The 53882-nt window shown below is 64.0% G+C and carries 63 protein-coding genes and 1 pseudogene (1 of these 64 running past the window's edge); 33 read left to right on the plus strand and 31 right to left on the minus strand.

The annotated features are described in order from the left end of the window. Window positions 1-460 precede the first annotated feature (460 nt). Together MKI88_RS13135 and MKI88_RS13140 are read left to right on the plus strand one after the other, a co-directional pair. Entirely contained in the window at window positions 461-1012 is a 552-nt protein-coding gene (locus MKI88_RS13135) for an antirestriction protein ArdA (protein WP_241631842.1), read from the plus strand. A gap of 2 nt (window positions 1013-1014) precedes the next feature. Next, entirely contained in the window at window positions 1015-1311 is a 297-nt protein-coding gene (locus MKI88_RS13140) for a hypothetical protein (protein ID WP_241631843.1), read from the plus strand. Between the two features lie 754 nt (window positions 1312-2065). Here the strand turns inward: MKI88_RS13140 and MKI88_RS13145 are convergent. Together MKI88_RS13145 and MKI88_RS13150 are read right to left on the minus strand one after the other, a co-directional pair. Next, window positions 2066-2350, minus strand: coding sequence for a hypothetical protein (locus tag MKI88_RS13145; protein WP_241631844.1), 285 nt, complete (start codon window positions 2348-2350; stop codon window positions 2066-2068). Window positions 2351-2383: 33 nt separating this feature from the next. After that, the gene (locus MKI88_RS13150) at window positions 2384-2866 is read right to left on the minus strand and encodes a hypothetical protein (RefSeq protein WP_241631845.1); all 483 of its coding nucleotides are present in this window, start codon (window positions 2864-2866) and stop codon (window positions 2384-2386) included. A gap of 200 nt (window positions 2867-3066) precedes the next feature. On the opposite strand from MKI88_RS13150, the gene MKI88_RS13155 reads away from it, so the two are divergent. Next, window positions 3067-3387 (plus strand): hypothetical protein, encoded by a 321-nt coding sequence (locus MKI88_RS13155; RefSeq protein WP_241631846.1) that lies wholly within the window; start codon window positions 3067-3069, stop codon window positions 3385-3387. Window positions 3388-3455: 68 nt separating this feature from the next. Continuing rightward, the gene (locus MKI88_RS13160; RefSeq protein ID WP_241631847.1) at window positions 3456-3845 is read left to right on the plus strand and encodes a hypothetical protein; all 390 of its coding nucleotides are present in this window, start codon (window positions 3456-3458) and stop codon (window positions 3843-3845) included. Window positions 3846-3868: 23 nt separating this feature from the next. Here the strand turns inward: MKI88_RS13160 and MKI88_RS13165 are convergent, their stop codons facing one another. After that, complete coding sequence (locus MKI88_RS13165) at window positions 3869-4123, minus strand: BrnA antitoxin family protein (protein WP_241631848.1); 255 nt, start codon at window positions 4121-4123, stop codon at window positions 3869-3871. After that, entirely contained in the window at window positions 4089-4298 is a 210-nt protein-coding gene (locus MKI88_RS13170) for a BrnT family toxin (protein ID WP_241631849.1), read from the minus strand. Before MKI88_RS13170 ends, MKI88_RS13165 begins: the two co-directional genes overlap by 35 nt. Before the next feature lie 136 nt (window positions 4299-4434). On the opposite strand from MKI88_RS13170, the gene MKI88_RS13175 reads away from it, so the two are divergent. After that, complete coding sequence (locus MKI88_RS13175) at window positions 4435-4815, plus strand: hypothetical protein (RefSeq protein WP_241631850.1); 381 nt, start codon at window positions 4435-4437, stop codon at window positions 4813-4815. A gap of 39 nt (window positions 4816-4854) precedes the next feature. Here the strand turns inward: MKI88_RS13175 and MKI88_RS13180 are convergent, their stop codons facing one another. Continuing rightward, the gene (locus tag MKI88_RS13180; protein ID WP_241631851.1) at window positions 4855-5127 is read right to left on the minus strand and encodes a hypothetical protein; all 273 of its coding nucleotides are present in this window, start codon (window positions 5125-5127) and stop codon (window positions 4855-4857) included. A gap of 399 nt (window positions 5128-5526) precedes the next feature. Between MKI88_RS13180 and MKI88_RS13185 the strand changes: the two are divergent. Continuing rightward, window positions 5527-5838, plus strand: a pseudogene (locus MKI88_RS13185) (transposase); the annotation flags it as partial. Window positions 5839-5955: 117 nt separating this feature from the next. Here MKI88_RS13185 and MKI88_RS13190 read toward each other — a convergent pair. From MKI88_RS13190 to MKI88_RS13200, 3 genes are read right to left on the minus strand one after another with little or no spacing between them, the layout of a single operon-like run. Continuing rightward, complete coding sequence (locus MKI88_RS13190; RefSeq protein ID WP_241631852.1) at window positions 5956-6303, minus strand: addiction module antidote protein; 348 nt, start codon at window positions 6301-6303, stop codon at window positions 5956-5958. A 44-nt stretch (window positions 6304-6347) separates the two neighbouring features. Next, window positions 6348-6641, minus strand: a complete 294-nt coding sequence (locus MKI88_RS13195; RefSeq protein WP_241631853.1) for a type II toxin-antitoxin system RelE/ParE family toxin — start codon at window positions 6639-6641, stop codon at window positions 6348-6350. A 51-nt stretch (window positions 6642-6692) separates the two neighbouring features. Continuing rightward, window positions 6693-6950: a hypothetical protein gene (locus MKI88_RS13200; RefSeq protein ID WP_241631854.1), complete on the minus strand. Its 258-nt coding sequence runs from the start codon at window positions 6948-6950 to the stop codon at window positions 6693-6695. A gap of 467 nt (window positions 6951-7417) precedes the next feature. On the opposite strand from MKI88_RS13200, the gene MKI88_RS13205 reads away from it, so the two are divergent. From MKI88_RS13205 to MKI88_RS13260, 12 genes are all read left to right on the plus strand, one after another. Beyond that, window positions 7418-9121 carry an MFS transporter gene (locus tag MKI88_RS13205; protein ID WP_241631855.1) on the plus strand — a complete coding sequence of 568 codons (1704 nt, stop codon included), beginning with the start codon at window positions 7418-7420 and terminating at the stop codon, window positions 9119-9121. Beyond that, window positions 9118-10263, plus strand: coding sequence for an HlyD family secretion protein (locus MKI88_RS13210; protein ID WP_241631856.1), 1146 nt, complete (start codon window positions 9118-9120; stop codon window positions 10261-10263). Before MKI88_RS13205 ends, MKI88_RS13210 begins: the two co-directional genes overlap by 4 nt. Continuing rightward, complete coding sequence (locus tag MKI88_RS13215) at window positions 10260-11654, plus strand: efflux transporter outer membrane subunit (RefSeq protein ID WP_241631857.1); 1395 nt, start codon at window positions 10260-10262, stop codon at window positions 11652-11654. Before MKI88_RS13210 ends, MKI88_RS13215 begins: the two co-directional genes overlap by 4 nt. 126 nt (window positions 11655-11780) lie before the next feature. Further along, window positions 11781-12200: a DoxX family protein gene (locus MKI88_RS13220; RefSeq protein ID WP_241631858.1), complete on the plus strand. Its 420-nt coding sequence runs from the start codon at window positions 11781-11783 to the stop codon at window positions 12198-12200. Between the two features lie 64 nt (window positions 12201-12264). After that, window positions 12265-12852 carry a nitroreductase family protein gene (locus tag MKI88_RS13225; RefSeq protein WP_241631859.1) on the plus strand — a complete coding sequence of 196 codons (588 nt, stop codon included), beginning with the start codon at window positions 12265-12267 and terminating at the stop codon, window positions 12850-12852. 139 nt (window positions 12853-12991) lie between these two features. Continuing rightward, complete coding sequence (locus tag MKI88_RS13230) at window positions 12992-13900, plus strand: LysR family transcriptional regulator (RefSeq protein WP_241631860.1); 909 nt, start codon at window positions 12992-12994, stop codon at window positions 13898-13900. 109 nt (window positions 13901-14009) lie between these two features. After that, window positions 14010-14291, plus strand: coding sequence for a hypothetical protein (locus MKI88_RS13235; RefSeq protein WP_241631861.1), 282 nt, complete (start codon window positions 14010-14012; stop codon window positions 14289-14291). A gap of 154 nt (window positions 14292-14445) precedes the next feature. Next, window positions 14446-15960, plus strand: a complete 1515-nt coding sequence (locus MKI88_RS13240; protein ID WP_241631862.1) for an ATP-binding protein — start codon at window positions 14446-14448, stop codon at window positions 15958-15960. A gap of 8 nt (window positions 15961-15968) precedes the next feature. Further along, window positions 15969-16229 (plus strand): hypothetical protein, encoded by a 261-nt coding sequence (locus MKI88_RS13245; protein WP_241631863.1) that lies wholly within the window; start codon window positions 15969-15971, stop codon window positions 16227-16229. 193 nt (window positions 16230-16422) lie between these two features. Continuing rightward, the gene (locus MKI88_RS13250; RefSeq protein ID WP_241631864.1) at window positions 16423-17238 is read left to right on the plus strand and encodes a ferredoxin--NADP reductase; all 816 of its coding nucleotides are present in this window, start codon (window positions 16423-16425) and stop codon (window positions 17236-17238) included. An 85-nt stretch (window positions 17239-17323) separates the two neighbouring features. After that, window positions 17324-18760 carry an ABC transporter substrate-binding protein gene (locus tag MKI88_RS13255; protein ID WP_241631865.1) on the plus strand — a complete coding sequence of 479 codons (1437 nt, stop codon included), beginning with the start codon at window positions 17324-17326 and terminating at the stop codon, window positions 18758-18760. A gap of 44 nt (window positions 18761-18804) precedes the next feature. Continuing rightward, window positions 18805-19227: a DUF4112 domain-containing protein gene (locus MKI88_RS13260; protein ID WP_241631866.1), complete on the plus strand. Its 423-nt coding sequence runs from the start codon at window positions 18805-18807 to the stop codon at window positions 19225-19227. Here the strand turns inward: MKI88_RS13260 and MKI88_RS13265 are convergent. From MKI88_RS13265 to MKI88_RS13300, 8 genes are all read right to left on the minus strand, one after another. Further along, window positions 19224-19937 (minus strand): ribonuclease T2 family protein, encoded by a 714-nt coding sequence (locus MKI88_RS13265; RefSeq protein WP_241631867.1) that lies wholly within the window; start codon window positions 19935-19937, stop codon window positions 19224-19226. The genes MKI88_RS13260 and MKI88_RS13265 overlap by 4 nt on opposite strands. Further along, a complete protein-coding gene (gene nadC / locus MKI88_RS13270) occupies window positions 19930-20775 on the minus strand; it encodes a carboxylating nicotinate-nucleotide diphosphorylase (protein ID WP_241631868.1) in 846 nt (281 codons plus the stop codon). The genes MKI88_RS13265 and nadC overlap by 8 nt, the downstream gene beginning before the upstream one ends. Before the next feature lie 59 nt (window positions 20776-20834). After that, on the minus strand, window positions 20835-21842 hold the full coding sequence (gene nadA / locus MKI88_RS13275; protein ID WP_241631869.1) for a quinolinate synthase NadA: 1008 nt from the start codon (window positions 21840-21842) through the stop codon (window positions 20835-20837). Between the two features lie 5 nt (window positions 21843-21847). Further along, window positions 21848-22471, minus strand: coding sequence for a DUF4230 domain-containing protein (locus tag MKI88_RS13280; protein WP_241631870.1), 624 nt, complete (start codon window positions 22469-22471; stop codon window positions 21848-21850). Continuing rightward, complete coding sequence (locus MKI88_RS13285) at window positions 22468-23337, minus strand: MBL fold metallo-hydrolase (protein WP_241631871.1); 870 nt, start codon at window positions 23335-23337, stop codon at window positions 22468-22470. The genes MKI88_RS13280 and MKI88_RS13285 overlap by 4 nt, the downstream gene beginning before the upstream one ends. 79 nt (window positions 23338-23416) lie before the next feature. After that, window positions 23417-23845, minus strand: coding sequence for a hypothetical protein (locus tag MKI88_RS13290; RefSeq protein WP_241631872.1), 429 nt, complete (start codon window positions 23843-23845; stop codon window positions 23417-23419). Window positions 23846-23868: 23 nt separating this feature from the next. Beyond that, window positions 23869-25500, minus strand: a complete 1632-nt coding sequence (locus tag MKI88_RS13295; protein ID WP_241631873.1) for a M56 family metallopeptidase — start codon at window positions 25498-25500, stop codon at window positions 23869-23871. Continuing rightward, on the minus strand, window positions 25497-25865 hold the full coding sequence (locus tag MKI88_RS13300; protein WP_241631874.1) for a BlaI/MecI/CopY family transcriptional regulator: 369 nt from the start codon (window positions 25863-25865) through the stop codon (window positions 25497-25499). Before MKI88_RS13300 ends, MKI88_RS13295 begins: the two co-directional genes overlap by 4 nt. A gap of 458 nt (window positions 25866-26323) precedes the next feature. Between MKI88_RS13300 and MKI88_RS13305 the strand changes: the two genes are divergently transcribed. The 10 genes from MKI88_RS13305 to grxD all read left to right on the plus strand — a co-directional run bounded on the left by MKI88_RS13305 (window position 26324) and on the right by grxD (window position 33879). Next, entirely contained in the window at window positions 26324-27013 is a 690-nt protein-coding gene (locus MKI88_RS13305) for a glutathione S-transferase family protein (RefSeq protein WP_241631875.1), read from the plus strand. 7 nt (window positions 27014-27020) lie between these two features. Then, entirely contained in the window at window positions 27021-27398 is a 378-nt protein-coding gene (locus tag MKI88_RS13310) for a DUF6665 family protein (RefSeq protein WP_241631876.1), read from the plus strand. A gap of 253 nt (window positions 27399-27651) precedes the next feature. After that, complete coding sequence (locus MKI88_RS13315) at window positions 27652-28905, plus strand: serine hydrolase (protein ID WP_241631877.1); 1254 nt, start codon at window positions 27652-27654, stop codon at window positions 28903-28905. An 80-nt stretch (window positions 28906-28985) separates the two neighbouring features. Then, a complete protein-coding gene (leuC, locus tag MKI88_RS13320) occupies window positions 28986-30416 on the plus strand; it encodes a 3-isopropylmalate dehydratase large subunit (RefSeq protein WP_241631878.1) in 1431 nt (476 codons plus the stop codon). 10 nt (window positions 30417-30426) lie between these two features. After that, window positions 30427-31263, plus strand: a complete 837-nt coding sequence (locus tag MKI88_RS13325; RefSeq protein WP_241631879.1) for an N-acyl homoserine lactonase family protein — start codon at window positions 30427-30429, stop codon at window positions 31261-31263. A 7-nt stretch (window positions 31264-31270) separates the two neighbouring features. Further along, the gene (gene leuD / locus MKI88_RS13330; protein ID WP_241631880.1) at window positions 31271-31867 is read left to right on the plus strand and encodes a 3-isopropylmalate dehydratase small subunit; all 597 of its coding nucleotides are present in this window, start codon (window positions 31271-31273) and stop codon (window positions 31865-31867) included. Next, complete coding sequence (locus tag MKI88_RS13335; protein ID WP_241631881.1) at window positions 31864-32865, plus strand: NADPH:quinone oxidoreductase family protein; 1002 nt, start codon at window positions 31864-31866, stop codon at window positions 32863-32865. Before leuD ends, MKI88_RS13335 begins: the two co-directional genes overlap by 4 nt. 108 nt (window positions 32866-32973) lie before the next feature. After that, window positions 32974-33300 carry a DUF1476 domain-containing protein gene (locus tag MKI88_RS13340; RefSeq protein ID WP_241631882.1) on the plus strand — a complete coding sequence of 109 codons (327 nt, stop codon included), beginning with the start codon at window positions 32974-32976 and terminating at the stop codon, window positions 33298-33300. Then, window positions 33300-33533, plus strand: a complete 234-nt coding sequence (locus MKI88_RS13345) for a BolA family protein (protein ID WP_241631883.1) — start codon at window positions 33300-33302, stop codon at window positions 33531-33533. Before MKI88_RS13340 ends, MKI88_RS13345 begins: the two co-directional genes overlap by 1 nt. 13 nt (window positions 33534-33546) lie before the next feature. Continuing rightward, window positions 33547-33879: a Grx4 family monothiol glutaredoxin gene (gene grxD, locus MKI88_RS13350; protein WP_241631884.1), complete on the plus strand. Its 333-nt coding sequence runs from the start codon at window positions 33547-33549 to the stop codon at window positions 33877-33879. Window positions 33880-33904: 25 nt separating this feature from the next. Here the strand turns inward: grxD and MKI88_RS13355 are convergent, their stop codons facing one another. The 9 genes from MKI88_RS13355 to glmM all read right to left on the minus strand — a co-directional run bounded on the left by MKI88_RS13355 (window position 33905) and on the right by glmM (window position 42083). Continuing rightward, window positions 33905-34873 (minus strand): NAD(P)-dependent oxidoreductase, encoded by a 969-nt coding sequence (locus tag MKI88_RS13355; RefSeq protein WP_241631885.1) that lies wholly within the window; start codon window positions 34871-34873, stop codon window positions 33905-33907. 6 nt (window positions 34874-34879) lie between these two features. Beyond that, window positions 34880-35515 carry a 3-oxoacid CoA-transferase subunit B gene (locus MKI88_RS13360; RefSeq protein WP_241631886.1) on the minus strand — a complete coding sequence of 212 codons (636 nt, stop codon included), beginning with the start codon at window positions 35513-35515 and terminating at the stop codon, window positions 34880-34882. Beyond that, window positions 35515-36222: a CoA transferase subunit A gene (locus tag MKI88_RS13365; protein WP_241631887.1), complete on the minus strand. Its 708-nt coding sequence runs from the start codon at window positions 36220-36222 to the stop codon at window positions 35515-35517. Before MKI88_RS13365 ends, MKI88_RS13360 begins: the two co-directional genes overlap by 1 nt. Before the next feature lie 117 nt (window positions 36223-36339). After that, window positions 36340-37413, minus strand: coding sequence for a dihydropteroate synthase (folP, locus tag MKI88_RS13370; protein WP_241631908.1), 1074 nt, complete (start codon window positions 37411-37413; stop codon window positions 36340-36342). A gap of 56 nt (window positions 37414-37469) precedes the next feature. Next, complete coding sequence (locus MKI88_RS13375) at window positions 37470-38597, minus strand: site-specific DNA-methyltransferase (RefSeq protein WP_281063741.1); 1128 nt, start codon at window positions 38595-38597, stop codon at window positions 37470-37472. A gap of 210 nt (window positions 38598-38807) precedes the next feature. Continuing rightward, entirely contained in the window at window positions 38808-39362 is a 555-nt protein-coding gene (locus MKI88_RS13380) for a ribonuclease HII (RefSeq protein ID WP_241631888.1), read from the minus strand. Then, a complete protein-coding gene (gene thiD / locus MKI88_RS13385) occupies window positions 39359-40522 on the minus strand; it encodes a bifunctional hydroxymethylpyrimidine kinase/phosphomethylpyrimidine kinase (RefSeq protein WP_241631889.1) in 1164 nt (387 codons plus the stop codon). Before thiD ends, MKI88_RS13380 begins: the two co-directional genes overlap by 4 nt. Next, on the minus strand, window positions 40519-40746 hold the full coding sequence (locus MKI88_RS13390) for a DUF1272 domain-containing protein (RefSeq protein WP_241631890.1): 228 nt from the start codon (window positions 40744-40746) through the stop codon (window positions 40519-40521). Before MKI88_RS13390 ends, thiD begins: the two co-directional genes overlap by 4 nt. Further along, window positions 40746-42083 (minus strand): phosphoglucosamine mutase, encoded by a 1338-nt coding sequence (gene glmM, locus MKI88_RS13395; protein WP_241631891.1) that lies wholly within the window; start codon window positions 42081-42083, stop codon window positions 40746-40748. Before glmM ends, MKI88_RS13390 begins: the two co-directional genes overlap by 1 nt. A gap of 117 nt (window positions 42084-42200) precedes the next feature. Here glmM and MKI88_RS13400 point away from each other — a divergent pair, with 117 nt between their 5' ends. Together MKI88_RS13400 and MKI88_RS13405 are read left to right on the plus strand one after the other, a co-directional pair. Next, a complete protein-coding gene (locus tag MKI88_RS13400; protein WP_241631892.1) occupies window positions 42201-43193 on the plus strand; it encodes an aldo/keto reductase in 993 nt (330 codons plus the stop codon). Window positions 43194-43337: 144 nt separating this feature from the next. Then, on the plus strand, window positions 43338-44858 hold the full coding sequence (locus tag MKI88_RS13405; RefSeq protein ID WP_241631893.1) for an arylsulfatase: 1521 nt from the start codon (window positions 43338-43340) through the stop codon (window positions 44856-44858). Window positions 44859-44933: 75 nt separating this feature from the next. Here the strand turns inward: MKI88_RS13405 and MKI88_RS13410 are convergent, their stop codons facing one another. The 5 genes from MKI88_RS13410 to MKI88_RS13430 all read right to left on the minus strand — a co-directional run bounded on the left by MKI88_RS13410 (window position 44934) and on the right by MKI88_RS13430 (window position 50459). Further along, entirely contained in the window at window positions 44934-45080 is a 147-nt protein-coding gene (locus MKI88_RS13410) for a hypothetical protein (protein ID WP_241631894.1), read from the minus strand. Window positions 45081-45321: 241 nt separating this feature from the next. Then, window positions 45322-45999, minus strand: a complete 678-nt coding sequence (locus MKI88_RS13415) for an NnrU family protein (protein ID WP_241631895.1) — start codon at window positions 45997-45999, stop codon at window positions 45322-45324. 5 nt (window positions 46000-46004) lie between these two features. Further along, complete coding sequence (locus MKI88_RS13420; RefSeq protein ID WP_241631896.1) at window positions 46005-47303, minus strand: amidohydrolase family protein; 1299 nt, start codon at window positions 47301-47303, stop codon at window positions 46005-46007. Further along, window positions 47300-48694 (minus strand): amidohydrolase, encoded by a 1395-nt coding sequence (locus tag MKI88_RS13425; protein ID WP_241631897.1) that lies wholly within the window; start codon window positions 48692-48694, stop codon window positions 47300-47302. Before MKI88_RS13425 ends, MKI88_RS13420 begins: the two co-directional genes overlap by 4 nt. Next, a complete protein-coding gene (locus MKI88_RS13430) occupies window positions 48681-50459 on the minus strand; it encodes a peptide MFS transporter (protein ID WP_241631898.1) in 1779 nt (592 codons plus the stop codon). Before MKI88_RS13430 ends, MKI88_RS13425 begins: the two co-directional genes overlap by 14 nt. Window positions 50460-50589: 130 nt before the next feature. Between MKI88_RS13430 and MKI88_RS13435 the strand changes: the two genes are divergently transcribed. Together MKI88_RS13435 and MKI88_RS13440 are read left to right on the plus strand one after the other, a co-directional pair. After that, complete coding sequence (locus MKI88_RS13435) at window positions 50590-51171, plus strand: nitroreductase (protein ID WP_241631899.1); 582 nt, start codon at window positions 50590-50592, stop codon at window positions 51169-51171. A 48-nt stretch (window positions 51172-51219) separates the two neighbouring features. Further along, window positions 51220-51576: a GntR family transcriptional regulator gene (locus MKI88_RS13440; protein ID WP_241631900.1), complete on the plus strand. Its 357-nt coding sequence runs from the start codon at window positions 51220-51222 to the stop codon at window positions 51574-51576. Between the two features lie 6 nt (window positions 51577-51582). On the opposite strand, the gene MKI88_RS13445 is transcribed toward MKI88_RS13440, so the two are convergent. Then, window positions 51583-53307, minus strand: coding sequence for an acyl-CoA dehydrogenase (locus tag MKI88_RS13445; protein WP_241631901.1), 1725 nt, complete (start codon window positions 53305-53307; stop codon window positions 51583-51585). 48 nt (window positions 53308-53355) lie between these two features. Between MKI88_RS13445 and MKI88_RS13450 the strand changes: the two genes are divergently transcribed. Further along, a protein-coding gene (locus tag MKI88_RS13450) for an L-threonylcarbamoyladenylate synthase (RefSeq protein ID WP_241631902.1) crosses the window boundary here: on the plus strand, window positions 53356-53882 show its 5' portion. It continues 427 nt past the right edge of the window; only the first 527 of its 954 coding nucleotides appear in the window; the start codon lies at window positions 53356-53358; the stop codon falls past the right edge of the window.

Consider the following 53882-nt stretch of genomic DNA (forward strand, 5'->3'; position numbering starts at 1 on the left):
GCTACAGCGCATATGGGTAGCGCGCGGCCGGTCAGCTTCGCTCCCACCGAGCTACACCATCATCAGGGACACGACCGTTTGCACGCCGCTGCCAATCACTAATACGGGCTACAAATCCTCTCTTCGAACCTTGCTGCACCGTCGAAGCCAACGGCAGTAGCAATATAGCGAAATTCACCTTGTGGGTCTTTCTATTAAACCAACAAGAATCGCTCGGGCGTCCCCTTCGGGCCGGGCTCTATCGCTGGCGCGACGGAACCCGCGTGTCGGTTTCCGCCAATTCGGGTGACGATCCCTGACGCATAAGGCTGGGGCTCCGCCCCTCGCGCGCTGCGAAGTCCCTTCCGCCCAGCTTCCTCCGCTTACGCTCCGTGCAGCCGGTTCCCCGCGAAGGCACTTACTCCGCTTGCCCCCCGCTGTTCGCCACGAGGCAGGGTTTCAGAAACGCATCTGAAACCCATTGCCGAAGGAGGGCAAAACCATGAACACCAACCAACATCACACCGAACCACCACGCGTCTATGTGGCCTGTCTTGCGGCCTACAATAACGGCATCCTGCATGGCGCATGGATTGAGGCGACCGGGGCGTGGAGCATGTGGGAGGCAACCCGCGACATGCTGGCGAAGTCACCAATCCCCGACGCCGAAGAATGGGCTATTCATGATTATGAGGGCTTCGCCTCTATCCGTATCAACGAATATGACAGCTTTGAGCGCGTGGCCGAGCTGGCCGCGTTCATCGCAGAGCATGGCGCGCTTGGCGCGGAATTGATCGACCACTTTTGCGGCGACTTAGAGGAGGCGCGAAGCGCGCTCGATGATCGCCACCTTGGGGAGTATCAGAGCCTCGCCGATTACGTGCAGGATGTAACCGAGGAAACGACCGCGATTCCGCAGAACCTGCGCTATTATATCGACTGGCAAGCGATGGCGCGGGATTGCGAACTCAACGGCGACCTTTTCACCATCCAAACCGCACATGACGCTGTTCATGTCTTCGCAGGGTGCTGACCATGCACCCATCGCACGTTTATCGCTTTCATTGGGAAGGCATCGAGATCGAGGCGACCTATGTTCCCCGCAGTTGGGGAGGCGTGATCGCGCATCTTGAGATCGAAAGCGTCGAGCCGCCGCGCGCTCCGCTGCCAATCACCGAAACAGGCTACAAATCCCACTATCACCCCTGCGGCACCGTTGAAGCCAATGGTGGCGACGTGGTGGCGCAGATCGTTGCGTGGCTGGACGAGGAGGCGACAAAGCCCGAGTGGCGTGCATACGCAGCTAAGAGCCGCCAAGGCGAGCTGTTCTAAAGAGGGGTAACCGCGCCGAGCGCGTGGGTTTCCCTTTCCGCCCTCAAGCCCCGGAACCCCGCCCGATCAAGTGGAAGTGAACGCGCTTCACCAAGCATGTTGAGCCGCGCAAATCTGGGTGCTACGCTTGCTTCAATCGCAAGCGATTGGTGCAAAAAATCGGTCAATTTTTACACACTCTCTTACACAGTCTTTTTCATAGGCCTGATTTATCGTTTATCTTCAATGCGATATATTAGAGTATAAGGGACTTAAAATCCGTTTCCCGTTCGGGAGTGCGGGTTCAAGTCCCGCCATCCGCACCACCTAGAAAAAGCGCGCTTTTCTGAACGGAGAAGTTGCGTCTTTTTTCGATCCGTTCCGACAAATCATGCCGACATTATTCCGACATCCAGTTGCCATTTGGCTGATCAAGCGGAACGGCGCACCCTCACTCAATGAGGTTAAGCCCACCAATTTGCCAATACCAGTTGTCCGAGACCGCCGCCCGGACACATAAAAATGACGCCGCGCATTATCGGAGTGGAGAGGGAGTTTTAATCCCATTGAGATACGTGGATAATGTCGCCATCTAAGTGTAAGGGCGCACCATATATATTTGATCAACCCTGAATCGAGGTCGTTTTCCGAATCGACGGGGCACTGACGGCCGTATCGCTCGGCCGGCGGCTTCGCCCCGGACGGACGCTCCCAATAGTAAGACGTCGTCTTGTCGGAGAGTCGCTTCGAGCGGAAGTAGCGGGGCAGCGCGACCTTAGCCACCGATGCCCTCGAACTCGTCGTCGATGTCGTTCATGCCGGATCCGAACAGCCGCGCCACGACGTCGTCCAGCTGGGCCCTGTGGTAGACGCGCGCGCCGCTCCGACCGATGCGGCGGCTAGACAGCGTCCCCGCCTTCTCCAGAGCATCGAACACCTTCTCCGCGATCCCGGTGTAGGCGAGCGCGTCGTGCTTGATGAACGTGAGTGGAGGCACGGCGAAGATGACCGGCGCGCGTCCGGTCGACGTAGGATTGGCAAGTTTGCCGGCGGCGGCCATGGTCACACCTTTCGGGAGACGGACGTTAGAAATTCAGCGGAGCACGACGACACCGCGCGCAACTTGGCGATGGCGGCGATCATGCGGCGCCTCTCCACAAGGGCAGTTGTCGTGATTGAAAAGGATTCGGCGACGTCGACGCTCGGCCGGGTCGTTCAAAAATGGGCGCATGGTCGTTTGCTCCGCTGTGGGGGAGCAAAGCCAAATAGCGGCTAGATGCCGATCGGTTACCGCCTTCAGCATCCGAGTCCTGGACATGCCGCCGATTGCCTCGACTCCCGAAAGGAGCCGATTCATTAATCGCAGGGCCGCACGATTTAATAGGGGTGTCGATCCAGTTCGTTGGGCGTTTCCAACGGGCGCGTGACGGGCGAGCATGGAAATCGGCGGCCCGTCATAGATTGGCGTCACGCTGCCCGACTTCTCGATCTTCACTGGCTCGCCGGCCGGAATGTATCGCGCTGCGGAACCATCGAGATAACGGATCAGGTGGCCAAGGAATGCGGGGTCGTTCACGTCAGCACTCCCAAGTTACGCAGGATGCTCACACCTTCGTCGGCGGAACGGAAAACATGGTGCGGAACGGCCTTGGCCTTGCACCAGGCGCGGAAATCCTTCTGCAGGTCGGTTAGCGAGCCCGCCTTCGACTTAAGCCGCCGGAGGGCTCGAAGCGCGCGAAGGCGGGCGCAGGATCGAAATTCAGCCGCCTCGATCAGATGAAGAAAGGCGGCATCACGCCACCGATGCCGCCGAACTCCGCGCCACACATCATCGGCCGGCTGGTGGAGATCGGTCTCACCGAAGCGGCCGGGATGGGTGCTGCGCCACTCAGCTGGCAAAGCATCCATGCTTGGCAGACCGTCACCGGAATCCGCCTTGCACCGTGGGAGGCTCGGCTGATCCGGGCCCTGTCCGTCGAATATCTGGCCGAGGGCCGCCGCGCCGAGACCGAGAACTGTCCACCGCCTTGGCGTGCGGAAGTCACGGAACGCGAACGAGAAACCGAGGTCGATCGATTGCGGGTGGTGCTTGGGTGACTCGACACCGCGTGTGATTTTGAGGCAGTGTCGCTCCGGGCAAAGGTATGACGGCAACGCGGGGCTACATGAAAAAATGGGCGGGATTGGTTGTGCTGGGAGCGCTCGCACTGGGGGGCTGCGACAAGCCCGAGATCAAAATCTGCGAAGATTTCATCCTCAATAAGCTGAGGTCGCCCTCCACCTATAAACGCATCAAGGCGAGCGGAATTAAAGTTGGCGAAAAATATTCAGTAACAGTCGAATATGACGCCGCCAACGCATACGGGGCACCGATAAGGGATAACCAGATCTGCGTATTCGGCCTCAAGGACGGCCGTCCGGATACGACCAAAACCTATGACTTCGACCGGGACTTTAGCGGCATCGGTGGCGATCACGATGACGTGCAGGTGTCTATCGACGGAATGGACGCTGAACTCGATGCCGCAGCGCAGCGCATGTCCAACGAGAAATAAGCCGACGCCCCCTCGTCCGTCGACTATTTCGTCACCGCCGCCCGCAATGCATCATTGATGCGGGTCTGCCAGCCCGGCCCCGTCGCGCGGAACTTCTCCAGCACGTCCTTGTCCAGGCGGATAGCGACCTGCTCCTTGTTCGACCCGCGCGGACGCCCGCCACGGCGCGCGCGCCGTTCGGCCAACGCCTGATCGATCGCCGCTTCGCTCACGTCGAAATCGTCCGGGTCGTTCGGATCGGCACTAAGGCCGACGGTAGATTTCGGTTTCCTTGTCATTGCTCTTCCTCACGCTGATGAAGCGAAACGCCGCTCCGCGCATCACATAGACGGCCGTCCAGAGACGGCCATTGACGTCACCGATGACCTTATGCCTGTCTTCCCCGTCCACCGGGCGGATCGAACTCAGCACGATATGGTCATCGTCGCCGAACACCTCGACCCCGAACGTCAACGAAACGCCATGCTTATCGCGGTTGGCTGCGTCCTTCGCGGGGGTCAAATTCAATGTCCATGTAGTTTTTGTATATGCAAAAACAGTGACGGTCAATCAGTTTTTGCATCTACAATAATTGTACCGGAGGTCGCCAATGGCTGACACCGAAGTTCCTGCATTGGAAGTCGGATTCGAAATCGATTTCCATGATGCGTTCGGCCAGTTGAAGACTTTGGATGACCTCATCGGTGCCAGCGCAGCGAACGCCGTCCGCGAGTTTCAGAAGGTCGAAGCAGCGACCAAAGGCGCGGTGAGCCTGCGCGGCGCGACCGCCGAGATCACATCGTTTGGCACTGCCCTCACGAAAGGCGGGGCATCGGCTGCGCGCGAATTGGCCAGCGTCGAGAAGGCTGGCGAGGCGCTGTCCCGCCAACTCGAGCGGCAGACGTCCACGTTCGGCAAGAGCCGCGAACAAATTCGCGCCATGAAGGTCGAAACGGCCGCTCTGGCGGCCGAGCAGATCCGCAACCTCTAAGCACTCGCCGACGCCTACAAGGCCTCTGGCAGTGAAGCCCTAATCGCAGAATCGCGGCTCAAGGCCGAATCCGATGCGATCAGGAAGCGCGGTGACATTGAAACAATGGTCGACCGGCAAGTGCAGGTCGCCATCGCGCAGCGCGTGTCCGACGCCGCGAAGGCGTCCGCGTCGATGCGTGATCAGGCAGCCGCGCAGGAGCAGATCAATGCGCAGGTCGCGGCTGGCCTCGTGCCAGCCGAGCGCGCGGCCGAGCTCCTGCAGGATCGTCTCGCCGACTTGCCGCTGCTCGCCGCGATCGAGGTTGCGCAACAGCGCGGGCTCAAGACGGAGGCCGAAAAGGCCACGGCGGCGCTCGCTGAACAGCAGGCGGTCCGCGAGCGCATGCGCGCAGCGGCGGCGACGGAGCAGTTCAATACCGCAACGGCGGCCGGCAATGACCGACTTGCCGAATTGCGCGAGGAAATGCGGCTGATCGGTGCGACGCAGATGGAACGCGCCGAGGCGCTCGCCACGCTGAAAGCTACTCAGGAGGCCGAGAGGCTGAATGTCGGCGACCGGGCGGCCTATATCGCCCAGCAGGTGCAAATCGCTGTCGAGCAGCAGCGGCTGAACGATCTCCAATGGGACTACAATTATGCCCTGAGCTTCACCTCCGATCAGTGGGATCTGATCGCGCGCAATGTCGAGAACAGCGCGCGTGGCATGGGCGTGGAGTGGCATTATATCGCTCCGGGCAGGCCGATGCAGAACGGTTACGTCGAGAGTTTCAACGGCCGCATGCGCGACGAACTGCTGAACGAGACCCTGTTCCTGAGCCTGGCGCATGTCCGGGTCGAGATCGCCGCTTGGGTGGAAGACTATAACCGGGAGAGGCCGCACTCGGCCCTGGGATACCAGACACCGGCGGCGTTCGCCGCCGAACTCGATAAGCAATGGCCTGCTTCGCTACGCCCTACGGGCTCCGCTACGCAGCCCATTGCTTCAACCCCGATGATGCGCAAAACAACTGCCCGGCTCTAATACCAGCTGGGGGAAAGCTGTGGGTCACGTCACGGCGGAGGCTTCGGCTTCCGCCGCCATTTCTTCGTTGCAAGGCTCGCAGTGTCGTACATGGCGCGACCTGTATTCCTGACAAGGTCAGGCCGGTTCAGGCATTGGGGCGGCCGCGCGCATCCGGCGGGCCGATCTAGATCTAACCTGACCGGAAACAGGATGTGCCTCCAGCTTGAGATCTAGGGCCTCAGCCACCTTTAGCACCGTGTCGAGCGTGGGATTCCCATTCTCGCTTAGCGCCGCATAAAGAGTGGCTCTATTTAGACCGGTTCGTTTGGCGAGGCCGCTCATGCTATGGGCTTTCGCGATTACACCGAGAGCGTTGGCAATATGGCCCGCATGTCCAGAGGCGAGCGCTTCCGATAGGAATGCAGCTTCGGCTTCGGGAGTACCGATGTGCTTCGCCGCATCGAACGGCTTGATGTTGACCATGTTACCTGTCCTTCCTTGGACGATCATTCGTTACAGCGCGGCCTCTAAAGCTCGGCCGCCAGCTTCTTGGCCAGCTTCATGTTCTGCTTCTGGTCGCTTTTATCGCCTCCGCAGAGCAGAATGACCACAACGCGGGCTTGGATTGTGTAATAGACACGATAGCCGGGGCCGACGTGGATGCGCAGTTCGCTGACCTTGTCGCCGAGCGACTTGCTATCCCCGAAGAGCCCCGACTGGACGCGGACGATGCGATCGGTGATCGCGCCCTTGGCCTTTTCATCGGCCAGTTCGCCGAGCCAATCATCAAACTCGTCAGTGGTTGCTACCGTGTACGTCATGTCTATTTTATTAGACGAAACGACGCAGCCTGTCAATTAAAACCGACACATCTACCCCGCCGATCCTGCCAATCGGTGAGTTTCTTCAATCTCTTGGGCCGTCGTACCAAGGGCCTTCGCGATCGCCGCCAACTGGCCATCATCCGGCTCGATGGTGCCTTGCGTCATCGAAATCAGGTCATCGATCGCGATCTTCGTCTTTCTCGCCATCGCGGACAGCGGGACCGCCAGTTGCTGCTGATAGACATGCAGCCAAGGCTCGCCCGCGCGGATTCGGCGTTCCATGGGTGGAATGTGCGGCGGAAACACGAACTCCGTCCCGGGCTGCCAAGGCACGTGCCACGACATGGCTCAAAAGCTCAGCCCGTCCATTTCAGCGTCGTCGACCGCCTGGTTCATATCGCGCTTCCAACATGGTCGCCTCCATCGATCGAATCGCGGGGAGCGGACCATATCACGGGCGGGCCCTTGTTCTTAATCTGTTCTAATATTCCATTCCGACAAACGGCGTAAGGTATTGATATGCGGTAGGGCAACAAACACGGAACGTGTCGGAACCGCCATTGATTCCATTGAAAAATCAATGGTCTTAAAATCCGTTTCCCGTTCGGGAGTGCGCGTTCAAGTCCCGCCATCCGCACCATGCAGAATAGACGCACACCCGGGGCGTTGCGGGCAAGGCGACACAGGCTGACAGCATTGTCACAACGCTGCTTGGCGAACGCACGCCGGCGCGCTAGAGCCGCGATTGGGGCGGTGATGTATCGGGCAGGGATATGACGTCTTCGGCTGCGCCGCCTTATCAGTTCAAGCCCCATGAGCGCCCGACGCTGCCAGGCTCGCCAGCAAATCCCGAGCACCCCGCGCGCAGGATGCTCGGATATTTTCTCGTCGGCGCCCTTGCTGGCCTGACCGGCGGCCTGGGTAACGCGCTCATTACGACCAATCTGAGCTTCCTCCAGGGATCGCTCGGGCTCTACAGCGATGAGGCCGCCTGGCTGCCCGCGGTCTATGTCATGACCAATATCTGCGCCAATCTCCTGCTGATCAAATATCGCATGCAGTTCGGCCTGCAGCCGTTCGTCCGGTGGATGCTGATAGGATACGCCCTAGCCACGCTGGCCCATCTTTTCGTTCACGAGTTCTGGACGGCGCTACTCATTCGCGCAGTCAGCGGCATTGCCGCCAGCGGCCTCACGACACTTTCGGTGGTCTACATGATGCAGGCCATGCCCGCTCCCAAGCGACTTGCGGGCGTCATGCTCGGGATCAGCGTGCCGCAACTGGCGATTCCGCTCGCGCGGATGTTCGCGCCATCACTGCTCGAATGGGGCGACTGGCGCATGGCCTATTATTTCGAATTCGGGCTGGCGCTCGCAACGCTCGCCGCGGTCCTGACGCTCCCGCTGCCTCCCAGCGAACGGAACAAGGTCTTCGAAAGGAACGATTTCCTCACCGTAGCGCTGTTCTTTCCAGGCGTCGCGCTGCTGTGTGCGGTGCTCGGCCTCGGTCGTATCGTCTGGTGGACCGAGGCGCCGTGGATCGGATACGCGCTGATCGGCTCGATCATGCTGATTGGCGCCGCACTTCTGATTGAACATTATCGTGCCAATCCGCTGCTCCGGACGCGCTGGATCGGCACGCGCGAGATCATGCGCATCGCGCTCATCGCCATTTCGGTCCGGATCCTCCTGTCCGAACAATCCTTCGGGTCGATTGGCCTGCTGTCCGCGCTGGGGATGGGCACCGACCAGTTCCAGACGCTCTACATCATAGTCTGCCTGGCCTCGCTGGCAGGGCTGGTGGCCGCGGTCGTGACCTTCAAGCCCGCCAATCCCGGCCGTTCGATCCGCGTCGCCTGCGTCCTGATCGCAATCGGCGCCTTCATGGACGCCAATGCCACCAATCTCACGCGTCCCGAGAATCTCTATGTGAGCCAGGCGCTGATCGGCTTCGGCGCGCTCTACTTCATTGGTCCGGCGATGGTCATCGGCATATCGCGTACGCTACTTGCCGGACCCCAGCACTTCATCAGCTGGATCGTACTCTTCGGCGCGACGCAGAATCTGGGCGGGCTGATCGGCCCGGCCTTCCTCGGCACCTTCCAGGTGATCCGCCAAAAATTCCATTCGCACGAGCTTGTCGAGCAGATCGTGATGACCAATCCGCTGGTCGCGCAGCGGATCGCAAGCGGTGCCGGCGCCATAGGCGGCGTGGTCACCGATCAGACGCTGCGTGCCGCCGAGGGCGTAGCGCTGCTCGCCCTGAAAATCAGGCTGGAGGCGAATATTCTTGCCTATAACGACGTCTTCATGCTGATCGGGGTCATGGCGTGCCTCGCCTTTGTTTGGGGTGTGATGATCCAGTTCCGCATGTGGCGGCTTGGCGAAAAATCACCGGTCGTCCGGCTTGCGGAACACATGCAGGCGGCCATGGCGGCAGTTGCCGCCGAGCAGAACGGGACGAAGCGCGAAGCATGACAGACAGTGAATTGCAGCAGGCCGAAGCCGAGCAGAAGGACGCTCAGGCCTCACCCGTTCCCGAAGGAAGTTCTGCGGATGCACCGCCCGCGTCCTGGCGGCCTCCGGTCAAGGATCGCAAGACGTTGCTGCTCATCGCCTTGCTGGTCATCGCAGCGATCCTCGCCATCCTCTATGCTTGGCGGCTGCCGCCGTTCGCGGGCTGGGTCGAGCAGACCGACAATGCCTATGTGCGTGGCAAGACGACGATCATCAGCCCGCAGGTCTCGGGCTATGTGATCGAGGTTCCGGTCCAGGATTTCCAGCAGGTCAAAGCGGGCCAGATGCTCGTCCGCATCGAGGACCGCGTCTATGGCGCGCGCGTGGATCAGGCGCGCGCCAATGTGCTGACGCAGGACGCCAACCTCGAAAATTCCATTCAAGCCCAACGATCGCGTGAGGCCAACGAGGCCGCGCAGGACGCGGCCATTGGCAGCGCCCAGGCGCAGCTTCTCCGCGCACAGGCCGATATGCGCCGCGTCGACGCGCTCGTGGAGGACGGCTCGGTATCGCTCAGGGAACGCGACCAGACGCTGGCAGTGCTGCGCCAGGCCGAGGCACAGCTACATCAGGCGCGCGCCGCGCGTGAGATCGCGCGGCAGGATGTCCGATCGGTAACGGTTGGACGCGGGGGGCTTTCCGCCGCGGTGGAAGTGGCCAAGGCGCAGGTGCGCCTCGCTGAGATCGATCTCGACCACACCGTCATTCGCGCACCCGAGGCCGGGCAGTTGAGCGAGATCGGCGTGCGTAACGGACAGTTCGTTACCGCGGGCACGCAGCTCATGTTCCTCGTGCCGCGGCAGCTTTGGGTGATCGCCAATTTCAAGGAGGCGCAGACCCGAAACATGCGGATCGGCCAACGCGCTACTTTCCGCGTCGACGCGCTCGGTGGCGAGAAGCTGACCGGTCACGTGGAGAACATGGCGCCGGCCGCCGGCTCCGAGTTTTCGGTGCTGAGACCGGACAATGCGACGGGCAATTTCGTCAAGGTCGCGCAAAGGATCGCGGTGCGCATCCGCATCGATCCCGGCCAGAAGCTGGCCGACCGGTTACGTCCGGGGATGTCGGTCACCGCCCGGATCGACACGCGCGGTGGGCAATGACGCGCGCATTCGCACCACTGTTTGCGCTCGCGCTGCTCGCCGGGGGTTGCGCGGGCCCCGCGATCGATACGGCGACCGTTCCTCCCTTCGAACCTGCCACCAACTGGCGCACCGACGCAGGGCCGACCGCACCCGTTGATCGTGCATGGTGGCAAAGCTTCGGCGACCCCGAGCTCACCCGCCTTGTCGAGCGCGCCATCGCCAACAACACCGAAATCGCGATCGCTGCGGCACGCGTCCGCGAGGCGCGCGCGCAAGAGCTTGCCGCGCGCGCATTGCTGATGCCGACGCTCGATTTCGGCGGCGCGGCGGGGCGCTCGCGCAGCGTCAACGCCTTCGGTCAACCCGTCGAGCAGAATTTCGCCCAGCCGCAATTTCAGGCCGCGTACGAGGTCGACCTGTTCGGCCGCCTGGCCGACCAGGCCGCAGCCGGCCGTGCGGTCTGGCTGGCGAGCAAGGCGGCGCAGGATGCGACCACGCTCGCGGTCGCCTCGGCGGTCGCGAGCGGCTATATCAGCCTGCGCGCGCTCGACGCGCGGCTCGAAGTGACACGCGCGACACTGACCTCGCGCGAAGAGGCCCTTCGCATCGCGCGTTCGCGCAACAAGGCCGGCTATTCTCCATTGCTTGAACTGCGCCAGGCCGAGGCCGAATATCAGGGCGCGGCGCAGCTCGTACCGCAGATCGAACTTGCGATAACACGTCAGGAAGACGTGCTGAGCCAACTCATTGGCGAAACCCCGCGCGCCATCGCACGCGGCACCGAGTTCTTTTCGCTCGCCGAACCCCCGGTGCCCGAGGGGCTCCCGTCGGAATTGCTCCGCCGTCGCCCCGACATAGCCGCAGCCGAATATCAGCTCGCCGCCGCCGATTCGTCGCTGGCCGCGGCGCGCAAGCGTTTCCTGCCACAGTTGCGGCTGTCAGCGGCCGCGGGCGCTGCCTTTTCGACGCTGCTCGCTGATCCGATCACGATCTGGTCGGTGGGCGGCAGCGTGCTCGCGCCGCTGTTTCAGGGCGGCCGCCTCGAAGCCCAGGCCGAAAGCGCCGCCGCGCAACGCGATGCGGCAGCGTTCGCCTATCGCCGCGCGGCACTCGTCGCCTTTCGCGAGGTTGAAGACAATCTGGCCGCGGTGCTGCGGCAGTCCGAACAGTTCGAGCATGTCCGCGCGCAGCGCGATGCGCTCGCGGCGGGGCTGCAACTTGCCACCAATCGATATCGCGCCGGCTATTCGCCCTATCTTGAACAGCTCGACGCGCAGCGCCAGCTCCTGGCCGCTGAGCTGACGCTTATCCAGGCGCACGCCGAGGAACTCTTCGCACGGATCGCGCTCTATCAGGCGATGGGCGGCGGCTGGAGCGCCGAGGAAGTGAGCGCGGCAGAGCAAGACTGACCGGTCATTTCTATTTTTTAGAATAATATGGCCGATTTTATCCCAGTATTTTGATTACCGGTTTCGGGCGAAAGGGAACTCCTGTCCGACGCCAGATGGGTGTCGGCTCTCACAAGGAGAACACCCATGGCCCAGACCCTTGCTCTCAACGCCCAACCCGCCACGGCCGCAACCGACCTTACTGCGCTTGCGGGCCGGGTCGCGCTGAGTGCCATTTTCCTGATCAGCGGCCTTTCCAAGATTGCCGATCCCGCTGCAACGATCGGCTATATCCAGTCCGTCGGATTGCCAGTGCCTCAGCTCGGGCTCGCGATTGCGGTGCTGGTCGAAGTCGCGGGCGGCATCGCACTGATCGCCGGCTATCGCACGCGGCTTGTCGCCGCCGCGCTGGCCGCCTTCTCGGTCGCTGCGGCGGTTGGTTTCCATGCGAACCTGGCCGACCAGAACCAGTTCATCCACTTCTTCAAGAACATCGCAATGGCGGGCGGACTGCTCCAGGTTGCCGCCTTTGGCGCGGGCCGCCTGAGCCTCGACGCACGTCGTTGACCTTCACTCCGTGCTGCGCCGGACTTCACATCCGGCGCCGCATCGCATCAAAATGAGGTTTCCCATGTTCAAGCGCTTCACCGAAAATCCCGTCGATCCGCTCTTCCTCGATCGCTGGTCGCCACGTGCCTATGACGGGTCGGAGATGCCCCAGGCCGATCTGGAGACGCTGTTCGACGCCGCGCGCTGGGCGCCTTCGGCCTATAATTTTCAGCCCTGGCGCTTCCTCTACGCGCGCCGCGGCGACGCGCACTGGCAGTCATTTCTCGACCTGCTCATCCCGTTCAATGCCGGCTGGGCAAAGGAGGCTTCCGCGCTTGTCTTCATTCTTTCCGACACGCTGATGCACACCGACGATCCCGGTCAGCCCTTCGCATCGCACAGCCATAGCTTCGATACGGGCGCGGCATGGGCCCAGCTTGCGCTTCAGGCCACGCGCATGGGCTATCAGGCGCATGGCATGACCGGGCTCGACTTCGACCGTGCACGCACTGCGCTGTCGGTACCCGATCGTTTCCGGATCGAAGCCGCGGCCGCGATCGGTCGCCGGAGTGATCCGCACGTCCTTTCTGATGAGCTCAAGGCGCGCGAGACGCCCAGCAATCGCAAGCCGGTCAACGAATTCGCCTTTGCCGGGCGCTTTCCGGGCTGATCCGCATTTTGCCCAAATTCCTCCCGGGGTCCGGCCCAATGGCCGGCCCCGTTTCCGGACAGAACACACCAACCGGCAGCGCGGTTCGATTTTGCAGACAGCTCAGATAAGCTCGGACAAATTGTTCGAGGAAGTTGAAATGACGAATCCCGGTACGCCTACCTTCGATCAGCTCCGCATCCTGCTCGCAGTCGTCGAGACCGGCAGTTTTGCAGGGGCCGGACGCAGGCTCAATCGCGCGACATCGGTGATCAGCTATGGCATCGCCAATCTCGAGGCGCAGCTCGGTCTCACGCTGTTCGATCGCGAGGCCACGCGCAAACCCAGGCTGACCGTGGCGGGGCATGCCGTGCTCGCCGAGGCCCGGGCGGTAGCGCAGGGGATCGACGGGCTGCGCGCCAAGGTGAAGGGGCTGCTCGACGGGCTCGAGGCCGAGGTCAATCTTGTCGTTGACGTGATGCTGCCATCCGACCGGCTCGGACGCGTCTTGCGCGCCTTTCATGCTGAATTCCCGACGGTGACGCTCAGGCTCCATGTCGAGGCGCTTGGCGCGGTGACCGCACTGGTGCTCGATCGCCGTGCGGTGATCGGCATCAGCGGACCGCTGGCTGCGGAGATGGCGGGGATCGAGCGGATCGATGTCGGCTCGGTGATGATGATTCCCGTGGCAGCGCCCGATCATCCCCTGGCGCGCATGAAACCAATGCCGCCGGGCGCCGGACGCGACCATGTCCAGCTTGTCCTGACCGACCGGTCGCCGCTCACGGAGGGCCGCGACTTTGCCGTCCAGAGTCCGCGCACCTGGAGGCTCGCCGATCTGGGCGCCAAGCACGCGCTGCTGCGCGAAGGCATAGGCTGGGGCAACATGCCCGTCCCGATGATCGAGGCGGATCTGGCGACCGGCGCGCTCGTGCAGCTCGCCATGCCCGACCATGTCTCGGGCGACTACAGTCTTTCGGCCATCTACCGGCGCGACACGCCACCGGGGCCCGCCGCGACCTGGCTGCTGGATCAGTTTGTCAGCTCAGCAGACTATTCAGACATATAGAAAAGTTTGATAGATTTTATTCGGATACCTGAAACGCGTTGATTGACGCACTCTCCCTGTGACGCCGGCGATCCGGCATCCGCCAGGCGGCCCAACTGGGAGATGAACCGTGGCTTCAGTTGCTTTCGACACACCGCCCGCAGGTGCAACCAGAGTGCGCCGCGCCTCGTCCCTGACGATCAGGACTTCGCCGGTTGCCACGCGCATTGTCATTGCGATTGCCACGCTGCTCATCCTGTCGACGATTGCCTGGAACGTGGCTGTCGAGACGGGTTCGGTCCTCATCGGACTCGGCGCCGCCGACATAGCCTTCCTCATCGCAATTTCCTTTGGCCTGTCACTGCGCGGCGCCAGCCGTTCGGCCCGGCATGCCAGGCCACGGCCGCGCTGATGCCCGCAACGCTGGCCGGCGCTGTGCCCCGCTACGGCGATGGGACAATTTGGGACCACGACGCCCCGCATGGGCACGCGCTAAACGGGAATTCGATTCCTTAAGCACGCGCCAGACTTGCCCGGCACCCCGGCAATCGTCCAAAGGCATATGCGTGACCGCCAGAATCGACATGGGAATGGATGGCACCGGCAATCCGGTGCTGATGGACCTCGAGGAGCTTCTTGCCACCCGTCTGCTCGTCCAGGGCAATTCGGGCTCGGGAAAATCGCATCTTTTGCGGCGCCTGCTCGAAGGCAGCGCCGGGCTTGTCCAGCAGGTCGTGATCGACCCGGAGGGCGATTTCGTCTCGCTGTCCGACGCCTTTGGCCATGTCGTGCTCGACGCTGCCGAGCACAGCGAGCACGAGATCAACCGAATCGCCGCGCGCATCCGCGAACACCGTGCCTCTGTGGTGCTCAGCCTCGAGGGGCTCGATATCGACGCGCAGATGCGCTGCGCGGGCGGATTTCTCAATGCGCTGTTCGATGCGCCGCGCGACCACTGGTATCCCGCGCTGGTCGTCGTCGACGAGGCGCAGATGTTTGCGCCGGTCGCAGCCGGCGAATTTTCCGAAGAGGCCCGCCGCGCGTCGTTGGGCGCGATGACCAACCTCATGTGCCGCGGTCGCAAACGCGGGCTTGCGGGCGTGATCGCGACGCAGCGCCTCGCCAAGCTCGCCAAGAATGTCGCGGCCGAGGCGTCCAACTTCCTGATGGGCCGCACCTTTCTCGACATCGACATGGCGCGCGCCGCCGACCTGCTGGGCATGGAGCGCCGTCAGGCCGAGCAGATCCGTGACCTTGAGCGCGGCCGCTTCCTGGCGCTCGGTCCCGCAGTGTGCCGTCGTCCGGTCGCAGTGAAGATCGGCGAGGTGAAGACGGGTGCGCGCGGCGGCACGCCAAAGCTGACGCCGCTGCCGACTGCGGCGCCCGAGGATCTGGAAAACCTGCTATTCGCTGCGATCGAGGCGCCCCCGCCGCCGCCTCCCCCGCCGCCGCCGCGCGTGACATCGGAAGATCTGATCCGCTCGATTGCACGCCCGATCCTTCAGCCAGCGACACCGGCTGCCGCTGGCCCGCAGATGGAGGAAGGCGCGCGCGCGGAGATCATTTCGGCGGTCCTCGCGGAGATTGTCGAGGATCCCGATGCGACCTATCGCACCGCCGCCGTGCTCTATCAGGATTTCGGGCTGCGCTGCCGGATGCGGCAGCTCGGTGACCCGGGGCTCGACCTTGCCCGGTTCCGCAAGCGGCTTGCCATGGCGCGCGCAGGGATTTTCGAAGAGGGCGACGAGAGCTGGGCGGAGGCGCTCGATCTCGCGACGCAACTGCCCGAGGACATGCTGGGCGCGTTTCTGATGATCGCGCGCGCGGCCAAAGAAGGCACGCCCTGCCCGTCCGACACCGAGCTTGCCGAAGTCTATGGCACGCGCTCGCCCGGCCGCGTGCGGCGCATGCTGAGCTATATCGAATCGCGCGGGCTGCTCGTCGCGCGCGTCGATCTTTCGGGCAAGCGAACACTGACGCTGCCCAATCTGGGCTGGACCACTGCCCCCGCCATTCCCGAAATCGACCAGCCCGCGCCCTCGCAGATGCGCGGCAATGCGGACATGGGTTCGCTGCTCTAGGACACGTTATGGATTTTGACGCGCTGCTCCGGCACTATTTCGGCACCGCCGACATCGAGAGTGTAACGGATGAGAGCTTCGCGCGCGGCCACGAGGCGCTGGCGATCGACTTCGGCACCGAACGCGATCCAGGTCGCCGATTCGCGCTATGGGCCCTCATGCACATGCTCGGAGTTGCGCCCGCTCCCGCCGACATATTCGAGACCGAAATGGAGCGTGAAGCCGCATGGCGCTTCATGCGAATCGCCGACCGTACCAACGATCCCTGAGTTCGTTATTATTGCGAATTGATCGCATTAGTGTTGCACGAGGGTGCAGATGAAGCTATGCGCCCCAAAACAAATCTTACGTTGATCCTTGTCCGGGAGGCTGTATCGACGGCGCCATTGGCACACGCCCGGCGTCGACAGACATGGCATGCCGGGCTTTTGCCCCGTTTTGACCAATGAGAGTGGTAGTGGAATGAGCGACCGTAACGCCGGTGCACAGCTGATCGCACCTTCGGCCAGCCTGTCCGTCGAGGAAGTGCTGAGCGTGCGTCACTGGAACGAGCATCTTTTCAGCTTCACGATCACGCGCCCGTCGAGCTTCCGCTTCCGCTCGGGCGAGTTCGTGATGCTGGGGCTCCCCGCCGACGGCCGGCCGCTGCTGCGCGCCTATTCGATCGCAAGCCCCGCCTATGCCGAGGAGCTCGAAATCCTCTCGATCAAGGTGCCCGATGGTCCGCTGACCTCGAAGCTCCAGCTCATCCAGCCGGGCGACCAGCTGTTCCTCGGGCGCAAGCCGACGGGTACGCTCGTCGCCGACGCGCTCCTCCCCGGCAAGCGGCTGTTCCTGCTGTCGACGGGCACGGGCCTTGCGCCCTTCCTCAGCATCATCCGCGATCCCGAAATCTATGACCGCTTCAACCAGATCGTTCTGGTCCACAGCGTCCGTCGCGTCTCGGACCTGGCCTTCCGCGACGAACTCGAGGCACAGCTGGCGGGCGACCCGCTGGTGCAGGATCAGGCGCTGCTCCAGTTCAGCTATGTGCCCACCGTGACGCGCGAGGAGTTCCGCACTACGGGACGCATCGAGGCGCTGATCGAGAACGGCAAGATCTTCGAAGGACCGCTTGCCGGCCCCAAGCATTTCGATCCCGAGCATGACCGCGTGATGCTGTGCGGCAGCATGGCGATGATCAAGGAAACCGCGGCGATGCTCGACGAGCGTGGCTTCAGCGAAGGCTCGAACAACAATCCGGGCCATTACGTGATCGAGCGCGCTTTCGTCGGCTGAGCCGGCTTCCATTTCGTTAACGTCACGGGGGTTGGCAGGACCGGCCTGCCAACCTAGAGCGGTTCCGGAATTCTGGAACCGAGCCGTGACGATCCGCGCCCTTTTTCCTGCCCTCGCCGCCTTTGTGCTGGCCGCCTGCAGCGGCGGGAACCCCGACGGCTCCATCGAGGTCGTCGCGATCGGCCCCGAGCCCCGGCTCGAAACGAGCGACAATACGCCTTCCGCCATTCTCAGGCTTTCCACCGCACAGGGACTCGTCGCCTTCGATGCGACGGGCCAGATCGAACCGGGGCTCGCGGAGCGCTGGATCGTTTCGGACGACGGCCTCAGCTACATTTTTCGCCTGCGCGATGCCGAATGGCGTCCGGGGCGCCCCGTCATCGCAAGCGATCTCGCGCGCATGCTGCGCCGGCAGATTTCCTCCAATGCCGGCCACCGGCTTGCGCGGTTGTTCAGTGCGGTCGAAGCGGTGATCCCGGTGACCGAGGACATCATCGAAATCAGGCTGCGACAGCCGCGACCGCAATTTCTCGCGCTCCTGGCGCAGCCCGAGCTTGCGATGACGTCGGGCAAGCTCGGCGCGGGTCCATTTCGTCCGTCCGTGCAAAAAGGCGGCTTTGTGATGCTCGATCCGATCGGTGATCGCGAAGATCCCGCTACCGCACAGGCGCGCAATCCCGTGCGGCTGGTTGGAAATCGCGCCGCGGCGGCGGTCGCGCGCTATGATCGCGAACGGGCTGACCTCGTGCTCGGCGGCACCTTTGCGGACCTGCCCTATGCGCGCGTGATAGATCCCCCACGGGGGCAATTGCGCTTCGACCCCGCACCGGGCCTGTTCGGGCTCGCTGTAGCCGACCAGAAGGGTTTTCTCGCTTCGGCCGACAATCGCGAGGCGGTGTCGATGGCGATCGATCGGCAGGCGCTTGTCCGAATTTTCGATATACCGGGCTGGAACCCGGTGCATGCGATCATACCCGCGCGACTCGACCTCGCGGCGGACCCTGTCCAGCCCGAATGGCTGCGCGCCGACCGCGAGCAGCGCGTGGCGATCGCGCGCGCGCGCGTTTCGGCGTGGCGGGGCAACAACGCGGAATTTCCGCGACTGCGCATCGCATTGCCCGCTGGCGCCGGATCGAAGCTGCTTTTCGCGCGCCTCGCGGTCGATCTTGGACGGATCGGTATCATCGCCGAGCGCGCCGCCCCGGATGCACCGGCCGATCTCAGGCTGATCGACGAGGTAGCGCCCAATGAAAGCGCGACCTGGTACCTGACACGCTTGTCCTGCGCCTATCGGCTGCCCTGCGGCGAAACCGGCGATGCGGCGCTCGCCACTTCACGCGGCGCATCGAGCCTTGCCGAGCGCTCGATCAAGCTCAGCGAGGCCGACTCTGCCTATGCGGTCAACGTCCCCTTCATCCCGCTCGCTACACCCGTGCGCTGGTCGCTGGTGAGGCCGCGACTGCAAGGCTTCAGGCCCAATGCGCGCGCGATCCACCCTCTCAACCACTTGTTGAAGGAATAGCGCGTCCCAATATTCGGGTCTGGACCCCTTGGAGCCATGACCGAATGCGCGTTTCTCCCGATCAGTTCGAAACTCTGGCCGGTGCGCTGCCCGATCTCGGCCGCGATGCCGCCTCTGTGCGCAAGCGCGTCGAGATGATGGAGGCGCTGCTTGAGCGCGCCTTTGTCATTCCCGGTATCAACCGGCCGATCGGGCTCGACGCCATTGTCGGGCTCGTTCCAGTGCTCGGCGACCTCGTCACGGCCGCGATGGGCGCCTGGATGGTCTGGGAAGCACGCAATCTCGGCATGTCCAAATTCCAGCTGACACGCATGGCCGCCAATGTCGGCATCGACACGCTGCTGGGCGCGATCCCGCTGGTCGGCGACGCTTTCGACTTCTTGTATCGGTCGAACACGCGCAATCTGAGGATCATCAGGAAGCACCTCGACAAGCATCACCCCAGTACGGTGATCATCGACGGCTAATTGCCGCGTTCGATCCTCAGCCTTGCCCCGGCGGACAGCCCCCCTTGGTGCACGGGGCACCGCGTCGGCTTGCGGTTACGGTCGAGGCATAGCCACACCTCGTCGAGATAGCCGCGTCGCGTCGCGGTGATCCGCATCATATCGGCGCGCATGCCGGGGTTTGCGCGGGCGAATGAGGCGGCGAACTCACCCGCGGTCAGCGCGGAACGCCGTGCCAGCGCAGCCATGTCGGGATAGCGTATGCGCGCATACAGCGCACGCGCCTCGGAAAAATAGCGCTCGGGCCGCGTGGTCATGCAGGTACCATGCTTGGCCCATTCATGCTGGATGAGTTGCGCCGAGGGCGTCGCACAAAGATTGTCGCGGATCACGCGCTGCGAAAGAAGCTGTGCGGGACGGCAATATTGTGGCCATTCGCGCCCATGGCCGTCGGGCCAGAGGCCGTGCAGCGTAAAGCCAAAGCGGTTGGAGCCATCGCACTGGAAGCGGTCGCGCGTGTTAGCCGATTTCGTACGGCAATATTCGGGCGACCAGGTGAGCGCGAGGGTATAGCTGCCGATTGGAATGTCGCGTTTCGGCTGATCGGCGGTCGGCCCATCGTGCAGAGGCCGTGGCGGATTGGCCGGCACCGAACAGGACAGCGCCTGGGCCTGCGCAACGCCCGGAAGAAGCGTGAGTGCGCAGCCGAGCGCCAGCAAGCGCTTACGCATTCGCGAAATCGAGCCCGATATCCGCAGCCGGCGCCGACTGGGTGAGCCGGCCTACCGAAATATAGGTGACCCCGGTCTCCGCGATCGCGCGGATCGTGTCGAGCCGCACACCGCCTGAAGCCTCGGTCGGTACGCGCCCGCCCACGAGCCGCACAGCGCCCCGCAGCGTGGGCGGATCCATATTGTCGAGAAGCAGATGCGTCGCGCCTGCGGCCAGCGCGGGCTCGATCTGGTCGACGCGGTCTACCTCGACGATGATACGCTCGATGCCGGCGTCCTTCGCGCGGCGCACCGCCTCGCCGACACCGCCCGCGACCGCGACATGATTGTCCTTGATCATCGCGGCGTCCCAAAGTCCCATGCGGTGATTGGTCGCACCGCCCATACGCGTCGCATATTTCTCCAGCACGCGCAGTCCGGGAATGGTCTTGCGCGTATCGAGCAATGTCGCGCCGGCGCCCGCGATCTTGTCGACATAGGTGCGCGTCATTGTTGCTATACCCGTCAGGTGCTGGACCGTATTGAGTGCCGAGCGCTCGGCGGTCAGCATCGCGCGCGCCTTGCCCCTTAGCCGCATCAGGTCGCTACCCGCCGGAACGCGGTCGCCATCCTTTGCAAGCAGCTCGATCTCCACATCGGGATCAAGCCGCCGGAAAAAGGCTTCGGCGATCGGCAGGCCGGCGACAATGACGGCCTCGCGGCTGTCCATGACACCATCGAACACTGCATCGGCGGGAATGACGGCCTCGGAGGTGATGTCACCGGCCAGGCCGAGATCCTCGGCCAGCGTCGCGGTAACGAAAGCGTCGAGATCGAAATCGGGCAGGGTAAAGCTCATGGCTACCGCCTAGCCCAATATGTCATTCCCGGAAAAGCAGGAATGACATCGCAGCGCGATCAGTCCCCCGTCACACGCGCGCCGAGATCGCCCATGCCCACCGTCGACGATGCCATCGCCAGCATGCGGTCGAGCGACTTCTTCGCCTGCAGCCGCATGGTTTCGTCCAGCTCGATGCGCGGTTCCAGATCGCGCAGGGCGATGTAGAGTTTCTCCATCGTGTTGAGTGCCATGTACGGGCAGATGTTGCAGTTGCAGTTCCCGTCCGCCCCGGGCGCGCCGATGAAGGTCTTTTCGGGGACCGCCTTTTCCATCTGGTGGATGATGTGCGGCTCGGTCGCGACGATCACCACGTCGTGCGGGGTCGTCTTGGCGAACTCGAGGATCGCGCTGGTCGAGCCGACCATCTCGGCATGGTCGAGCACATGCGGCGGGCATTCGGGGTGCGCCGCCACAGGTGCGCCGGGATGTTGCGCCTTCAGCTTGAGCAGCTCGGTTTCGGAGAACGCCTCATGCACGATGCACACGCCAGGCCAGAGCAGCATCTCGCGTCCGAACTTGCGCGAGAGATATCCGCCCAGATGCTTGTCGGGTCCGAAGATGATCTTCTGGTCCTTGGGGATCTGGCTCAGGATCTTTTCGGCGGATGAGCTCGTGACGATGATGTCCGAGAGCGCCTTAACCTCGGCCGAGCAGTTGATATAGGTCAGCGCGATATGGTCGGGATGCGCCTCGCGGAACGCCCTGAACTTGTCGGGCGGGCACGAATCCTCAAGGCTGCAGCCCGCATCCATGTCGGGCAGCACCACGGTCTTGTGGGGGCTGAGGATCTTGGCGGTCTCGGCCATGAAGCGCACGCCGCAGAATGCGATGACATCGGCCGAAGTCTCCGCCGCCTTGCGCGACAGATCGAGGCTGTCGCCGACGAAGTCGGCGATGTCCTGGATCTCGGGCTTCTGGTAATAATGCGCGAGGATCACGGCATTGCGTTCCTTGCGCAGCCGGTCGATCTCCGCCCTGAGATCAAGCCCCGTCAGGCTTCCGCCAATACCGTTCCTCGCGTCCATCTTCCTCAACTCCCGGTTTCATCGCCGAAGCGTGCCACGACCGTCGCCTCTACGCCGGCCGCCTTCAAAGGCATAGAAAAACTGTTGGCGATGGCGCGGCGCGTCGCATCGCGCGCGAGCTTCATCGGCACGGCCTCGCGCGCCTGCCGCATCAGCTCGTCCTGACCCGCCTTGCGATTGGCGGCATCGAGCACCTTTTCGGAGTCGGTCAGCGCCAGCAGGATTCCGCCACCATCATACTCCTCGATCGCGCGCATATCCACTTGCGGCCCCGCGATCTCGATCGGCGGCAGCGTAACCGTGAGCGTCCGCGACACCTCATCCCACGCCACATCGCGCTGCTGCAACTTCGACAGGTCGACCTCGTAACGGACCATGCCCGGCATGATCAGCGTCTTCTTCGCGCTGAGGCCGAACCGGCTCTGCTCCGACGTCACGACCGCGACGAAACGCGCCGCGAAGGCGGAAAGCCGGTTCTGCTCGCGCAATCCCTGAAGGCTCGATGCCGCGATCGTCTCGACATCACCCTGCCAGCGCTTTTCCCATGTTCGCTGCACCAGCAGCAGCCCCCCGAGCCCCAGCGCGACGGCAAAGGCGATCGCGATCAGCCACTTGCCAAGTGGTTTCATGCGTCGATCAGTTCCCAATTGTCCCGATTTTCACGCACGACACCCCGGTCGCGCAGATCGATGAGGTGCGCGAGCACCGATCGGCCTGCAGCACCCGTCAGGCGCGGATCGAGGCCCTTGTACATGTGCGTGACCATTTCGGGGATCTCGCCCGTCCCCTTGCTCAGCAGCCGCAATATCTGCCCCTCGCGCTGCTTGCGGTGACCCAGCAGGCCACGTGCGAAACGCTGCGGTCGCTCGATCGGGTCGCCGTGCGCGGGGTAATAGACGACGTCGTCGCGGCCCATCAGCAGTTCGAGGCTCGCCATATAGGCCGCCATGTCGCCATCCGGCGGTGAGACGACGCTGGTCGACCACGCCATCACGTGATCGCCCGTGAACAGCGCCTTTTCCTCGACGAGCGCGAGACAGACATGGTTGGAAGTGTGTCCGGGTGTCGCCACGGCCCGAAGCGTCCACCCGTCGCCGTCAATTGCTTCGCCGTCACCGAGAACGCGATCGGGCGCATAGCTGCGGTCGAACGCCTCGTCGGCGCGCGGACCGCTGTCGTCGAGGACGAGTGGTGCGCAGCCCACGATCTCGGCGCCCGTTGCGTCCTTCAATGGCCGCGCTGCGGGGCTGTGGTCGCGATGCGTATGGGTGCAGCTGATATAGGCGATCTCCTCGCCGTCGGTTGCGCGCAGAATCGCCGCGATATGGCCGTCATCGGCGGGTCCGGGATCGACCACTGCAACGCGGCCATGACCAACGATGTACGTCTGGGTGCCCGTATAGGTGTAGGGCGACGGATTGGGCGCGAGCACACGGCGCACCAGCGGCGTCAACTTCATCGCTTCGCCCGTCGGGAAATCGTTCATTTTCCCCATGTGGCATGTTCCCGCGCAGAAACAAGATCGGACGGAACGGCCTGTAAACGTTCCGCCCGATTGCCATGCGTCGGAACATTCAGTTCTTCGGCGCGAGCTCGGCCTTCAATCGTGAAATCTCTGCGTCGAGGGTAGCAAGTGCCTTGGCGCGATGCTCGTCGCTCAGCCCCTTTTCCTCGGCAAGCTCGCCGCGCGCCTTTTCAAGCGCCGTCACTGCATCGGCATCGGCCCTGCCGCAGATCATGATGCGCGTACGCTGTTTCTTGCCGTCCGCTTCGGTATCGACCTCGGTGCCGACTTCCTGGCCCTCGGCCTTGCACTTCGCCAGCGCCGCGGCGACGTGCGCATCGTCGACGGGCTTTCCACCCTCACCGCGCTTGATGATCGTCACGTGCTTCTCGACCTTGGGCTGCGTCTCATCATGGCCTTCATGAGCCTGAGCGGCGGCGGGCAGCAACGCCAGAGCCAGGGCCACCAGGCCGCGTGTGATAAGGACGTTCGTTTTCATGCGCTTGCACTCCCTCCCATAATTCACTTTTCGACCTGTTGCTTCAGTCGTGCGAGCTGTGCGTCGATTGAAGCAAGCGCCTGTTTGCGCTGCTCGGAACTCAGCTCGCTGGCGGCGCTCAAACCCGCGCGCGCCGACGACAACGCACTAATCTGATGCTCCCGGATCTTCGCGGCATCGATCGCCGGCATGCAGATCCGCGTCACGATGACATGCTCTTTCTTGCCGTTGACGGTGCTGGTGCGCGACTCCACGGTTTCGTTCGCGGCGTCCTTGCCTTTGCACTCCACCTCCGAAGCCTTGAGTACCACCACGCGCCTCTCCACCCGCACCGCTTCCGCCATGGCCTTGCGCGCATCGTGTGTGGCGCGAAGCGCCTCGCGTTGCGCCATCGCCGCTTCGCGCATCGCTTCGCGTCGGGCCAGGCCTGCTTCGAGCATGGCCTCGCGTTGCGCCATCGCCGCCTCGTGCTGCGCAATGGCGGCCTCGCGCATGGCTTCGCGACGTGCTTCTTCGACATCGCCCTTCCATGCCTGGCTGTGCCATTCGACACGGGATGCCGGCGGCGTGGTCGGAACAGGAGGCACCGGCGGAACGGTTGCGCCGGCGGCCACGGGCGCCGCAGGCGCCGGGGGTGCGACTGGCGGCTGAGGTGCTTCGGATGCGAGGGGCGCTTCGGGCACGACCGAGGCTTGCAGCATCGCGGTCTTTTCGACGACCGCACCACGCACGCTGCTCTCGACCTCGCGCGTCTTCTCGGCGGCAATCCCGCCCGACGCCGTAAGCGCGAGCCCGCCGCCGACAATCGCGACCGCGAGCGCCCGGCCCACGAGCATCCGCTCACGCGCATCGCGCATCATCAGGAGGCGCGTCTTGAGCTGATTGCGCGGGTTGAGCGCGCAGGCAGCGACCGGTGTGCGGACGCAAGCCGACTTCACGAGCGCCGAACCATAGGCGTGACGTTCATCGGGCGTCGCATGGGCCAGCACGATCGCGTCGCACGCGAGTTCCTGATCGGCGCGGAACGCACGCCAGGCGCGATGCGCCACAGGATTGAACCAGTGCAGCGACAGCATCGCGAGCGCGAAATAATTGAAGGAAAGGTCGCCGCGCCGGTGGTGCGCCCATTCGTGCGTCAGCGCGAGGCGCAGTTCCTGCGCGCTGTAACGATAGCGATAGTCATAGGGCAGCACGATGCGCGGCACGAATACGCCCGTCGCAAAGGGACCATCCACGGACTGACTTGCGCAGACCTCGATCCCGCCGCGGTCGAACTCGGGCAATTGCGTGGCGCGGGCGAGCGCGTTGCGGACGAAGCGCCGATAGGCGATCAGATGCCAGCCGAAATAGCACAGCGCCCCGGTCAGCCAGATCGCCAGCACCACCGTGCCCCACGCGATTCCGCTTTCAGGCGTGACGGGGGCCAGCTCGACCGCCTCGATCATCGAGAAGTCCACGACCACGGGCAGTTGCGCGATCGGCGCGGGGCCAACCGATTCGGGCAGCGGCGGCAGCACCATGCGCAGCGCGGGCAACAGCCAGAGCAGATAGGCAGTGCGCGCACCGAGCAGCCGCGCGACATGACCGCGGACCAGAAGGACGAGGACCATGAGGACGGTCGTCGCGACGAGCGTTTCAACGATCCACGCGCTCATGACTTGAGTGCCTTCAGCAGCGCCTCGATTTCAGCGATATCCTCTTCGCTGAGCTCGTCGCGATCGGCGAGATGCGCCACCAGCGGGGAGATGCGACCGCCGAACAGGCGATCGACGAGCTTGCGCGATTCGACCGCGACATAGTCCTCGCGCGCAACCGCGGGCCGATAAAGATATCGCCGTCCGTCCTCCTCATAGGAAAGCACTCCTTTGGCGAGGAGCCGCGACAGCATCGTCTTGACCGTCCGGTCGCTCCAGTCGCGCGCGGCATCGATGCGCTCATGGACTTCACTGGCGGTGAGCGGCGCTTCGTCCCACAGCACCTCCATCACCACATGTTCGGCTTCGCTGATACGCTCGCTCATCGGCGTTTACTCCCCTTACCGATTACAGCTGTAATCCATTTTCGATTACAAGTGTAGTCATTAATTGGCTGAACGTTCAATGAACGCGGCGCGCAAGGGCTTGCCGGCGCTGCCAGTGTCGATCGGCTTTACAAATGCGGTCCATGGTTAACCCGCATAAACCACTGCAAGCCGCAAATTTCGCGCATCTGCGGAATTGGCACGCACCATGCTATAATAAGATCGTTCCCGAAGGGACATGGTCTCCAGCCATGTCCCCCTTCATACCGGCGGGTTGGTGCTTCCCTGGTCTCGCACCACCCGCCGTCCCCGCCCGCTTCAGCTTCTGCACGATCGCAAACGTCGCGACTGCGCGCGCCTTCGCGTCAGATAACAAGCTCAGCTTATCATTATTTTCGATCTGCTGATTTTGGGGCAAGGCGTCTGCGAGCTAGGGCCCCGCGTGAAGGGAGAACATTATGGGCTACACGCTGATCACCGCCAACCGGAACTATTCGAGCTGGTCGCTGCGGCCCTGGCTCCTGATGAAAACGCTCGGCATTCCCTTCGCCGACCGGATCGAACCCTTCACAAAGCCGGAAAACTACGATGATTTCCGCGCATTCTCCCCCACCGGTCAGGTGCCCTGCCTGCTCCATGGCGATCGGACGATCTGGGATTCGCTCGGCATTACCCTCTATCTGGCCGAGCGGCATGACGGCGTCTGGCCTTCCGGAGAGTCGGCACGCGCCTGGGCATATTCGGCCGTCGCTGAAATGCATGGCGGCTTCCGCGCGCTCAGGAACGATTGCACCATGAATGTTGGCGTGCGCGTGAAACCGCGTCCGCAGAGCATCGCGCTGAAAAAGGAACTCGCGCGCCTGACCGAACTCTGGACAGAAGGACTCGATCGCTTCGGCGGCCCGTGGCTCGCCGGCCCCGAATTCAGCGCCGTCGATGCCTTTTACGCGCCGGTGGCGTGGCGCGCACGCACCTACGGGCTCGACGTCGGCGCGGCGGGTCAGCGCTGGGTCGATCACATCATCGCGCACCCGGCGATGCAGGTGTGGGAGGCCGCTGCGCTTGCCGAGGACTGGCGCGAGGCGAGCCACGAAGCGGAACTCGTCGAGGCCGGCGAGGTCATCGCCGATTATCGCAAGGGCGCCTGATCTGGCAGTGCGTTCAGGGGAACGCTATACCAGCCACATCATGGCCATTCGCCTTCCCTATGGACGCACCAGTCTGGCCGCAGGCGACGCTGCTCAGGGCGCACTTGAGGCCGAGCTGCTCAACGAAAAGGTGGAGTCGCTCGGTCGTGCCGGGCGGCGGGTCGAGGAGGCGCTCGCGGCCCTGCGTGCATTCGCTGGCGAGACCGGCAGCGTTGCGCATGAGTCCCTGCTCGATGACGCCGCAGCGAAGGTCTGGGCCTTCATCGTGCAGCGCGAGCTTTGCGGATTTCGCAACGCCGCATTGATCGTGGAGGATTTCGCCATACCCGGCGACGTGATGAGGCGGCTTGGTGTCGTCCGCAAAGGCGGTCCGCCGTCCGGTTAGGCCAGGGGTCGGGCTGGAGTTTCGGTGCCGGAGGCCGAAGCCTGGCCAGGCTTTGCGGCCTGGGTGCCAGCGATGACCGCCCCCTGAGGCAAATTACGATGAAATCGCCTTGTTTCGGGACCGGTCGAATCGACGCAGCTTGGCAACAAATGTGAAACAGGACTAACCTTCCCCGCACAGAAAGGCTTAGCAAAGCCTTGGGGGTCGCGAGATAGTTATGAAACCAACCGGATCACGTCGCTGGACGTTCGGTTTGCCTGCAGCCATCCTATGTGCGGCTGGCGCCGTTCTTTACGGCTTTGCGCAGGCAGGCCCCAGCCAGGCAGCGGGCGAAGGCCCCGACGGCTTCAAGCCGACGAACAGCGCGCTCGTTGCGGATCCGATCGCCTTCGACGGCCCGCAGCACATCGACTATGCGCGGCTCGACTCCCGGCTTCAGCATCTGATCCAGTCGAAAGACATGGTCGGGCTCGGTGTCGCGGTGATCGAAAATGGCCAGATCCGTTTCGTGAAGGGCTATGGCGTCACCACCGCGGGAACGACCGATCCCGTGACGACCAATACCGTCTTCCGCTGGGCCTCTTTGTCCAAGGCCGTGGCTTCCGCCACGGTGAACAAGCTCGCCGAGCAGGGACGCCTGTCGCTAACGACGCCCGTTTCGCAGTTCCAGACGTCGCTCCGACTGCCCGGTGGCAACGAGACGCGCATCACGGTCACCGACCTGCTCTCGCATCGTACCGGGATCACGCGGAACGCTTACGACGACAAGCTCGAAGCGGGCCAGGATCCAGCGATGATCCGCGGTCTGCTGGGATCGCTGTCGCCGCAATGTCCGCCATCGACCTGCTATACCTATCAGAATGTGGCCTTTGACACGACGGCCGAGATCGTTCGGCGCGTCACAGGCAAGCCCTATGGCGTGGTCGCGCGTGAACAGCTTTTCGGGCCGCTCGGCATGGCCAGCGCGAGCACCGATCGCGCGGGGCTCCAGAACGCGGTGAGCTGGGCGCGTCCGCATGCCGGCCAGCGCACGCTTGAGGTCAACGACAATTATTATCGGGTTCCCGCCGCAGGCGGCGTAAACTCGTCGATCTTCGATCTCGCGAAATGGATGCGCGCGCAGATGGGCGGCGCGCCCGGTGTGCTTTCGCCCAAGCTGCTCGACCGCGTCCATGCGCCCGTCGTCGCGACGCCGCATGGCGGCGGACGTGTCGATTATGCGCTCAAGAATGCGCATTATGCGATGGGGTGGCGCGATTACACCTATGCCGGTCATGCGATCGTCGGGCATCGCGGCGCGGTCAACGGCTATCGCTCGCTGATCCTGTTCGATCCCGTCAGGAAGGCGGGAATCGCGATGCTCTGGAATTCGCAGAGCAACAAGCCTGTCGGCATCCAGCTCGAGGTGATGGACATGCTTTATCAGCAGCCTTTCACCGATTGGGCCGATCTGGGCAATGTGCCGACCCCGGGCGGCGGCGCGGTCAGGACGGCGGCAGCGCGCTAGTCGCGCTGGCCGGATACGCATGAATATTCCAAACTTTCGGCTTTCCCGGCAATGAGAAATGGGTCTATGGGCGTCGCGTTATGACTGGACCGCGCACGCTGTATGAAAAAATCTGGGATTCGCACGTCGTCGAGAAGCGCGACGACGGCACCTGCCTCATCTACATCGATCGTCACCTCGTTCATGAGGTAACGAGTCCGCAGGCCTTCGAGGGGCTTCGCGCGACGGGGCGCAAGGTCCGCCGTCCGGACCTGACGCTTGCGGTGCCCGACCATAATCTGCCGACCACGCCGCGCGTCGATGCCGAAGGACGCCGGCTGCCCATTGCCGATGCCATGTCGGCGCAGCAGCTTGCGGCACTCGAGCAGAATGCGCCCGCATTCGGCATTCGCTACATCGACGCGATCGACCGCGAGCAGGGCATCGTCCATGTCGTCGGCCCGGAACAGGGCTTTACGCTGCCCGGATGTACGCTGGTCTGCGGCGACAGCCACACCGCCGCGCACGGCGCGCTTGGCGCGCTGGCCTTCGGCATCGGGACGAGCGAGGTCGAGCATGTGCTCGCAACGCAGACGCTGCTGCTGAAACAATCCAAAACGATGGAAATCCGGGTCGAAGGGACGCTCGGTTTCGGCGTCAGCCCCAAGGACGTGATCCTTGCGATCGTAGGGCGCGTCGGCGCTGCGGGCGGCACGGGCTATGTCGTCGAATATACCGGCTCGGTGATCCGCGACATGTCTATCGAGGGACGCCTGACGATCTCCAACATGGCGATCGAGCATGGCGCACGCTCGGGACTGATCGCGCCTGACGAAAAGACCTTCGCCTATCTGAAGGGCCGGCCCATGGCGCCCAGCGGCGCCGATTGGGAGGCGGCGGTGAAGTGGTGGCAGACGCTGGCGACCGATCCGGGGGCGCAATATGATCGTGTCGTGCTGCTCGACGCTGCCGATATCGTGCCCAATGTGACCTGGGGAACCAGCCCGGAGGACGTCGTGCCGGTGACGGGAGCCGTCCCCGATCCCGAGAGCTTTGCGGATGCGTCTAAGCGCGAGGCCGCGAAGAAGTCGCTGGACTATATGGGGCTGGTGCCGGGCACACGGATGCAGGACGTGGTGGTAGAAAACATCTTCATCGGGAGTTGCACCAACAGCCGTATCGAGGATCTGCGCGCCGCCGCCCATGTGCTGCGCGGTCGCCATATCGCCAACGGCGTCAAGCAGGCGCTCGTCGTCCCGGGTTCAGGGCTGGTCAAATACCAGGCAGAGCAGGAGGGGCTTGACCGCGTGTTCCGCGAGGCGGGCTTCGAATGGCGCGAACCGGGCTGTTCGGCGTGCCTTGGCATGAACCCGGACAAGGTGCCGTCGGGCGAACGCTGCGCCTCGACCTCCAACCGCAATTTCATGGGACGACAGGGACCGGGCGCCAGAACCCACCTGCTGTCGCCCGCCATGGCCGCCGCGGCGGCTGTCACGGGCAGGCTGACCGATGTGCGTGAACTGATGGGATGAGGGGGACGTCATGAAGAGGGTGATGGCGCTGCTGTTCGGCGGCGCGATCCTGAGCGGGATCGCGGCCTGGACGGCTATGGCGCAGGGCGAGCCGAAGATCACGCTGCAGGCGTTCGAATGCGGCCGGCTGAAGCAGAATGACCTCGGCCGCTTCTCCGACACAATGCGCTTCAAGGGCGAGGCGCGCGAGTTCATCGCCGGCTGCTTCCTCGTCCGGCACCCCAAGGGCGTGTTGCTCTGGGATACCGGGTTCAGTGCGCAACTGATCGGAATGAAGGATGGCCCGCCGGGCCTGACGCTGGACAAGAGCCTCACAGATCGGCTGACGCAGAACGGCATCCAGCCGGGTGCGATCACGCATGTCGGCATCAGCCATTATCATGCCGACCATAGCGGTGGTGCGGGCGAGTTTCCCAATGCCGAGTTGCTGATCGGCGAGGGCGATTGGGCTGCGCTTGCGGCGATGAAGCCCGACGACCGTCAGGCTGTCCAGCTCGCGCACTGGCTTTCGGGCAAGGGCAAGGTGCGGTCGGTCAAGGGCGACCTCGACGTTTTCGGCGACGGCACGGTGACGATGCTCGCAATGCCCGGGCACACGCCAGGGCACAGCGCGCTGCTCGTGCGATTGCCCAAGAACGGTGCGATGCTGCTGACCGGCGACCAGTATCATTTCCGCGAGAACCGCGCCGTGCGTGGCGTCCCCACCTTCAACACCAACCGTGCTGATACGCTCGCCTCGCACGACCGGTTCGAGGAGATCGCCAAAAATCTGAAGGCGCGCGTGATCATCCAGCATGATCCGCGCGACATGGCGGAGTTGCCCGCCTTTCCCGCAGCGCTTGACTGAGGATGTGATGGACAAGGTTTCCGTGATCGATGGCCGCGCCTATCCGCTCGGCCTGAAGAATGTCGATACCGACATGATCATCGCTGCCGAATGGCTCAAGACCACGAGCCGCGCGGGGCTCGGCGCAGGGGCATTCGAGCGGCTGCGCAAGGATCCGGGCAATGTCTTCGACGACCCCGAATATGCGGGCGCACCGATCGTGATCGCGGGCGACAATTTCGGTTGCGGCTCGAGCCGCGAGCATGCGGCATGGGCGATGCTCGACATGGGGCTCAAGGCCGTGATCGCACCAAGCTATTCAGACATTTTTTCGAGCAACGCATTCAAGAACGGGATTTTGGCCGTCGTTCTTCCCCAGGAGGCGATCGACCGTTTGATGGAGGTGGCAAAGACCGACCCGATCCATATCGATCTCGAACACCAGACGGTGACCACGCGGTTCCAGGACCGCTTCACCTTCGAGATCGACCCCTTCCGCAAGCATTGCCTGATGGAAGGACTGGACGAGATCGGATTGACCCTCACCATGGACGCTCAGATCGCGACGTTCGAGAACAAGGCCGCCGCTGAGCGGCCGTGGATGATGGGAGAAGGAAGCGCATGAAGGCATTGCTTTCCAAGGCCGTGGGCGGCCCCGAAACGCTGGTTGTCGAGGAAATCGACGATCCGGCGCCCGGCCCCGGCCAGCTGCTCGTCGCGGTCAAGGCGTGCGCGGTCAACTATCCCGACGTGCTCATCATCGAGGACAGGTATCAGTTCAAGCCCCCCCGCCCCTTCGCCCCCGGTGGCGAGATCGCGGGCGTGGTCGAGGCAGTCGGCGAGGGCGTCATCGACTGGAAGCCCGGTGATCGCGTGGTCGCCGTTCCCGGATCGGGAGGCATGGTCGAAAAGATCGTGATCGCCGCGGCAAGCGCATTTCGCTTGCCCGAAGGACGCAGCTTCGCGGACGGATCAGCACTGCTGCTGACCTATGCCACGACGATCCACGCGCTGGTCGACCGCGGACACCTGAAGGAAGGCGAGACGCTGCTGGTGCTCGGCGCCGCGGGCGGTGTCGGTCTGGCGGCTGTCGAGCTGGGCAAGGCTTTCGGTGCGCGCGTCGTTGCGGCGGTTTCGTCGGAGGAGAAGGCGGCCGCTGTACGTGCCGCGGGCGCCGACGAGGTGGTGATCTACGGCCGGGCGCCCTTCCACAAGGATCAATCAAAGGCACTGGCCGACGCTTTCAAAGCGGCGGTGGGGCCCAATGGCGCCGATGTCATCTACGATCCCGTAGGTGGCGACTATTGCGAACCTGCGCTGCGCGCAATCGCGTGGGAGGGGCGCTATCTGGTCGTCGGATTCCCGGCGGGTATCCCAAAGCTGCCGCTCAACCTGACGCTGCTCAAGAGCTGCGACGTGTGCGGCGTATTCTGGGGCGCCTTCGCTGCACGCGATCCCAAGGCCAATCAGGCACATGTCGCGCGGCTCTTCCGCCTCTGGGAAACCGGCCAGATCGCGCCCAGGGTCACCGCGACCTTTCCGCTCGCGAAAGGCGGCGATGCCATCGCGCAGATGGCTGCGCGCAGCGTCATCGGCAAGGTCGTCGTCACCGTCGCCGACTGAGCGGTCAGCATTGGTGCGAAAAACCCTCTGCCGCGGGGCGCTGGCCCGTTGCGGAGGCGCGTCCGTGCTCCTATTTCAGAAGCGAAACGCAAAAGCCAAGGGACGGACATGACCACTTTTGACGACCGCGAGCGCGCCTTCGAGGCGAAGTACGCGATGGACCAGGACACGCTCTTCAAGATCATCGCACGCCGCAACCGGTTGTTCGGCCAGTGGGCCGCGGAAAAGATGGGCCTGACCGCCGAGGAAACCGAAGCCTATGCCAAGGCGGTGATTCAGGCCGATTTCGAAGAGGCCGGGGACGGCGACGTGATCCGCAAGGTGCTGGGCGACCTCACCTCCGCGGGCATCGACATCACCGAAGGCGGGGTGCGTGCCGCGCTCGAGGAAAAGGCCGTCGAAGCGCGCCGTCAGTTCATCGAGGCGCAGCAATAATGCCGATGGCGGCGACGGAAATCGAGGCGATGATCGTGGCCGCGATCCCCGACGCGCATGTCGAGATCACCGATCTTGCGGGCGACGGCGATCACTATGCCGCGCGCGTCGTGAGCGAGACGTTCCGGGGTGTGCCCCGCGTGAAACAGCATCAGGCGGTCTACGCCGCATTGGGCGGCCGGATGGGCGGGGTGCTGCATGCGCTCCAGCTCACCACGGCTACGCCCGACTAAGGAGAATATGGATATGACCGACGATACCAAGGCCCGCATCGGGCAGATCGTCACCGATAATGACGTGGTGCTCTTCATGAAGGGCACCCCGCTGTTTCCCCAGTGCGGTTTCTCGAGCCGCGCCATCGCCATCCTCGACCATCTGGGCGTCGCCTATCAGGGCGTCGATGTGCTTCAGGATCAGGCGATCCGTCAGGGCATCAAGGAATTCTCGGACTGGCCGACGATCCCGCAGCTCTATGTGAAGGGCGAACTCGTCGGCGGTTCTGACATCATGATGGAAATGTACGAGGCGGGCGAGCTTCAGCAGCTCCTCTCCGACAAGGGTCTGGTGCCCGCGGGCTGACCCATCAACAGGGAATGGGCTTGGTTCAAGCCCGTTCCTTGGGTGAGACATATGCCGGGTCGTGGTCGATCGGGGGATCCTCGCCACGATCGAGCGCCTCGAGAATCTGCCTGAAACCCGTGCGGCAGCGGAAACCGAGCAATCGCTCGGCCTTTTGCGCCACATAAACGCGATCGATGTGCCGGGGCAGCGTCCAGCCGCGCCTCGCATAGACCGCACCCGCGCCCGGAAAATGGCGCTCGATCACATCCGGCGCATCGGCAATCAGCGCAGCGCAGTCTTCGCGACTGAAGGGCGTGGGCGCCGACAGGATGAAGGTTTCAAAACCCAGCTCCGGCGCACGATCCAGCGCGGCGACGTGCGCCTCCACCGCATCGTAGACGGTCAGCCGACGGTTGAGGAATTCGTTGGCTTTGGTGTTGGGTCCGTCATGGTCGATTTCATCCGCCATGTCGTCGTCTTCAGGGAAGAAGCGGCCGGTGCGCAGCACGGTTACGGGCAGTCCATGCTCGATATGCGCGAGGCGGCAGAGCTGCTCGGCGGCGAGCTTGGTGACACCATAGATGTTGCGCGGCTCGAGCGGCGCGAGATCCTCGGTAATCCACGCGGCTTCACGCGCGCCACCCGCCTTGCCCGCACGGATCGCGGCCGAGATCATCAGCGAGGTCGTCGAGGTGAAGACGAAACGGTCATTGCCCGCAGCGACCGCCGCCTCGAGCAGGTTGAGCGTGCCCGTGACATTGACGTCGACGAAAGTCTGCGCCGGATAGCGCACGATGTCGGGCTTGTGCAGCGCGCCCGCATGGATCACCGCCTCGATGGCGCGATCGGCAAAGACGCGTTCGAGGACCGCGCGGTCCGCCACCGAGCCGATAAGCCGGGTGTGTTCGCCCGGTGCGACGTCGAGCCCAGTCACCTCGTGCCCGAGCGCCGCCAGACGCGGCGCGAGATGGCGTCCCAGCCAGCCCGACGAACCGGTCAGCAGGACGCGCACCCCTCGTCAGCTCACATAATGCGCGGTCGTCTTGGCGGCCACCTCGTCCGCGGTCACGCCGGGCGCGAGTTCGATCAGCCTGAACGGGCTGTTGTGGTCGGGGCGCTGGAAAACCGCGACGTCGGTGATGATCATGTCGACGACGTTCTTGCCCGTCAGCGGCAGCGTGCATTCGGGGATGAACTTGGGATCGCCCGACTTGGCGTTGTGCTCCATGACGACGATGATCTTCTTGACACCTGCGACGAGGTCCATCGCGCCGCCCATGCCCTTGATCATCTTGCCGGGGATCATCCAGTTGGCGATGTCGCCATTCTCGGCGACTTCCATCGCGCCGAGCACGGTCAGGTCGATATGCCCGCCGCGGATCATCGCGAAGCTGTCCGACGAGCTGAAATAGACTGACGAGGGCAGCTCCGAGATCGTTTGCTTGCCCGCGTTGATCAGGTCCGGATCGACCTCGTCGGGATAGGGGAACGGCCCGATGCCGAGCATCCCGTTCTCGCTCTGCAGCGTGACCGTCATCCCCTCGGGGATGTTATTGGCGACGAGCGTCGGAATGCCGATGCCGAGATTGACGTAATATCCGTCGCGCAGTTCCTTGGCGGCGCGAGCGGCCATCTGGTTACGATCCCAAGCCATTATGCCGCCTCCCGCTCGCGCGTCGTCACGAATTCGATCTTCTTGTCATAGGGCGCGCCCACGATCATCCGCTTCACATAGATGCCGGGTACGTGGATCGCGTCGGGGTCGAGCGAACCCACGGGCACCACTTCCTCGACCTCGGCGACGCAGATCTTCGCGGCGGTCGCCATGGGCTGGTTGAAGTTGCGCGCGGTCTTGCGGAAGATCAGGTTTCCGCTCTCGTCGGCCTTCCAGCCCTTGATGATCGCGAGGTCCGCGAAGATGCCGCGTTCGAGGATATAGGTCTCCCCGTCGAACTCCTTGTGCTCCTTGCCCTCGGCGACGAGCGTGCCGACGCCCGTCTTCGTGTAGAAGCCCGGAATGCCCGCGCCGCCCGCGCGGCACCGTTCGGCGAGCGTGCCCTGTGGGCAGAACTCAACCTCGAGCTCTCCGGCAAGATACTGCCGCTCGAATTCCTTGTTCTCGCCGACATATGAGGAAATCATCTTGGCGATCTGGCGCGTGCGCAGCAGCTTGCCGAGCCCTTCATTGTCGATGCCCGCATTATTGGAGGCGACGGTCAGCGCCTTCACGCCCGAATCGCGGATCGCATCGATCAGCCTTTCGGGGATTCCGCACAGGCCAAAACCGCCGGCGCAGATGTGCATGCCATCGAACAACAGCCCTTCGAGCGCGCTCGCGGCGTCGGGATAGAGCTTCTTCATCGGTCCCCTCCTGAGATCCAGTTTCCGTCGCGGAATAGGCGGCACGCCGGGGCTCGGTCAATTGCGGCTCGTCTGCAATCGCAGTTGCAGGATTTGCAACCGCGGCGCCAATTTTTTCTAGCCGAAGCGCGGCATCATCGCCGCGTCGCGCAGACCGCGCCAGACGCGGATTGCCTGCACCGTCTCGGCGACGTCGTGGACGCGCAGGATCTGGGCGCCGAGTTCGGCGCCGCGGACCGCGAGCATGACCGATCCCGCGAGCCGCCGGTCGGCGGGCGCCTCGACCGAGAGCGCGCCGATCATGCGCTTGCGGCTGACGCCGAGCATGATCGGGCAGCCGAGACCGTGGAGCAGTGCGAGGCCGTTCACGAGCTGGAGGTTTTCCTGAAGCGACTTGCCGAAGCCGATGCCGGGATCGAGGATGATCCTGTCGCGCGCGATACCGCCCGCCACGGCCGCGTCGATGCGCGCTTCGAGCCAGTCATAGACGTCGAACAGCACGTCACCATAGCGATGCTCGCCATGCCCCCCATTTTTGGGATCGGGCGAGTGCATGAGCACCACGGGGCACCCCGCCTTCGCCACCACTTCGAGCGCGCGGTCGTCATAGAGCAAAGCCGCGACATCGTTGACGAGATGCGCGCCCGCCGCGAGCGCCGCCTCCATGACCGCAGCCTTGCGCGTATCGATCGAGATCGCGGTACCGCTTGCCGCGAGCCGCTCGATCACCGGCACGACGCGCTTGATCTCATCGCCTTCCCAGACGGTTTCGGAGCCCGGTCGGGTCGATTCCCCGCCAAGGTCGATCAGCGCCGCGCCTTCGGCGGCCATCGCGACACCCGCCGCCGCCGCGCCCGCGGGATCGTCATGAAAGGCACCGCCGTCCGAAAAGCTGTCCGGCGTCACATTGAGGATTGCCGCGACCTGCGGCTGATCGAAGCGCAGCACGCGCTCGCCCAGCTGGAGCGGGGCGCGGGCGCTTTCGATGCGTGCGCGGATAGCCTCCAGCGCACCGGCCTGTTCGGCAGGCAATGCAGCAAGCGCCTCTTCGAAGCGCTCGACCGCGATGATATCCTCGAAAACGCGCTTGCCTGCCGCGATCGCGGTCAGTTCATAGCCCGCAAACCAGTTAAGCCCACCCGCCAGTCGCGCCACGCGCCCGTCGAGCCCCACGGGGCTGTCGACGGGCATGACCGGGCGCAGATAGAGTTTCGCGTCGCGCCCTATGCCCGAAAGCGCGGCCGAACTCACGGTTCGGTTGCCAGGATGTACGTCTGCCTGAGCGTGTCGATCGGCTTGAGCCCGTCCGCATCCTCATAATGCCAGAAGGTCCAGCCATTGCATGAGGGCGCGCCCTGCAGCGTCGCGCCGAGCTTGTGGATCGAGCCCGTCGCGCCATCGGCCTCGAGCGAGCCGTCGGCGCGCACCGTCGCGCGCCAGCGGCGCTTGCTGTCCATCACCACGCTGCCCGCCTTCAGATAGCCCGTCTCGACCAACGCGCCGAACGCCACCTTGGGCTGCGCCTTGGGCGACTGCATCGTGACCACTGCGGATTCATCGAGCGGCAGCGCGGCCTCGATGCGCTCGTGCGCCGCCTCGATATAGTTGGCCTCGCGCTCGATGCCGATGAAGTGGCGTTTCAGGCGGCGCGCGACGGCGCCCGTGGTGCCCGTGCCGAAGAAGGGATCGAGCACGACGTCGCCCGGCTTGGTGCAGGCGAGCAGGATGCGATAGAGCAGCGCCTCGGGCTTCTGCGTCGGGTGGACCTTCACGCCGCCGCGCTTCAACCGCTCCTGGCCGCCGCAGATCGGGAAGAGCCAGTCCGAGCGCATCTGGAGCTCGTCATTGAGCGTCTTCATCGCGCGATAGTTGAAGGTGTAGCGCGCCTTTTCGCTCTTCGATGCCCAGATCAGCGTTTCGTGCGCATTGGTGAAGCGCGTGCCCTTGAAATTGGGCATCGGGTTGGACTTGCGCCAGACGACATCGTTGAGGATCCAGTAGCCTTCGTCCTGGATCGCAGCGCCCACGCGGAAGATGTTGTGATAGCTGCCGATCACCCAGATGGTGCCGTCGTCCTTGAGGATGCGGCGCGCCTCCTTCAGCCATGCCTTGGTGAACTTGTCATAGGCGGCGAAGCTGTCGAACTTGTCCCAGTCGTCGTCGACCGCGTCGACCTGGCTGCCATCGGGGCGAAGGAGGTCGCCGCCGAGCTGCAGATTGTAGGGCGGATCGGCGAAGATCATGTCGATCGACTTGTCGGGGAGCGAGGCCATCGCGGCGACGCAGTCGTCCATCAGAATGCGGTCGAGTGGCAGCAACGACCGCACATCGGCAGCCGGCTTCTTGCGCGTCGAAACCCGTTCCATCACACCCATTTGCACGCCCCTGTTGTTTGAGCGGGGAGCCTTGAGTCCTGACGCCGGGGGCGTCAAGCGAACTATAGTTAACAGAATTTCTCAAGATCACGTTAACCACGTGAGAACGAAACGAGTCCCCACGACATATTGAGTCTCGTGTGAAAAGCGCGACTCAACCCCTTGTGGTGTGACCGAAAAGACTCAAGCGTTCCGCAAAGCGAAAAAAGTTCAGAGCAGCAGCGCCTGCGCCACGGGGGCGAATGATTTGCGGTGCAGCGGCGATGGCCCGAGCCGATTCAGCGCATCAAGATGCGCCGCCGAACCATAGCCCTTGTTCGATGCCCAGCCATAGCCGGGATGCGCGGCATCGGCTTCCCGCATCATTCGGTCGCGCGTGACCTTGGCGATGATGGAGGCCGCAGAGATGCAAGGTTCGAGCGCATCGCCCCCTATGACCGCACGCGAACGCCAGCGCCATTTCGGACAGCGATTGCCGTCGACGAGGATTTCCACGGGTTCATGACCGAGCGCCTCGACGGCGCGGGTCATCGCAAGCATCGTCGCCCAGAGAATGTTGAGCGTGTCGATCTCTTCGACGCTGGCGATGCCAACGCCGACGACGCAGCGCGCCGAGATTTCGGCGAACAGCACGTCGCGACGCGCGGCGGTGAGCTTCTTGCTGTCGTCGAGCCCGGCAAGCCCCTGAGGGCACAGCACCACTGCCGCCGCGACCACGGGCCCGGCGAGCGGGCCCCTGCCCGCCTCATCGACGCCCGCGATCATGCGACGCGCCAGGGCGGATAGCGCCGCATCTCGCCCGCGCGGTAGAGGCAGACCATATTGCCGAAGGGATCGCGCAGCCGTGCCTCGCGCCACATCCAGGGCTGGTCGATCGGGCCGTGTTCGAGCGGCATGCCAAGCCGCGCAAGACGTGCAGCTTCGCCATCAACATCGTTGCACTCGAAATAGACCGTTGCGCTGCCGGGCGCGGCCTGACCGTCGTCGCGGTGGATCGAGAAGGTGACGCCACCGGGCGCCGCGAAGCGTGCATAGTCGGGCGGATTGTCGACGATCAGCCTGAGGCCGAGCGCGCGATAGAAATCGACCGAGGCGGCATAGTCGTCACAGCCGACCGTGATCTGATTGAGCCGCATCTCGCCGCCGACATCGAGGCGGACATTGCCCTGCCCCATGGGACCATGGCCCGAGCCGAGCCCCGGCGCATCGCGCAGCGCGAGGCGAACAAAACGGCGTGCGCGGTTGACCGCGTCGGGGAGCGAGCGCCCCTCGGCGAGGAACAGCGCGATCGCGCTGGCGAGCGTGCACCCGGTGCCGTGATTGTCGCGCGTCTCGATCCGGTCGTCCTGCCAGCTCGTCATATTGTCTTCTTCGATCAGCGCGTCGACGATGGCGTCGCCCTCGTCATGCCCGCCCTTGATCAGCACCGCGCAGCCATGCGCGGAGACGAGGCCGAGCGCAGCCTGCACGGGATCATCGCCCTGCGCGAGTGTCGCGAGTTCGGGAAGATTGGGAGTAACCACGGTCGCGATGTCCATCAGCCGCGCAAATGCGGCGATCGTTTCGCCATCGGCGAGCGCCGATCCGCTGGTCGCTACCATCACCGGGTCGAACACAATCGGTACCGAGCGGTCGTGCGGCAGATAGTCGGCAACCGCATTGGCGGTCGCGGCCGAACCGATCATCCCGATCTTGACCGCATCGACGCCGATATCGTCGACCACCGCCTCGATCTGCGCCAGCACCATGTCCGCGGGCACGGGGTGCACGCCCGTGACCCCCAGCGTGTTCTGCGCGGTGATCGCGGTGATCGCGGTCATTGCGTGGCCACCGAGCATGGTGATCGTCTTGATATCAGCCTGGATGCCCGCACCGCCCCCCGAATCCGACCCGGCAATGATGAGGACGCGCGCGATATCGCTCACCGGCTGAACCTGCGCGTCGTTGAGGGAGGATATTTCTCGAGCAGATGCTCGGCGCGCGTCGGGCGCGGCAGCAACTCTCCGCCGCAATTGGGGCAATTGCCCGCGAGCGGCCCCCGCGCGCATTCGGTGCAGAATGTGCATTCGAACGAGCAGATCGTCGCATTGACCGCGCCGGGCGGGAGATCCGCGCCGCAGCGCTCGCAATCGGGCCGCATTTCAAGCATCAGGCTGCCTCCGCCACTGCCTCGCAGATACGGTCGACCACGGTTTCGACCTGCTTCGCATCATCGCCTTCCGCCATCACGCGGATCAGCGGCTCGGTGCCCGAAGGCCGGATGACCAGGCGCCCGCTGCCCTTCAACTCGGCCTCCGCCTCGGCGATCACCGCCTTGACGCGCACGTCATCGAGGGGCTTGCCGCCCGAGAAGCGGACGTTCTTGAGGAGCTGCGGCACGGGATCGAAGAGATGGAGCAACTCGCTCGCGGGCTTCCCCGTCTCCACCAGCGCGGCCAGGATCTGGAGCGCGGCCACCAGCCCGTCGCCGGTCGTCGCATAGTCTCCGAGGATGATGTGCCCCGATTGCTCGCCGCCGAGATTGAAGCCCTTGGCGCGCATCGCCTCGAGCACATAGCGGTCGCCGACTTTGGTGCGCTCGAGCGAAAGCCCCTGCCCGTCCAGATAACGCTCGAGCCCCAGATTGGACATCACCGTCGCGACGACGCCGTCCCCGTGCAAAAGCCCCTTCTTCGCCATCATCGTGCCGATCAACGCCATCAACTGGTCGCCGTCGACGATCGCGCCCAGCTCATCGACCACAATCAGCCGGTCGGCATCGCCATCGAGCGCGATGCCGATATGCGCGCCCGATGCGACCACGGTTTCCTGCAGCGCCTGCGGCGCGGTCGAGCCGCATTCATGATTGATGTTGATGCCATTGGGTTCGACCCCGATCGCGATCGTCTCGGCGCCCAGTTCCCAGAGCGCGGAGGGGGCGACGTTGTATGCGGCGCCATTGGCGCAATCGATGACGACCTTCAGCCCGTCGAGCCGCAGGTGATCGGGGAAGGTCGACTTGGCAAAATGGATATAGCGTCCGCGCGCGTCCTCGACGCGCCGCGCTCGCCCGATATCGGCGCCCTGCGCCAGCTTCGGCGTTGCCTCGATCATCGCCTCTATCGCGGTCTCGTCGGCATCCGACAGCTTGTAGCCATCGGGACCGAACAGCTTGATGCCATTGTCGGCATAGGGGTTGTGGCTCGCCGAGATCATCACGCCCAGATCGGCGCGCATCGACTGGGTCAGCATCGCGACCGCAGGCGTGGGCATCGGCCCGACCTGCACGACATCCATACCGACGCTGGTAAAGCCCGCGACCAGCGCCGACTCGACCATATAGCCCGAAACGCGTGTATCCTTGCCGATGACGACGCGGTGCTTGTGATTGCCGCGCATGAAATGCGCGCCCGCCGCCATGCCCACCTTCATCGCGATCTCGGCGGTCATCGGCGTCTGGTTGGTCCGCCCCCTGATGCCGTCCGTCCCGAAGAATTTGCGCGTCATACTGGCCATGTCCCGAAATTTGCGTCATGCCCCTGACAAACAGGGGTGTTAGCGCTGATAGCGCGATGACATCGCGGGGGCGAGGGTTTTGGTCACGTATCGCGAGGAGACAGCCCCATGAAATACCGTATGCTCGGCGACAGCCTCAAAGTATCGGCGCTCGGCCTTGGCTGCATGCCGATGGCGGGTGTTGGCAACAACATGTACGGCGTCGCTTCCGAAGCGGAGTCGATCGCCACCATCCACCGCGCGATCGACCTTGGCGTGACGCTGTTCGACACCGCGGAAATCTACGGGCCGCACCTCAACGAGCAACTGGTCGGCAAGGCGATCTCGGGCCGTCGCGACGGGCTGGTGATCGCGACCAAATTCGGTTTCCGCTTCGACGAGAGCGGCTTTCGCGGCGTGGATTCGTCGCCCGGCAACATACGGCGCGCCTGCGAAGGATCGCTCAGGCGGCTCGGGATCGAGACGATCGACCTCTATTACCAGCACCGCGTCGATCCGAGCGTGCCGATCGAGGACACCGTCGGGGCAATGGCCGAGCTCGTGAAGGAGGGCAAGGTCCGCCATCTCGGCCTGTCCGAAGCTGGCCCGGAAACCATCCGGCGCGCCGCGGCGGTCCATCCGATCGCGGCACTGCAATCCGAATATTCGCTGTGGGAGCGCGACGTCGAGGAAGAAATCCTGCCGCTCTGCCGTAGTCTCGGTATCGGCTTTGTCCCCTATTCGCCCTTGGGCCGCGGTTTCCTGACGGGCCAGATCAAGGCGCGGTCGGACCTGCCCGAAGACGATTATCGTCTGAACGATCCCCGCTATTCCGAGGAGAATTTCGGCCAGAACCTGAAGATGGTCGACGCGGTGAAGGCGATTGCGGGCCGGCACGGTGTGAGCCCCGCGCAGGTCGCGCTCGCCTGGCTGCTCGCACAAGGCGATGACGTGGTGCCAATTCCAGGTTCGAAGCGGCGCGCCACGCTCGAGGACAGCATGGCCGCGGTCGACGTCACGCTCGACCGCGAAGACCTCGCCGCACTCGACGCCGCGGCACCGCGCGGTGGCACCAGCGGTCCGCGTTATGGCGAGCGGATGATGGCGATGGTCCGGATATGATCCAATGACCTAATCCAATCGGCGCGAGCGGCAGCTGCCAATCCCGCTTCGGCGCACAGCCCGTCGCATCTCGGGATAAGTCCCGATGGCGGCTCAGAAGTGCGCTCCTTAGGCTCGACCAAATGGGGGCTGACGGAGGCAAGCATGGCGGACACGAAGCCCAATATTCTTTTCATCATGGGCGACGATATCGGCTGGTTCAATGCCAGCTGCTACAACAGTGGCATCATGGGCTATCGCACGCCCAATATCGACAGGATCGCGGAGGAAGGCGCGCGGTTCACCGACTGGTATGGCCAGCAAAGCTGTACCGCAGGCCGCGCGGCCTTTCTGACGGGCCAATCGCCGATCCGCACCGGACTTACCAAGGTCGGGCTGCCGGGCGCGTCGCTCGGTCTCGGCCCAGACGACCCTTCGATCGGCGATGTGCTCAAGACCTATGGCTATACCACCGGCCAGTTCGGCAAGAACCATCTTGGTGATCGCAACGAGCACCTGCCTACCGTGCACGGTTTCGACGAGTTCTTCGGCAACCTCTATCACCTGAATGCAGAGGAAGAGCCGGAGAACGAAGACTATCCGAAAGACCCGGCGTTTCGCGCGAAGTTCGGCCCACGCGGCGTGTTGAAGTGCAAGGCCTCGGATGCCGACGATCAGACGGAAGACCCTGCCTTCGGCCGGGTCGGCAAGCAGGTCATCGAGAATACCGGTCCGATGAGCAAGAAGCGGATGGAAACGATCGACGAGGAATTTCTCGCCTCGGCCAAGGACTTCATCAAGCGCAACCACGACGCGGGCAATCCGTGGTTCTGCTACTTCAACAGCACCAGGATGCACATCTTTACCCATTTGAAGGAGGAATCGCAGGGCAAGACCGGGATCGGCCTCTATGCGGATGGCATGGTCGAGCATGACGGGCATGTCGGCGAGCTGCTAGCACTGCTCGACGAGCTCGGCGTCGCCGACGACACCATCGTCGTCTACACCACCGACAACGGCGCTGAATGCATGAGCTGGCCCGACGGGGGCAACACACCTTTCAAGGGCGAAAAGGCGACGAACTGGGAAGGCGCATTTCGCGTCCCGTGCGCGATGCGCTGGCCCGGCGTGATCGAACCGGGGACGATCGTCAACGAGATGTGCGCGCACGAAGACTTCATTCCAACCTTTGCGGCTGCTGCGGGCGAACCCGACCTCGTTGCCAAGCTCAGAAAGGGTCACACGCTAAATGGCAAGAAATTCAAGGTCCACCTTGACGGAAATGACCTGCAGCCGTTCCTCAAGGGTGACGAGGACAAGTCGCCTCGCGACGGCTTCCTTTACTGGAGCGACGATGGCGACCTGATGGGTCTGCGCGTCCGCAACTGGAAGATGAGTTTCATGATTCAGGAGCATCACGGACTGGACGTCTGGAAGCGCGATTTCACCCGGCTTCGCGTTCCGTTTCTCACCAATATTCGCGCCGACCCGTTCGAGCGTGCGATCGAAAGCAGTTGGTTCCCCGACTGGGAGTGCCGTCGGGCGTTCCTGCTGGTCCCGGCCCAGGAGATCGTCGCCAGATATATGGACAGCTTCAAGGAATTCCCGCCGCGCGCAAAGGCGGCAAGCTTTACCGTTAGCGACGTAATGGAGAAGATTTCGACCGCGGGCCCCAGCCAGAACTGAGGCTCGCGCGGCTGTGTGCCAGCGCATTAAAACGGATGCTGGTTCGCCCGTCCTGTAGCGGGCGGACCGGACTGCTTAAGAGGGCCGCCAGCTCAGCATGTCGAGCGCGCGCTTGATGCTGAGCAGCGGTTTCGCGCACGCGGCATGGTAAGTGCCGTTCATCTCCTCGAGCTTGCGCTCGGGATCGACGTCGAAACGCAGCTCCTCGGTCGGCTCGTTCACGCCGATCGGCATCTTGCAACTGTGACACACACGCGCCCAAGGGTCCCCCCGGGACCCGCCCTGCGGCATCGAATCAAATGGCATCTTAACCCACCCCTACTCTGTCGCCATTTTGTCACATATGTGTGGCGAAGCAATCACTCCTGGTGGCGATTGCGACGAACCGAGCGGAGGCAACCACCGCAGTTTAAGACAAAACCGCCTCAGAGGGTTATTCCGACAAATGGCCGGACATGCAGGTTCAGATGGAAACGGCGCGCCACAGCCCGACCGCCGGCGCCCCGAGCCAGGGGTGCGCGTAAGTGGCGATGAGCCACAATAAAAGCCCGCCTGCCAGAACGCCCCAGCCCGGCCACCACGCGCTGATGGGTGCGGAGCCGGTGAAGGGCACGAAGGCGGTGCGCGAAACCCAGACTTTCCAGGCGTCACCCACAAGCTTCGCCTTTTTGGCGTCCTGCCCCACCGAACCTCCAAGCGCGAGGACGATGATCGCAAGCCCGATCGCGAAGTTTGCGGGGGTCGGCCAGACCCCGATATGGACAAAGCCCCAGAGCGCGAAGCCCCACATCATCGGGTGCCGCGTGACAGCGAAGACTCCGCGCGGCTCGCGTGCCGCAGCAAGCTTTGCATCTGGCAAGGCCGGATTGCCGATCAGCGAGCCGACGAACAGGATCGATGCGAGCAGCATCACCATGCTGCCCACGGCCCAGACCCATTGAGGCGCATTCCAGAGCGGAGTCTGAACCGGAACGCCACGCGCCGCGAGGATGATCCATGCGAAGGTCGCGAGCGCGACGATCGAATAGACCCCCAGAAATGGCTGCGCGCCGAGCCGCTTTACGAGGCCGGCGCGCAACGGATGCGACAACAGAAAATGGCTTCCCACGAACGCGACGCATGCCGCGATCAGGACAGCCATCGGGCTCACCTATCGTACGCCTTGGGCAAGGCGCCGTCGGTGGCGGTGCGATAGCGATCGCGCAGCCTGGTCTGGCGATTGTCGAGCGGCTGCTCTACGCCGTCGATCCAGACGCGCTCCGCCGCGCTGGCGAGTTCGAGCGGGTCGCCATCCCAGATCACGACATCGGCCCTACGGCCGGCGCGCAGCGATCCGATCTCGCCGCCAAGCCCGATAGCTTCCGCCGGGCCCGACGTGATCGTGGCGAATGCCTGTCCCCAGTCGAGACCGGCAGCCCCCGGCACCTTACTGAGCGCGACAAGATTGCCCGCATATTGCGTCGAACGCTTGACCATGCGCGATTCGTCATCGTCGATCATGCCGATCGACACATCGACCCCGGCAGCCTTGAGACGGCCGATATTGGACTGGGTCGCGGCAACCACCTCGAAACTGTCGGGCAGATCGCGCAGCGCCGACGCGATGACCGGAACCCTGGCCGCCGCGATCTGCGCAGCGACGGTCCAGCCTTCGCTTGCTCCGACCAGCACCATCTTGAGCGCAGGAAATTCGCGACGTAGCGCGAGCACGTTGAGGATATCGCTGCCCCGTTCGACATGAACGAGCAGCGGAGTCCGTCCCTCGACGACGGGCACCAGCGCCTCGGCATCGGCGGAGGGCAGGAAGGCATCCTTGCTGTCGCCGTCATAGGTCGCGGGATTGCGGGCGTAGCGCTGCGCGGCCTTGAGCGAGGTCCGGAACTGGAGAAATGCTGCCGCGCGGCTTCCTCCGGCCTCCGCGGCGCCCGCTTCACCAAACTCGACAAACTGGAAGGCGCGGGGCCTGGTCACTGCATCCATGTCCACGCCGAGGTCGATCACCGCGCCCTGCCCCGCGAACATCGTCGCCGCCGTGCCCGGAGAGACGATGGCGCGGGTCACACCGGCCGCACGATTGATCGCGATCGGGGTGGCGCGCGGATTGACCGCGGGCGCGACATCGATCGCCGCCGACCAGGGCGCGTTCCTCGCGGCGGCATCGTTGGTGGGGCTGACGGCATCAACCTCAACGATGCCGAGCCGCGAGAAGCCGCCGACGATGCCGGGGGTGACCCATTTTCCGGTCGCATCGATCACCTGCGCGCCTGCGGGCGCAGCCACGCCCCGACCCGCCGCGACGATCCGCCCATCACGCACTACGACGGTGCCGCCCTCGATCGGTGCCGACCCGTCGCCCAGCGCAACGGTGCCGCCCGTGATCGCAACGGTCTGTGCCGAGGCGGGAGCCGCGATCAACGCGGCGCATGCAAGAAGGAGATGCCTCATTTCGGATCTCCCTCACCCGGCTGGCCAAGTTCGAAGTCGCTGACCGGCCTCCGCTTTGGATCATTGGCGTCATAGAGCAGCGCGCCATCGATCCACACCTTTTCAGGGCGGGTATAGACGCTGAAGGGATTGCCGTTCCACAGCACCACGTCGGCCATCTTGCCGGGTTTCAGACTGCCGGTTCTGTCGGCTATGCCCATCGCCTTTGCCGGGTTGTAGCTGAGCCAGGTCCACGCCACTTCATCGCTGACATTGATGCCGATCCGGCGCCCGTCAGCGAGCGCCTTGGCAGCCTCCTGATTGAGCCGCTGGATGCCGTTGGCATCGTCCGAGTGGACGATCGCACAGGCACCCGCATTGTGGACGAGCGGGATATTCTCGTGGATCGCGTCATAGGATTCCATCTTGAACCCGTACCAGTCGGCCCACATCGCCGCGCAGATGTCGTTTTCCTTGAGGAGGTCGGCGATCTTGTAGCCTTCCACCGCGTGCTGGAAGCTTGCGACCTTGTAGCCGAACTCCTTGGCCATATCGATCACGATCGCCATCTCGTCGGCGCGGTAGCAATGGTTATGGACGTTGATCTTGCCTTCGAGCACGTCGGCGAGCGTATCCAGCCCGATGTCGCGCGCCTGCTCCTTACCGGCGGCGCGCTTGTTTTTGTATTCGGTCGCCTTGGCCCAGGTCTGGCGATTGACCGCGATATTGCCCATGCGCGTCGAGGGCTGCTGGTTGCGGCCGCCATAGACGCGCTTCGGGTTCTCGCCGCACGCCATCTTCAGGCCATAGGGTGCGCCGGGAAATTTCATCCCCTGCATCGTGCGCGCGGGGACGTTCTTGAGCGTGACCGTGCGGCCACCGAACAGGTTGGCCGAGCCGGGGAGGATCTGCAGCGTGGTGATGCCGCCATTGGCGAGCGCACGACTGAAGCCCGGATCCTGCGGCCAGACGCTGTGCTCGGCCCAGACCTGCGCGGTTATGGGGTTGGTCGCCTCATTACCGTCCGAATGTGCCTGCACACCGGGCGAGGCATAGTCGCCCAGATGGCTATGGATATCGATGATACCGGGCGTCACCCATTTGCCGGCACCGTCGATCACCGTCGCGCCTTCGGGGATCGCGGTTTCGGGGCCGCCAATCGCGGTCACCTTGCCTTCGGAAAAGAAGACGACGCCATTTTCGATGCGACCGCCTTCGCCATCGAAGACCGTGGCGCCGCGGATCACCGTCGGCGCGCCGGGATAGGGCTTGTAGGTCGAAGGATAGGGATTTTCATTGGGCGGGGGTGCCTTCACGGCCGAGGCCGATTTGGGCGCTGCCTCCCCCTTCGCGCAGGCGGCGAGCGTGAGCCCCGCCGCCAGCACAATCAAACCACGCTTACTGAACGCCATGCATCCACCTTTTCAGGAGTGGGGAAATCACGAAGAGGAAAATGCCGATGCCGATCGCCCAGAGACCGATCGTCTGGAACACGCCGATATAGGTGTCGAGCGCCATCTTGGGGTTGGTTACTTCGCCGCCCACGGTCTCGACGCTCGCGAACTGCGTGATCATGCCACCGACATAGTTCGCCATCGAGGTCGCGAGGAACCACACGCCCATCATCATGCCCACAATCCGGGCGATCGAGAGCTTGGTGATCATCGACAGACCGACAGGCGAAAGGCAGAGCTCGCCGATCGAGTGGAGCAGATAGAGCAGCGCAAGCCAGATGATGCCGACGCGGAACTGGCTGTCCGCGAACTGCGCACCGAACACGACGACGAGGAAGCCGAGCCCGACGAGAACGAGCGCGAACGAGAATTTGACCGGGATCGAAGGTTCGAAGTTGCGCTTTGCGAGCTTGACCCAGAGCCCCGCAAAAAGCGGCGCGAGCAGCACGATGAAGATCGGGTTGAACGCCTGCACCGAGCCCGCGGGCATGTCCATGCCGAAGCCGATATGGCGGTCGGTCGAGCGTTCGGCGAACAGCGTGAGCGCGGAACCCGCGAGTTCGAACAGCGTCCAGAAGACGACCGACATCACGACCAGCACGATCGCCACGACCATCTTCTCGAATTCTTCGCGCGTCCCCACGCGCGCCGCCCAGACCGGAATGCCGATCACGGCCGCGACGAACAGCCCGAAGAGCACCTTGCCGAGCAGTGGCAGCGCCGCGAGATAACCGAGGATGCCCGTGCCTTCACCTGCCGCGGCGTGCGCGGCCTGTGCGGAGAGCATTGCGTTGTTGAGCAGGAACCATGCGACGGGGATCGCGGCGAGCGCGCCCAGATAGACATAGAACCGCGACTTTTCCCCAACATCGGCCGGCGGCTCGCCATAGCCCTTCAGGCGCCCGCCATCGAACTGGAACAGGCCCCAGGCGATCGCCATGCCGACGGCAACGAGGCCGAAGCCCGCCCACCAGCCGAACCACTGGGCGAAAAGCGGTGCGAAGATCTGGCTGCCGATCGAGCCGAGGTTGATGCCCATGTAGAAGATGGTGAAGCCCGCATCGCGGCGGCGGTCGCCGGGGGCATAGAGCGTGCCGACGATCGTCGAGATGTTGGGCTTGAAGAAGCCGTTGCCGACGACGACGAGCGAGAGCGACAGCAGCATGATCGAGACCCAGAACGGATTGCGCTCCGCATCGGCCTTGAATTCGCCCTTGGCGATCGTCTGCGGCAGCACGCTGCCGTCCGAACCCTGGAGCGTGACGCTGCCGTCGTCATTGCCCTTGATCGCATAGGTGCCGGCAGTCGTGACGACCGACTGGACCGACTTGCCGGCCGCGTCCTTCGAGACCTGGACCTCATAGCTCTGCCCGGCATGATTGAAGACGGGCTTCGCCTGTTCGCCACCAAAGCACAGCCCCAGATAGCCAAGGCACATGATGATCGCGCCGAACTTCACCGAGCGCTTGGCGCCAAGCAGACGGTCCGCGATCAGCCCGCCGAACAGCGGGGTCAGGTAGACGAGGCTGGTAAAGGCGCCATAGAGGCCGCCGGTGGTCTGGTCATCGAACAGGAACCACTGCGCGAGGTAGAGCGCGAGCAGCGCGCGCATGCCGTAATAGCCGAAACGCTCCCACATCTCGGTGGTGAACAGGCGCGCAAGCTGTGGTGGATGGCCGAACCAGGTCTTTTCGCCTGCTCCGGTGGTTGAATTGCTAGCCATTTGGCAAACTGCTCCCCGTGGAATTGACTTTGGCCGGAACGGGCCGGCCTGATTGCGGCGCAGACTAGCGTGGAAATTGCTCGTGTGAAGAACATTGTTGCGCGGCTGTGACGCTGGTAGGGCGGCCCTCATGTTCAACGACCGCAGCACCCCGCTTTCGCTTCTTGCCTCCCGCCGATCAGGCAAGCCGCGCGACATGGTGGCGCCGGGACCCGATGCGGAGCAGCTGCGCGAGATGCTGACCATCGCGGCGCGCACGCCCGATCACGGCAAGCTCGCGCCCTGGCGCTTCGTGATCGTGGAAGGCAACCGCCGCGAGGCGCTCGCCGGGCTGCTCGTCGATGCCTACCGCGCCGAGCGACCCGAGGCGGGGCGACTGGAAATCGAGGCAATGCAACAGTTTGCGCATCAGGCGCCGACGCTGGTCGTGGTTCTCTCATCGCCCAAAGAATCGAGCAAGATTCCGCTCTGGGAGCAGCAGTTGTCGGCGGGTGCGGTGGCGATGAACCTGCTTCACGCGGCGCATGCCATGGGCTTTGTCGGCGGCTGGCTCACGGGCTGGCCCGCCTATAGCGACGCGGTGCGCGACGCCTTTGGTGCGGCACCCGAGCGGATTGCGGGCTTCGTCTTCATCGGATCGCCCTCGCGCGATCTCGAGGAGCGGCCGCGCCCCGATATGGACATGATCGTCAGCTACTGGCCGGGCGGCTGATCGCAATCGCGCATTGGCATTTCATGCCGGCATGTGTATTATGCCCCTATGACAGTGATAGGCGGTGAAGAAAGCCCGGTTTATCTGAGGCTTCGCGGCATGATCTCGGCGATGATTCTCGACGGAACCTATGCCGAGGGTGATCAGCTTCCATCGGTACGCGTGTTCGCGAGCGAACATGGCGCCAATCCCCTGACGGTCGCCAAGGCGTATCAGAGCCTGCAGGACAAGGGCTATGTCACGGTCAAGCGCGGCATCGGCATGTTCGTAGCCGAGGGCGCCATCGACCAGCTGCGCGTCGACGAGCGCGCGCAGTTCCTCACCGAATTCTGGCCCAAAATTCGTCAGCACATCGCCCGGCTGGGCATCGAGCCCGCCGAGCTTCTCGATCGCATCGACGCCTGAGCGCTGTCAGGCGGCGAACGCCGCCTGATCCACCGAATAGAGCAGTTCCGCACCCGCCATCGCAGACGCGGCAAGGCCCTGCGCCTCGGGCACGACCTGCCCGACATAGTAGCGCGCGGCCGCCTGCTTCATCGCGAGGAAGGCCGGGTCGCCCATGGCCGTGTCCGCGATACGGCCCTGGCGCTCCATCAGCCAGCCTGCGACCGCGACCGAAAGCATCGTCAGCAAGGGATAGCTCGCCGCCAGCCGGTCATCGGCGCCCGCGGACGCCAGATGCGCACCGACCGTCTCGACCGAATCGATCAGCGCACGCAGCCCCGCGTCCTCGGCCTCTGCGCGCATGTCGGCGATAAGCGCCTTGAGCGTCGCGCCGCCCTCGAGCCCGAGCTTGCGCCCGACCAGATCGGCCGCCTGAATGCCGTTGGTTCCTTCATAGATCGGCGCGATACGGATATCGCGATAATGCTGCGCGGCGCCGGTCTCCTCGATAAAGCCCATGCCGCCATGTACCTGCACGCCGAGCGAGGCGACCTCGCAGCCGACATCGGTGCCGTAAGCCTTGGCGAGCGGGGTCAGCAGGTCGAGCCGATTCGCGGCATCGACATCGCCGAGATGCGCGCGGTCGACCTGACCGGCGGCATAGTAGACCAGCGCGCGTGCGCCCTGCGTCAGCGCCTTCATGCGCAGCAGCATGCGGCGGACATCGGGATGCTCGATGATCGCGACGGGATCGCGCGAAGGCCCGCCGGCGCGCGCCGACTGGATACGTTCGCGCGCGTAGGACACCGCCTGCTGCGTCGCACGCTCGCCGATCTGGACGCCCTGCAGGCCGACATTGAGCCGCGCATTGTTCATCATCACGAACATCGCGGCGATGCCACCGAATTCGGGGCCGATCAGATGGCCGATGCAATCGTCATTGTCGCCGAAGCTCAGCACGCAGGTCGGCGAGGCATGGATGCCCAGCTTGTGCTCGATCGAGACGCAGCGGACGTCATTGGGCTCGGCGGGCCTGCCCTCTGCATCGAGGCGGAACTTGGGCACGAGGAACAGCGAGATGCCGCGCGTTCCCGCGGGCGCACCGGGGGTGCGCGCGAGGACGAGGTGGACGATATTGTCGGCAAGATCATGCTCACCGAAGGTGATGAAGATCTTGGTGCCCTTGATCCGATAGCCGCCATCGCCCACGGGGGTCGCGGTGGTGCGCAGCGCGCCGACGTCCGATCCCGCCTGCGGCTCGGTCAGGTTCATCGTGCCCGTCCATTCGCCCGTGATCAGCCGGGGCAGCCATGCCGCCTTCTGCTCGTCCGTACCATAGGCAATCAGCGCCTCGATCGCGCCCGGAGTCAGCATGTTGCAGAGCGAGAACCCCATGTTCGCGCTACCCAGATCCTCCATGATCACGGTTGCGAGCGCATAGGGCAGTCCCTGCCCGCCATAGGCCTCGGGGCCGTTGATGCTGCCCCAGCCGCCATCGACGAACGCCTGGTAAGCCTCACGGAAGCCCGGCGGCATGGTGACGACGCCGTCCTTCCACTGCGCGCCGATCTCGTCGCCCGCGCGGTTGAGCGGTGCATATTCGCCCTCGGCGAACTGCCCCGCCCCCTCGAGGATCGCGTCGACCATATCGGGCGAGGCCGCCGCATATTTTTCGGTGTCGGCAAGCTCCCCGATCTTCACGACATGCTCGAGCACGAAGCGCTGTTCGGAAACGGGAGCAACATAGGTCATCGGGACTACATCCTTGCGTGTGATTTGCGCGCGCTATAGCGCCACTGCATGACCGGCTCAAATGCGTCCTATCAGACCGTGACACGCCCCTACGGCAAGGCGGCGATCGACGAGGCCGCGGCACTGATCCGCCAAGGCCATCCGATCGCGATTCCGACCGAAACGGTCTATGGACTCGCCGCCGATGCGACGAATCCGGAAGCGGTCGCGCGAATCTATGCCGCCAAGGGGCGCCCCAGCTTCAACCCGTTGATCGTCCACATTCCCGATCTTGCCGCGGCCGAGGCGCTCGCGATGTTCGACGACACGGCGCACGCGCTCGCGGCCGCCTTCTGGCCGGGCCCGCTGACGATCGTGGCACCGCTCAGGCCCGATGCGCCGATCGCGTCGATCGCGACTGCGGGGCTGGGCACGATCGCGCTGCGTTGCCCAGCGCACGAAGCGATGCAGGCGCTGCTCAGGGTCAGCGGACGGCCGCTCGCCGCGCCTTCCGCGAATGCCAGCGGACGCATCAGCCCGACACGCGCCGAACATGTCAGCGCAAGCCTCGACGGGCGGATCCCGCTGATCGTCGA

Origin of the sequence: Sphingomonas sp. LaA6.9 (assembly GCF_022601895.1) — a bacterium.
In the GTDB taxonomy this organism is placed as follows: domain Bacteria; phylum Pseudomonadota; class Alphaproteobacteria; order Sphingomonadales; family Sphingomonadaceae; genus Sphingobium_A.

Bases quoted from the DNA above. Each gene is read 5' to 3' on its own strand.
- MKI88_RS13140 (WP_241631843.1), top strand. From the start codon at position 1,015: ATGCACCCATCGCACGTTTATCGCTTTCATTGGGAAGGCATCGAGATC.
- MKI88_RS13145 (WP_241631844.1), bottom strand. From the start codon at position 2,350: ATGGCCGCCGCCGGCAAACTTGCCAATCCTACGTCGACCGGACGCGCG.
- MKI88_RS13155 (WP_241631846.1), top strand. From the start codon at position 3,067: ATGAAGAAAGGCGGCATCACGCCACCGATGCCGCCGAACTCCGCGCCA.
- MKI88_RS13160 (WP_241631847.1), top strand. From the start codon at position 3,456: ATGAAAAAATGGGCGGGATTGGTTGTGCTGGGAGCGCTCGCACTGGGG.
- MKI88_RS13165 (WP_241631848.1), bottom strand. From the start codon at position 4,123: ATGACAAGGAAACCGAAATCTACCGTCGGCCTTAGTGCCGATCCGAAC.
- MKI88_RS13175 (WP_241631850.1), top strand. From the start codon at position 4,435: ATGGCTGACACCGAAGTTCCTGCATTGGAAGTCGGATTCGAAATCGAT.
- MKI88_RS13190 (WP_241631852.1), bottom strand. From the start codon at position 6,303: ATGGTCAACATCAAGCCGTTCGATGCGGCGAAGCACATCGGTACTCCC.
- MKI88_RS13195 (WP_241631853.1), bottom strand. From the start codon at position 6,641: ATGACGTACACGGTAGCAACCACTGACGAGTTTGATGATTGGCTCGGC.
- MKI88_RS13205 (WP_241631855.1), top strand. From the start codon at position 7,418: ATGACGTCTTCGGCTGCGCCGCCTTATCAGTTCAAGCCCCATGAGCGC.
- MKI88_RS13210 (WP_241631856.1), top strand. From the start codon at position 9,118: ATGACAGACAGTGAATTGCAGCAGGCCGAAGCCGAGCAGAAGGACGCT.
- MKI88_RS13215 (WP_241631857.1), top strand. From the start codon at position 10,260: ATGACGCGCGCATTCGCACCACTGTTTGCGCTCGCGCTGCTCGCCGGG.
- MKI88_RS13220 (WP_241631858.1), top strand. From the start codon at position 11,781: ATGGCCCAGACCCTTGCTCTCAACGCCCAACCCGCCACGGCCGCAACC.
- MKI88_RS13225 (WP_241631859.1), top strand. From the start codon at position 12,265: ATGTTCAAGCGCTTCACCGAAAATCCCGTCGATCCGCTCTTCCTCGAT.
- MKI88_RS13230 (WP_241631860.1), top strand. From the start codon at position 12,992: ATGACGAATCCCGGTACGCCTACCTTCGATCAGCTCCGCATCCTGCTC.
- MKI88_RS13245 (WP_241631863.1), top strand. From the start codon at position 15,969: ATGGATTTTGACGCGCTGCTCCGGCACTATTTCGGCACCGCCGACATC.
- MKI88_RS13250 (WP_241631864.1), top strand. From the start codon at position 16,423: ATGAGCGACCGTAACGCCGGTGCACAGCTGATCGCACCTTCGGCCAGC.
- MKI88_RS13260 (WP_241631866.1), top strand. From the start codon at position 18,805: ATGCGCGTTTCTCCCGATCAGTTCGAAACTCTGGCCGGTGCGCTGCCC.
- MKI88_RS13265 (WP_241631867.1), bottom strand. From the start codon at position 19,937: ATGCGTAAGCGCTTGCTGGCGCTCGGCTGCGCACTCACGCTTCTTCCG.
- nadC (WP_241631868.1), bottom strand. From the start codon at position 20,775: ATGAGCTTTACCCTGCCCGATTTCGATCTCGACGCTTTCGTTACCGCG.
- nadA (WP_241631869.1), bottom strand. From the start codon at position 21,842: ATGGACGCGAGGAACGGTATTGGCGGAAGCCTGACGGGGCTTGATCTC.
- MKI88_RS13280 (WP_241631870.1), bottom strand. From the start codon at position 22,471: ATGAAACCACTTGGCAAGTGGCTGATCGCGATCGCCTTTGCCGTCGCG.
- MKI88_RS13285 (WP_241631871.1), bottom strand. From the start codon at position 23,337: ATGGGGAAAATGAACGATTTCCCGACGGGCGAAGCGATGAAGTTGACG.
- MKI88_RS13290 (WP_241631872.1), bottom strand. From the start codon at position 23,845: ATGAAAACGAACGTCCTTATCACACGCGGCCTGGTGGCCCTGGCTCTG.
- MKI88_RS13295 (WP_241631873.1), bottom strand. From the start codon at position 25,500: ATGAGCGCGTGGATCGTTGAAACGCTCGTCGCGACGACCGTCCTCATG.
- MKI88_RS13300 (WP_241631874.1), bottom strand. From the start codon at position 25,865: ATGAGCGAGCGTATCAGCGAAGCCGAACATGTGGTGATGGAGGTGCTG.
- MKI88_RS13305 (WP_241631875.1), top strand. From the start codon at position 26,324: ATGGGCTACACGCTGATCACCGCCAACCGGAACTATTCGAGCTGGTCG.
- leuC (WP_241631878.1), top strand. From the start codon at position 28,986: ATGACTGGACCGCGCACGCTGTATGAAAAAATCTGGGATTCGCACGTC.
- MKI88_RS13325 (WP_241631879.1), top strand. From the start codon at position 30,427: ATGAAGAGGGTGATGGCGCTGCTGTTCGGCGGCGCGATCCTGAGCGGG.
- leuD (WP_241631880.1), top strand. From the start codon at position 31,271: ATGGACAAGGTTTCCGTGATCGATGGCCGCGCCTATCCGCTCGGCCTG.
- MKI88_RS13335 (WP_241631881.1), top strand. From the start codon at position 31,864: ATGAAGGCATTGCTTTCCAAGGCCGTGGGCGGCCCCGAAACGCTGGTT.
- MKI88_RS13340 (WP_241631882.1), top strand. From the start codon at position 32,974: ATGACCACTTTTGACGACCGCGAGCGCGCCTTCGAGGCGAAGTACGCG.
- MKI88_RS13345 (WP_241631883.1), top strand. From the start codon at position 33,300: ATGCCGATGGCGGCGACGGAAATCGAGGCGATGATCGTGGCCGCGATC.
- grxD (WP_241631884.1), top strand. From the start codon at position 33,547: ATGACCGACGATACCAAGGCCCGCATCGGGCAGATCGTCACCGATAAT.
- MKI88_RS13360 (WP_241631886.1), bottom strand. From the start codon at position 35,515: ATGGCTTGGGATCGTAACCAGATGGCCGCTCGCGCCGCCAAGGAACTG.
- MKI88_RS13365 (WP_241631887.1), bottom strand. From the start codon at position 36,222: ATGAAGAAGCTCTATCCCGACGCCGCGAGCGCGCTCGAAGGGCTGTTG.
- folP (WP_241631908.1), bottom strand. From the start codon at position 37,413: ATGCCCGTCGACAGCCCCGTGGGGCTCGACGGGCGCGTGGCGCGACTG.
- MKI88_RS13375 (WP_281063741.1), bottom strand. From the start codon at position 38,597: ATGGGTGTGATGGAACGGGTTTCGACGCGCAAGAAGCCGGCTGCCGAT.
- MKI88_RS13380 (WP_241631888.1), bottom strand. From the start codon at position 39,362: ATGATCGCGGGCGTCGATGAGGCGGGCAGGGGCCCGCTCGCCGGGCCC.
- MKI88_RS13390 (WP_241631890.1), bottom strand. From the start codon at position 40,746: ATGCTTGAAATGCGGCCCGATTGCGAGCGCTGCGGCGCGGATCTCCCG.
- glmM (WP_241631891.1), bottom strand. From the start codon at position 42,083: ATGACGCGCAAATTCTTCGGGACGGACGGCATCAGGGGGCGGACCAAC.
- MKI88_RS13400 (WP_241631892.1), top strand. From the start codon at position 42,201: ATGAAATACCGTATGCTCGGCGACAGCCTCAAAGTATCGGCGCTCGGC.
- MKI88_RS13405 (WP_241631893.1), top strand. From the start codon at position 43,338: ATGGCGGACACGAAGCCCAATATTCTTTTCATCATGGGCGACGATATC.
- MKI88_RS13415 (WP_241631895.1), bottom strand. From the start codon at position 45,999: ATGGCTGTCCTGATCGCGGCATGCGTCGCGTTCGTGGGAAGCCATTTT.
- MKI88_RS13420 (WP_241631896.1), bottom strand. From the start codon at position 47,303: ATGAGGCATCTCCTTCTTGCATGCGCCGCGTTGATCGCGGCTCCCGCC.
- MKI88_RS13425 (WP_241631897.1), bottom strand. From the start codon at position 48,694: ATGGCGTTCAGTAAGCGTGGTTTGATTGTGCTGGCGGCGGGGCTCACG.
- MKI88_RS13430 (WP_241631898.1), bottom strand. From the start codon at position 50,459: ATGGCTAGCAATTCAACCACCGGAGCAGGCGAAAAGACCTGGTTCGGC.
- MKI88_RS13435 (WP_241631899.1), top strand. From the start codon at position 50,590: ATGTTCAACGACCGCAGCACCCCGCTTTCGCTTCTTGCCTCCCGCCGA.
- MKI88_RS13440 (WP_241631900.1), top strand. From the start codon at position 51,220: ATGACAGTGATAGGCGGTGAAGAAAGCCCGGTTTATCTGAGGCTTCGC.
- MKI88_RS13445 (WP_241631901.1), bottom strand. From the start codon at position 53,307: ATGACCTATGTTGCTCCCGTTTCCGAACAGCGCTTCGTGCTCGAGCAT.